50 protein-coding genes and 2 pseudogenes (2 of these 52 only partly in view) are annotated in these 57671 nt (G+C 54.3%); 32 read left to right on the top strand and 20 right to left on the bottom strand.

The window, feature by feature from the left end; all coding sequences use genetic code 11:
• The 3 genes from KGP25_RS12875 to tyrR all read left to right on the top strand — a co-directional run.
• Window positions 1-1047: the 3' portion of a YcjX family protein gene (locus KGP25_RS12875; protein WP_223539060.1), read on the top strand. The gene continues 351 nt to the left of window position 1, outside the view; the window shows 1047 of its 1398 coding nt (coding positions 352-1398); its start codon lies beyond the left edge, outside the window; its stop codon occupies window positions 1045-1047.
• Window positions 1044-2096, top strand: coding sequence for a YcjF family protein (locus tag KGP25_RS12870; protein ID WP_048223579.1), 1053 nt, complete (start codon window positions 1044-1046; stop codon window positions 2094-2096). The genes KGP25_RS12875 and KGP25_RS12870 overlap by 4 nt, the downstream gene beginning before the upstream one ends.
• A 112-nt stretch (window positions 2097-2208) precedes the next feature.
• Window positions 2209-3750 carry a transcriptional regulator TyrR gene (tyrR, locus tag KGP25_RS12865; RefSeq protein ID WP_008501254.1) on the top strand — a complete coding sequence of 514 codons (1542 nt, stop codon included), beginning with the start codon at window positions 2209-2211 and terminating at the stop codon, window positions 3748-3750.
• Between the two features lie 44 nt (window positions 3751-3794).
• Here tyrR and KGP25_RS12860 read toward each other — a convergent pair whose 3' ends face one another.
• Together KGP25_RS12860 and tpx are read right to left on the bottom strand one after the other, a co-directional pair.
• Window positions 3795-5003, bottom strand: coding sequence for an aldose 1-epimerase family protein (locus KGP25_RS12860; protein WP_223539059.1), 1209 nt, complete (start codon window positions 5001-5003; stop codon window positions 3795-3797).
• A 275-nt stretch (window positions 5004-5278) separates the two neighbouring features.
• Window positions 5279-5785, bottom strand: coding sequence for a thiol peroxidase (tpx, locus tag KGP25_RS12855; protein ID WP_023335907.1), 507 nt, complete (start codon window positions 5783-5785; stop codon window positions 5279-5281).
• A gap of 107 nt (window positions 5786-5892) precedes the next feature.
• Here tpx and ycjG point away from each other — a divergent pair, with 107 nt between their 5' ends.
• The gene (ycjG, locus tag KGP25_RS12850; RefSeq protein ID WP_223539058.1) at window positions 5893-6858 is read left to right on the top strand and encodes an L-Ala-D/L-Glu epimerase; all 966 of its coding nucleotides are present in this window, start codon (window positions 5893-5895) and stop codon (window positions 6856-6858) included.
• Here ycjG and mpaA read toward each other — a convergent pair.
• Window positions 6849-7562: a murein tripeptide amidase MpaA gene (mpaA, locus tag KGP25_RS12845; RefSeq protein WP_045908858.1), complete on the bottom strand. Its 714-nt coding sequence runs from the start codon at window positions 7560-7562 to the stop codon at window positions 6849-6851. The genes ycjG and mpaA overlap by 10 nt on opposite strands.
• A gap of 185 nt (window positions 7563-7747) precedes the next feature.
• Here mpaA and KGP25_RS12840 point away from each other — a divergent pair, with 185 nt between their 5' ends.
• The 3 genes from KGP25_RS12840 (at window position 7748) to KGP25_RS12830 (ending at window position 12475) form a co-directional block, all read left to right on the top strand.
• Entirely contained in the window at window positions 7748-9364 is a 1617-nt protein-coding gene (locus tag KGP25_RS12840) for a peptide ABC transporter substrate-binding protein (protein ID WP_223539057.1), read from the top strand.
• 263 nt (window positions 9365-9627) lie between these two features.
• Window positions 9628-12045, top strand: a complete 2418-nt coding sequence (locus tag KGP25_RS12835; protein ID WP_223539056.1) for a glycogen/starch/alpha-glucan phosphorylase — start codon at window positions 9628-9630, stop codon at window positions 12043-12045.
• 91 nt (window positions 12046-12136) lie between these two features.
• On the top strand, window positions 12137-12475 hold the full coding sequence (locus tag KGP25_RS12830; protein WP_069719078.1) for an STAS domain-containing protein: 339 nt from the start codon (window positions 12137-12139) through the stop codon (window positions 12473-12475).
• A gap of 133 nt (window positions 12476-12608) precedes the next feature.
• On the opposite strand, the gene KGP25_RS12825 is transcribed toward KGP25_RS12830, so the two are convergent.
• From KGP25_RS12825 to KGP25_RS12810, 4 genes and pseudogenes are all read right to left on the bottom strand, one after another.
• Window positions 12609-13175 carry a DJ-1/PfpI family protein gene (locus KGP25_RS12825; RefSeq protein WP_223540559.1) on the bottom strand — a complete coding sequence of 189 codons (567 nt, stop codon included), beginning with the start codon at window positions 13173-13175 and terminating at the stop codon, window positions 12609-12611.
• Between the two features lie 217 nt (window positions 13176-13392).
• The gene (locus tag KGP25_RS12820) at window positions 13393-13533 is read right to left on the bottom strand and encodes an Ecr family regulatory small membrane protein (protein ID WP_045909000.1); all 141 of its coding nucleotides are present in this window, start codon (window positions 13531-13533) and stop codon (window positions 13393-13395) included.
• 74 nt (window positions 13534-13607) lie between these two features.
• Window positions 13608-14840, bottom strand: a complete 1233-nt coding sequence (locus KGP25_RS12815) for a sensor domain-containing diguanylate cyclase (protein WP_223539055.1) — start codon at window positions 14838-14840, stop codon at window positions 13608-13610.
• A 92-nt stretch (window positions 14841-14932) separates the two neighbouring features.
• A pseudogene (locus tag KGP25_RS12810) lies at window positions 14933-15469 on the bottom strand (EAL domain-containing protein); the annotation flags it as partial.
• Window positions 15470-15517: 48 nt separating this feature from the next.
• On the opposite strand from KGP25_RS12810, the gene KGP25_RS12805 reads away from it, so the two are divergent.
• Window positions 15518-16863 (top strand): IS3 family transposase gene (locus KGP25_RS12805; protein ID WP_123060779.1). Its coding sequence is split into 2 segments (ribosomal slippage): window positions 15518-16000 and window positions 16003-16863, totalling 1344 coding nucleotides; the frame shifts between segments, so codons are not numbered across the junction.
• Window positions 16864-16891: 28 nt separating this feature from the next.
• Here the strand turns inward: KGP25_RS12805 and KGP25_RS12800 are convergent.
• A pseudogene (locus KGP25_RS12800) lies at window positions 16892-18481 on the bottom strand (MHYT domain-containing protein); the annotation flags it as partial.
• Between the two features lie 457 nt (window positions 18482-18938).
• Between KGP25_RS12800 and KGP25_RS12795 the strand changes: the two are divergent.
• The 4 genes from KGP25_RS12795 to dbpA all read left to right on the top strand — a co-directional run bounded on the left by KGP25_RS12795 (window position 18939) and on the right by dbpA (window position 23165).
• Window positions 18939-20081 carry a methyl-accepting chemotaxis protein gene (locus KGP25_RS12795; protein WP_223539054.1) on the top strand — a complete coding sequence of 381 codons (1143 nt, stop codon included), beginning with the start codon at window positions 18939-18941 and terminating at the stop codon, window positions 20079-20081.
• A gap of 243 nt (window positions 20082-20324) precedes the next feature.
• Entirely contained in the window at window positions 20325-21308 is a 984-nt protein-coding gene (zntB, locus tag KGP25_RS12790; protein ID WP_023292275.1) for a zinc transporter ZntB, read from the top strand.
• Between the two features lie 291 nt (window positions 21309-21599).
• Window positions 21600-21764 (top strand): hypothetical protein, encoded by a 165-nt coding sequence (locus KGP25_RS12785; protein WP_304665500.1) that lies wholly within the window; start codon window positions 21600-21602, stop codon window positions 21762-21764.
• A 27-nt stretch (window positions 21765-21791) separates the two neighbouring features.
• Window positions 21792-23165, top strand: a complete 1374-nt coding sequence (dbpA, locus tag KGP25_RS12780) for an ATP-dependent RNA helicase DbpA (RefSeq protein WP_223539053.1) — start codon at window positions 21792-21794, stop codon at window positions 23163-23165.
• Window positions 23166-23207: 42 nt separating this feature from the next.
• On the opposite strand, the gene ttcA is transcribed toward dbpA, so the two are convergent.
• The 3 genes from ttcA to KGP25_RS12765 form a co-directional block, all read right to left on the bottom strand.
• The gene (gene ttcA, locus KGP25_RS12775) at window positions 23208-24143 is read right to left on the bottom strand and encodes a tRNA 2-thiocytidine(32) synthetase TtcA (RefSeq protein WP_223539052.1); all 936 of its coding nucleotides are present in this window, start codon (window positions 24141-24143) and stop codon (window positions 23208-23210) included.
• A gap of 163 nt (window positions 24144-24306) precedes the next feature.
• On the bottom strand, window positions 24307-24717 hold the full coding sequence (locus KGP25_RS12770; RefSeq protein ID WP_223539051.1) for an ASCH domain-containing protein: 411 nt from the start codon (window positions 24715-24717) through the stop codon (window positions 24307-24309).
• Complete coding sequence (locus tag KGP25_RS12765) at window positions 24711-25016, bottom strand: hypothetical protein (RefSeq protein ID WP_154818042.1); 306 nt, start codon at window positions 25014-25016, stop codon at window positions 24711-24713. The genes KGP25_RS12770 and KGP25_RS12765 overlap by 7 nt, the downstream gene beginning before the upstream one ends.
• 405 nt (window positions 25017-25421) lie before the next feature.
• Here KGP25_RS12765 and KGP25_RS12760 point away from each other — a divergent pair, with 405 nt between their 5' ends.
• The 8 genes from KGP25_RS12760 (at window position 25422) to KGP25_RS12725 (ending at window position 30995) form a co-directional block, all read left to right on the top strand.
• A complete protein-coding gene (locus KGP25_RS12760) occupies window positions 25422-26945 on the top strand; it encodes a cyclic diguanylate phosphodiesterase (protein WP_223539050.1) in 1524 nt (507 codons plus the stop codon).
• A gap of 441 nt (window positions 26946-27386) precedes the next feature.
• The gene (locus tag KGP25_RS12755; RefSeq protein WP_048029804.1) at window positions 27387-27731 is read left to right on the top strand and encodes a DUF1294 domain-containing protein; all 345 of its coding nucleotides are present in this window, start codon (window positions 27387-27389) and stop codon (window positions 27729-27731) included.
• 72 nt (window positions 27732-27803) lie between these two features.
• Window positions 27804-28244: a VOC family protein gene (locus KGP25_RS12750; RefSeq protein WP_045908846.1), complete on the top strand. Its 441-nt coding sequence runs from the start codon at window positions 27804-27806 to the stop codon at window positions 28242-28244.
• 152 nt (window positions 28245-28396) lie between these two features.
• On the top strand, window positions 28397-28846 hold the full coding sequence (locus tag KGP25_RS12745; protein WP_048029806.1) for a hypothetical protein: 450 nt from the start codon (window positions 28397-28399) through the stop codon (window positions 28844-28846).
• A gap of 258 nt (window positions 28847-29104) precedes the next feature.
• Window positions 29105-30136, top strand: coding sequence for a methyltransferase (locus tag KGP25_RS12740; protein WP_223539049.1), 1032 nt, complete (start codon window positions 29105-29107; stop codon window positions 30134-30136).
• 89 nt (window positions 30137-30225) lie between these two features.
• On the top strand, window positions 30226-30423 hold the full coding sequence (locus KGP25_RS12735) for a hypothetical protein (protein WP_023616678.1): 198 nt from the start codon (window positions 30226-30228) through the stop codon (window positions 30421-30423).
• 3 nt (window positions 30424-30426) lie between these two features.
• The gene (locus tag KGP25_RS12730; protein WP_223539048.1) at window positions 30427-30849 is read left to right on the top strand and encodes a GFA family protein; all 423 of its coding nucleotides are present in this window, start codon (window positions 30427-30429) and stop codon (window positions 30847-30849) included.
• Window positions 30850-30917: 68 nt separating this feature from the next.
• Complete coding sequence (locus KGP25_RS12725) at window positions 30918-30995, top strand: hypothetical protein (RefSeq protein WP_223239581.1); 78 nt, start codon at window positions 30918-30920, stop codon at window positions 30993-30995.
• Window positions 30996-31332: 337 nt separating this feature from the next.
• Here the strand turns inward: KGP25_RS12725 and ompC are convergent, their stop codons facing one another.
• Together ompC and nifJ are read right to left on the bottom strand one after the other, a co-directional pair.
• The gene (gene ompC / locus KGP25_RS12720) at window positions 31333-32442 is read right to left on the bottom strand and encodes a porin OmpC (RefSeq protein WP_045908842.1); all 1110 of its coding nucleotides are present in this window, start codon (window positions 32440-32442) and stop codon (window positions 31333-31335) included.
• A gap of 387 nt (window positions 32443-32829) precedes the next feature.
• Window positions 32830-36354 carry a pyruvate:ferredoxin (flavodoxin) oxidoreductase gene (gene nifJ, locus KGP25_RS12715; protein WP_063621813.1) on the bottom strand — a complete coding sequence of 1175 codons (3525 nt, stop codon included), beginning with the start codon at window positions 36352-36354 and terminating at the stop codon, window positions 32830-32832.
• A 271-nt stretch (window positions 36355-36625) separates the two neighbouring features.
• Here nifJ and KGP25_RS12710 point away from each other — a divergent pair, with 271 nt between their 5' ends.
• Complete coding sequence (locus tag KGP25_RS12710) at window positions 36626-36892, top strand: DUF333 domain-containing protein (RefSeq protein WP_023312003.1); 267 nt, start codon at window positions 36626-36628, stop codon at window positions 36890-36892.
• Here the strand turns inward: KGP25_RS12710 and hslJ are convergent, their stop codons facing one another.
• The 4 genes from hslJ to KGP25_RS12690 all read right to left on the bottom strand — a co-directional run bounded on the left by hslJ (window position 36893) and on the right by KGP25_RS12690 (window position 39998).
• Window positions 36893-37330, bottom strand: a complete 438-nt coding sequence (hslJ, locus tag KGP25_RS12705) for a heat shock protein HslJ (protein WP_045908840.1) — start codon at window positions 37328-37330, stop codon at window positions 36893-36895.
• 129 nt (window positions 37331-37459) lie between these two features.
• On the bottom strand, window positions 37460-37588 hold the full coding sequence (locus KGP25_RS12700) for a DUF2474 domain-containing protein (protein WP_008501283.1): 129 nt from the start codon (window positions 37586-37588) through the stop codon (window positions 37460-37462).
• Window positions 37588-38598: a cytochrome d ubiquinol oxidase subunit II gene (gene cydB, locus KGP25_RS12695; RefSeq protein ID WP_048223450.1), complete on the bottom strand. Its 1011-nt coding sequence runs from the start codon at window positions 38596-38598 to the stop codon at window positions 37588-37590. The genes KGP25_RS12700 and cydB overlap by 1 nt, the downstream gene beginning before the upstream one ends.
• Window positions 38598-39998: a cytochrome ubiquinol oxidase subunit I gene (locus KGP25_RS12690; protein ID WP_223539047.1), complete on the bottom strand. Its 1401-nt coding sequence runs from the start codon at window positions 39996-39998 to the stop codon at window positions 38598-38600. The genes cydB and KGP25_RS12690 overlap by 1 nt, the downstream gene beginning before the upstream one ends.
• Before the next feature lie 390 nt (window positions 39999-40388).
• On the opposite strand from KGP25_RS12690, the gene KGP25_RS12685 reads away from it, so the two are divergent.
• The 9 genes from KGP25_RS12685 to KGP25_RS12645 all read left to right on the top strand — a co-directional run bounded on the left by KGP25_RS12685 (window position 40389) and on the right by KGP25_RS12645 (window position 48906).
• Window positions 40389-40577, top strand: a complete 189-nt coding sequence (locus KGP25_RS12685; RefSeq protein WP_032645155.1) for a hypothetical protein — start codon at window positions 40389-40391, stop codon at window positions 40575-40577.
• 82 nt (window positions 40578-40659) lie between these two features.
• Complete coding sequence (locus tag KGP25_RS12680) at window positions 40660-42069, top strand: PLP-dependent aminotransferase family protein (protein ID WP_032674890.1); 1410 nt, start codon at window positions 40660-40662, stop codon at window positions 42067-42069.
• 271 nt (window positions 42070-42340) lie between these two features.
• Complete coding sequence (gene ydcS, locus KGP25_RS12675; RefSeq protein ID WP_024907240.1) at window positions 42341-43486, top strand: putative ABC transporter substrate-binding protein YdcS; 1146 nt, start codon at window positions 42341-42343, stop codon at window positions 43484-43486.
• 17 nt (window positions 43487-43503) lie between these two features.
• A complete protein-coding gene (locus tag KGP25_RS12670; RefSeq protein ID WP_032674887.1) occupies window positions 43504-44517 on the top strand; it encodes an ABC transporter ATP-binding protein in 1014 nt (337 codons plus the stop codon).
• Between the two features lies 1 nt (window position 44518).
• Window positions 44519-45463: an ABC transporter permease gene (locus tag KGP25_RS12665; protein ID WP_008501290.1), complete on the top strand. Its 945-nt coding sequence runs from the start codon at window positions 44519-44521 to the stop codon at window positions 45461-45463.
• Window positions 45453-46259: an ABC transporter permease gene (locus KGP25_RS12660; RefSeq protein ID WP_023292290.1), complete on the top strand. Its 807-nt coding sequence runs from the start codon at window positions 45453-45455 to the stop codon at window positions 46257-46259. The genes KGP25_RS12665 and KGP25_RS12660 overlap by 11 nt, the downstream gene beginning before the upstream one ends.
• Before the next feature lie 24 nt (window positions 46260-46283).
• Complete coding sequence (gene patD / locus KGP25_RS12655; protein ID WP_223539046.1) at window positions 46284-47708, top strand: aminobutyraldehyde dehydrogenase; 1425 nt, start codon at window positions 46284-46286, stop codon at window positions 47706-47708.
• A 182-nt stretch (window positions 47709-47890) separates the two neighbouring features.
• The gene (locus tag KGP25_RS12650; protein WP_013096478.1) at window positions 47891-48064 is read left to right on the top strand and encodes a GhoT/OrtT family toxin; all 174 of its coding nucleotides are present in this window, start codon (window positions 47891-47893) and stop codon (window positions 48062-48064) included.
• Between the two features lie 86 nt (window positions 48065-48150).
• Entirely contained in the window at window positions 48151-48906 is a 756-nt protein-coding gene (locus KGP25_RS12645; RefSeq protein ID WP_223539045.1) for an alpha/beta hydrolase, read from the top strand.
• A gap of 71 nt (window positions 48907-48977) precedes the next feature.
• On the opposite strand, the gene KGP25_RS12640 is transcribed toward KGP25_RS12645, so the two are convergent.
• The 3 genes from KGP25_RS12640 to KGP25_RS12630 are packed head-to-tail and all read right to left on the bottom strand — an operon-like array spanning window position 48978 to window position 55487.
• Complete coding sequence (locus KGP25_RS12640; RefSeq protein WP_223539044.1) at window positions 48978-51155, bottom strand: virulence factor SrfC family protein; 2178 nt, start codon at window positions 51153-51155, stop codon at window positions 48978-48980.
• The gene (locus KGP25_RS12635; protein ID WP_196346412.1) at window positions 51152-54133 is read right to left on the bottom strand and encodes a virulence factor SrfB; all 2982 of its coding nucleotides are present in this window, start codon (window positions 54131-54133) and stop codon (window positions 51152-51154) included. Before KGP25_RS12635 ends, KGP25_RS12640 begins: the two co-directional genes overlap by 4 nt.
• A 4-nt stretch (window positions 54134-54137) precedes the next feature.
• Window positions 54138-55487, bottom strand: coding sequence for an SrfA family protein (locus tag KGP25_RS12630; protein WP_223539043.1), 1350 nt, complete (start codon window positions 55485-55487; stop codon window positions 54138-54140).
• Between the two features lie 283 nt (window positions 55488-55770).
• Here KGP25_RS12630 and KGP25_RS12625 point away from each other — a divergent pair, with 283 nt between their 5' ends.
• On the top strand, window positions 55771-57369 hold the full coding sequence (locus KGP25_RS12625) for an ABC transporter substrate-binding protein (RefSeq protein WP_128301699.1): 1599 nt from the start codon (window positions 55771-55773) through the stop codon (window positions 57367-57369).
• Between the two features lie 100 nt (window positions 57370-57469).
• A protein-coding gene (locus tag KGP25_RS12620; RefSeq protein ID WP_008501298.1) for a YdcY family protein crosses the window boundary here: on the top strand, window positions 57470-57671 show its 5' portion. It continues 32 nt past the right edge of the window; only the first 202 of its 234 coding nucleotides appear in the window; its start codon is at window positions 57470-57472; its stop codon lies beyond the right edge, outside the window.

The raw sequence follows: 57671 nt of genomic DNA, 5'->3' as shown, positions 1-57671 counted from the left end.
ATGCGCCATTTCAAGGATACCTCCACGCTATACCTTGAAATCGTCGATTACCCCGGCGAATGGCTGCTCGACCTGCCGATGCTGGCGCAGGATTATCTCAGCTGGTCACGCCAGATGACGGGATTGCTGCAGGGGCAGCGCGCCGGGTGGTCAGCCAAATGGCGCCAGCTGTGCGAAGGGCTGGATCCGCTTGCCCCAGCAGATGAAAACCGTCTGGCCGCCATTGCCGACGCCTGGACGGCGTATTTACACCAGTGTAAACAGGAAGGGTTACACTTCATTCAGCCGGGGCGCTTTGTTCTGCCGGGTGATTTAGCAGGCGCGCCTGCGCTTCAGTTTTTCCCCTGGCCAGATGTGGACGGGGTTGGCGAGTCGACGCTGGCGCAGGCTGATAAGCACACTAACGCCGGGATGCTGCGCGAGCGTTACCATTACTACTGTGAAAAAGTGGTTAAGGGGTTTTATAAGAACCACTTTTTACGATTTGACCGTCAGATTGTGCTGGTGGATTGTCTGCAGCCGCTCAACAGCGGGCCACAGGCATTCAACGATATGCGCCTTGCCCTGACGCAGCTGATGCAAAGTTTTCACTACGGGCAGCGGACGCTGTTCCGCCGTCTTTTCTCACCGGTGATCGACAAACTGCTCTTTGCGGCCACAAAAGCCGATCACGTCACGGTCGACCAGCATGCCAATATGGTGTCGCTGCTGCAGCAGCTGGTGCAGGACGCCTGGCAAAACGCCGCCTTCGAAGGGATCAGCATGGATTGCCTTGGGCTCGCGTCGGTGCAGGCAACGCAAAGCGGGCTGATTGACCTTAACGGCGAGAAAATACCGGCATTACGCGGGAACCGACTCAGCGACGGTGAACCGCTTACCGTGTATCCGGGCGAAGTGCCTGCGCGGCTGCCGGGTCAGGCCTTCTGGCAGAATCAGGGCTTCCAGTTTGAAGCCTTCCGCCCGCAGACAATGAGCGTCGACAGGCCATTACCGCACATCCGTCTGGATGCGGCGCTGGAGTTTTTGATTGGAGATAAATTGCGATGACGGAACCATTAAAACCGCGCATTGACTTTACCGGAACGCTTGAGCAGGACGCCCAGGAGGCGTTCAAAACGGCGCAGACGTTCAGCGGAACCCAGGCCGATAACTTTGCCCCGGCGCTGCAGGACGAGCCCGCTGTTGAGGACGGTCCGGCGGAGGCGGTCGTGGACGCCGCGCTGCGTCCAAAACGCAGCCTGTGGCGCAGGATGGTTATCGCCGGTCTGGCGCTGTTTGGCGTAAGCGTGGTTGGGCAGGGCGTGCAGTGGACGATGAATGCCTGGCAAACTCAGGACTGGGTCGCGCTGGGCGGATGCGCCGCGGGCGCGCTGATTGTGGGGGCGGGCGTCGGGTCGGTTGCCACCGAATGGCGTCGACTCTGGCGTCTGCGCCAGCGCGCACACGAGCGTGATGAAGCGCGGGATCTGCTCCACAGCCACGGCACCGGGAAAGGCCGCGCATTCTGTGAAAAGCTGGCCAGTCAGGCCGGAATTGATCAGTCGCACCCGGCGCTTCAGCGCTGGTACGCCGCCATCCATGAGACCCAGAATGACCGGGAAGTGGTGACACTCTATTCCCACATGGTTCAGCCGGTGCTGGATGCTCAGGCGCGGCGCGAAATCAGCCGGTCTGCGGCGGAATCCACCCTGATGATTGCCGTCAGCCCGCTGGCGCTGGTCGATATGGCCTTTATCGCCTGGCGTAACCTGCGCCTGATCAACCGTATTGCGAACCTTTACGGTATAGAGCTGGGTTACTACAGTCGGCTCAGACTGTTTAAGCTGGTCCTGCTCAATATCGCATTTGCCGGGGCGAGTGAGTTGGTGCGCGAAGTGGGAATGGACTGGATGTCGCAGGATCTGGCGGCGCGTCTCTCTGCCCGTGCGGCTCAGGGCATCGGTGCGGGATTATTAACCGCGCGTTTGGGGATTAAAGCGATGGAAGTCTGCCGTCCGCTGCCCTGGATTGACGGCGATAAGCCCCGGCTGGGGGATTTCAGGCGTGAACTGATCGGCCAGCTCAAAGAGACGCTCAATAAAAAACCTGCGCCGTGAGGTTTTGTTCACTAATCGTGCTGGCTGTCAATATTTGTTGACAGCCATCTTCCGGATCACCGTGTTCTGACATATCATTTTACTGTTATTGGCTTAAAACGGTGAATTTCCCATGCGTCTTGAAGTCTTCTGTGAAGACCGTCTCGGTCTGACCCGCGAATTACTCGATCTTCTTGTTTTACGTAGCATTGATTTACGTGGCATTGAGATCGATCCTGTCGGGCGAATTTACCTCAATTTTGCCGAAATTGAATTTAATACCTTCAGTAGCCTGATGGCGGAAATCCGCCGTATCGCTGGCGTTACGGATGTACGCACCATTCCCTGGATGCCGTCCGAGCGTGAGCACCTGGCGCTGAGCGCGCTGCTGGAAGCCATGCCTGAACCGTTCCTCTCCCTGGATTTGAAAAGCAAAGTTGAGCGCGTTAACCACGCGAGCTGCCAGCTTTTCGCACAGAGTCAGGAGAAGCTGAGCAATCATCACGCCGCGCAGCTGATCCCCGGTTTTAACTTCCAGCGCTGGCTGGACAGCAATCCGCAGAACACGCACAGCGAGCATGTGGTGATTAACGGGCAGAATTTCCTGATGGAGATCACGCCGGTCTATCTGAAAGGGGAAGGGAATACCCGCGTGTTGACCGGGGCGGTGATCATGCTGCGCTCGACGCTGCGCATGGGTCGTCAGCTGCAAAACCTCTCCAGTCAGGACGTTGGCGCATTCAGCCAGATTATTGCCGTCAGCCCGAAAATGCGTCATGTGGTTGATCAGGCGCGTAAGCTCGCAAGCCTGACCGCGCCGCTGTTGATTACCGGGGATACCGGCACCGGGAAAGACCTGCTGGCTCACGCCGTGCATCTGGCAAGCCCGCGTGCGGCCAAGCCTTACCTGGCACTTAACTGCGCCTCTATCCCGGAAGATGCCGTTGAAAGTGAGCTGTTTGGTCACGCGCCGGAGGGCAAGAAAGGGTTCTTCGAGCAGGCTAACGGTGGCTCCGTGCTGCTGGACGAGATCGGCGAAATGTCGCCGCGTATGCAGGCTAAGCTGCTGCGTTTCCTGAATGACGGCACGTTCCGCCGCGTCGGTGAGGATCACGAAGTGCATGTGGACGTGCGCGTCATTTGCGCCACCCAGAAGAATCTGGTGGAACTGGTGCAAAAGGGGATCTTCCGCGAGGATCTCTATTACCGCCTTAACGTCCTGACGCTGAACATTCCGCCGCTGCGCGATTGCCCGCAGGACATCATGCCGCTTACGGAGCTGTTCGTCGCCCGCTTTGCCGACGAGCAGGGTGTGCCGCGTCCGAAGCTGTCTGCCGATCTGGGCACGGTGCTCATGCGCTACGGCTGGCCGGGTAACATTCGTCAGCTTAAAAACGCCGTTTATCGTGCGCTGACCCAGCTTGAAGGGTATGAGCTGCGTCCGCAGGATATCCTGTTGCCGGATTACGACGCCGGGACGGTATCCGTAGGCGAAGAGGCGATGGAAGGGTCGCTGGATGATATCACCAGCCGTTTCGAGCGCTCTGTGCTGACGCAGCTGTACCGCAGCTATCCCAGCACCCGCAAGCTGGCAAAACGCCTTGGCGTGTCGCACACCGCGATCGCAAATAAGCTACGTGAATATGGTTTGAATCATAAGAAAGGTGACGAATAACAAAAAAGCCTCTGCAAAGAGGCTTTTTACTTTTCACTTTAGGTTTATTCCTTCGCCAGCGGCGTGTTAACGATGTCTGTTTTTGTCTCGCCCTGAATCGACGCAATCCTGCTTGCAACCTCTTTCACCTGCTGCGGGCTGTGGAGCAGGGTATAGGTCAGATCAAACTGCGCGCTGGCGCCAGGCTGCAGCTGCTTAACCCGCTTCTGTTCGCGTTCAATCGTGACGGGGTAGGCGTAGCTGGTACCCGGTTCAATGCCCGTGACATAACCCTGCTTCAGCGTGTCGGTGTTTTTCCATAAAGTCAGCACGGGCAACTGGCGCGTATCAAACTGGATTGACGCGCCTTTATCACCGGCTTTATTGACCACAGCCGCGAGCGTTTCGTGGTTGTTGTCGGCGAGCGGCTGAATATTAAAGACCATCTCATCAAAGCCTTTTGTCTGCCCGGCGTAGGTTTGCCAGTCGTTTACGCCCGCTTTGGCGTAGTCATTGAATGGGCTCACGCTCGCCGCCGGCGCAAGGAAACGTGCGCCTTCTTCGAGGATCGGCGTCCCGAAGTTGCTGTGATAGATGATTTGATAATCATGAGGGTAATCGGCATGGTTGGTCAGAACATCATGCAGACTGAACTGGTTGGTCCCTGGAACGTAGCGCAGTTCGGTCATGGTTTGCAGATCCGCTTTTTTGAACGTGCTCTCTTTGATCAAACCCCGAACGCGGATCTCATGCGGGGCGGTATCCGCCACCTCAACTTCCACCTGCGATACCGGTGTATTTCCGGCCCTGCCGTGAAGGGTATAAATTTGTCCATCTGCGGTGACCGGATGACCTGTCCACTCGTAGCCACAGCGCACCATCATCTCGTTGAAACCATCCAGCCAGCCGAGACCGTTTCGGCTTTCAAGATTGATATAGGCAGGATTGACGACCTCTTTGACGGGTGAATTCCATCCCAGTCGGGTGCCAAACCCTTCAACGTGCAGAAGGTTCATGCCGCGTGTCGGGCTCAGGGTAATCGTCAGGCCATCTTTACTGCTAATAATGATGACTTTACTGCCTTCCTGCTTGCCGCCGTGTAAGATTTTTTGCTCAATGCTGAACGTCTGATCTTTAACTTTCAGCTCATCACTGGAAATCTTCCAGTTTCCTTTCTCTACGCTGCTTTCAGCACTTGTCAGCACCCAGGTTTTAGCCGCGGCATGGCCAGAAACCAGGACCGCCAGAAGCGTAAAAGCGAATTTGATCTTCATATTTTATCCTTTTTGCTGAAACGATTATTTTCTTTCGTAAGCAAATCTAATGTTTAGACAAAAAGGGAAATGTGATGAGCTTCACTCGGGATGAAAATAGGGGATTTTAACGATTATTATGCGTTGTTGATCACGATCATGTTACATATTGCTCTTATTATTGCAGGATTAATGTGACATGCGAGCATTTAAGCTTTAACGATTCAGCTTTTAAATAATAAAAAACCCCGCCGAAGCGAGGTTGAGAATAAGTTGTATAGAATGCTAAGGACTTATTATGCTTTCAGCACGTCCAGCGCGGCAGTGTAGTCCGGCTCGGTGGTGATTTCGTTAACCAGTTCGCTGAAGACGACAGTGTCGTTTTCGTCCAGAACCAGTACAGCACGTGCTGCCAGACCTTTCAGTGGGCCTTCCGCAATGCTGACGCCGTATTTCTCGAGGAAATCTGCGCTACGCAGGGTGGAGAGGGTGATAACGTTGCTCAGGCCTTCGGCACCGCAGAAACGGGACTGGGCAAACGGCAGGTCAGCGGAAATGCACAGCACAACGGTGTTGTCCATTTCAGTCGCCAGCTGGTTGAATTTACGCACGGATGCGGCACAAACACCGGTATCAATGCTTGGGAAAATGTTCAGTACTTTGCGTTTGCCCGCAAACTGAGCCAGTGTGACGTCAGACAGATCTTTAGCCACCAGAGTAAATGCCTGCGCTTTGCTGCCAGCCTGCGGAATGGAACCTGCTACAGCAACCGGGTTGCCCTGGAAATGAACGAGTTGTGACATAGATATCTTCCTGTTTACATATAGTTAACGTCGTGGCTAGTGTATGCCATCAGCAGATAACACGGCAAACCAAATTTTTCGCCTTTCCGGGCCGCAAGGAGTCAGTGATGAGAAGCGTTAAGGTTTATGAAGAAGCCTGGCCATTGCATACCCCGTTTGTGATCTCGCGCGGCAGCCGAAGTGAAGCCAGCGTGGTCGTGGTTGAAATTGAAGAAGAGGGTGTGAAAGGCGTCGGGGAATGTACGCCTTATCCGCGCTATTGGGAAAGCCTTGCATCTGTAATGGCGCAGATCATGACCCTGGTGCCAGACCTGCAAAAAGGGCTCACGCGCGAGGCATTACAGCAGCGTTTACCCGCCGGAGCGGCGCGCAACGCCATCGACTGTGCGCTCTGGAGCCTTGAAGCCGCTCAGCAGCAAAAACCGCTGACGTCATTGCTGGGCGTGGTCGTGCCGGAGTCCGTCGTGACCGCGCAAACGGTCGTGATTGGTGAGCCGGAGCAGATGGCCGCCAGTGCGAAAGCGCTCTATGACGCCGGAGCCACGCTGTTAAAAGTGAAGCTGGACGATCGTCTGATCAGCGAGCGCATGGTCGCGATTCGCTCGGCGGTGCCCTCAGCCACGCTGATTGTGGACGCCAACGAGTCGTGGCATCCCGAAGGGCTGGCCGCGCGATGCCAGCTGCTGGCCGATCTGGGGGTGGCGATGCTGGAGCAGCCTCTGCCGGTAGAAGAGGATGCGGCGCTGAAGAATTTTATCCATCCGTTGCCTGTGTGCGCGGATGAAAGCTGCCACACACGCGAGAATTTGAGCGAGCTTAAGGGCCGCTATGACATGGTCAATATCAAGCTCGACAAGGCAGGCGGACTGACTGAAGCCCTGGCTCTGGCGGCGGACGCCAGGGCGCAGGGGTTCGACCTGATGTTGGGATGCATGCTTTGCACCTCCCGGGCGATCGGTGCGGCGCTGCCGCTGGTCAATCAGGTCCGTTTCGCCGATCTGGATGGCCCGACGTGGCTGGCGGTTGACGTTTCACCGGCCCTGAAATTTACCAGCGGCGTGCTTCATCTCTGAGGTTGCCAGCGCAGAAGCTCCATCATGGCTTTTAAGTATTTTTCGCTGGCTTCGTCGGAGGAGATCGCCGGGAACTCAGCGGTAATGCAGGGCAGGCTTAAGTCGGCGCACCAGCTCCCGAATGATCCGGGTGTTTCATAACCCACGCTGGTGACGAGCGGCAGGTCGAACGCCCGTGCCAGCCACGCGCCCAGGTCAGAGTGGCGCGGATCTTCAATGCAGGCCAGCGGATCGTGAAAGGAGACAACCCAGGCGGGGTGGATCTTATGGATAAGCTGGCACAGCGCCTGCGTTTCCGGCTCTGAGCCAGGGTTGTCTCCCGTCAGCAACACCACGTCCCGCTCCTCGGCGGAGCTGTTCCAGCGATAAACCGTTTCGCCAGCGCGCCAGTTTGCTGCCGGGAAATTACGGTTCAGGTCGACGCCCCGCGCATTCGCTCGCAATCCCAGCTGACAGCCATCCGGATTGACGGCAAGAATCACGTGATGACGTCGTAATGAAGGGGTCAATGTCCGCAGCGCGCACGAGAGCGTGACGACAGACGAGTTTTCATCACCGTGCGTGCCGGCAATAATCAAACCGCTTTCGCGATCGGCATCGGGTGCCGGGAACCAGATCAGCGATGCGCCTAAAAATGAGCGGCCATATTGTTCAGCGCCCGGAGGGAAGGCGCCGCGTTCCGCGCGGGGTCGGGTGGTTGCCATACGAAATCCTGATAAAGAAGTCTCTACTGGCAGTGTTGTGCAAAAACCGCTGTTAATCAAATAGTTTCCGTAGCGGCTGAGAATTGCCTTAAATCACTATTCAGGCGTAAGTTATTTGCATTTCTTATTGTCGAAACAAATAATTACGCATCTGCTTGTTACCTGAATTTTTTAAAGGGGATCTTATGAAGCATCCTGTTTCGCGTCTTTTCACCGCACTGTGCCTGTGCGGGCTCTCTACACTCTTATACGCTGCTGATGTCCCACAGGGCACGGTGCTGGCGCAAAAACAGGAGCTGGTCAGACATATTAAAGATGAACCGGCTTCGCTCGATCCCGCAAAAGCGGTGGGGTTGCCAGAGATTCAGGTGATTCGCGATCTTTTCGAAGGGCTGGTGAATCAGAATGAGAAAGGGGAACTGACCCCGGGCGTGGCGACGCGCTGGCAGAGTAACGATAACCGTACCTGGACGTTCACCCTGCGTGATAACGCAAAATGGTCTGACGGTACGCCGGTCACCGCGCAGGATTTTGTCTACAGCTGGCAGCGTCTGGTTGACCCAAAAACGACCTCTCCGTTTGCCTGGTTTGCAGCGCTGGCAGGTATCAACAATGCGCAGGCTATCATCGACGGTAAGGCAGCGCCTGATACCCTGGGCGTGACGGCGGTGGATGCCAGGACGTTGCGCGTCCTGCTGGATAAACCGCTACCGTGGTTTAGCAACCTGACGGCAAACTTCGCCTTCTATCCGGTGCAAAAAGCGAACGTTGAAAGCGGGAAAGAGTGGACGCGTCCGGGAGCGCTGGTCGGTAATGGCGCCTACGTCCTGAACGACCGCGTGGTGAATGAAAAACTGGTTGTCGTGCCTAACACCCACTATTGGGACAATGCGAAAACTGTCCTGCAAAAAGTGACCTTTATTCCGATTAACCAGGAATCGTCCGCCACGAAACGCTATCTGGCAGGGGATATCGATATTACCGAATCGTTCCCGAAAAACATGTATCAGAAGCTCCTGAAGGACATTCCGGGACAGGTGTATACGCCGCCTCAGCTCGGGACCTACTACTACGCGTTTAATACGCAAAAGGGGCCGACGGCCGATGCCCGGGTTCGTCTTGCCCTGAGTATGACTATCGATCGCCGCATTATGGCGGAAAAGGTACTGGGTACCGGCGAAAAACCGGCCTGGCATTTTACCCCTGACGTGACGGCGGGCTTCACGCCTGAACCTTCGCCGTTCGAGCAGATGTCCCAGCAGGAGCTGAACGCTCAGGCCAAAACCTTGCTCCAGGCCGCAGGCTACGGCCCTCAGCGTCCGCTGAAGCTGAACCTGCTGTACAACACGTCGGAAAACCACCAGAAAATCGCCATTGCGGTGGCGTCCATGTGGAAGAAAAATCTCGGTGTGGATGTTAAGCTGCAAAACCAGGAGTGGAAAACCTACATCGACAGCCGCAACACCGGCAATTTTGATGTGATCCGCGCGTCATGGGTGGGGGATTACAACGAGCCCTCGACCTTCCTGTCCCTGCTGACCTCAACCCACAGCGGCAATATCTCGCGTTTTAATGACCCGGCTTACGATAAAATTATCCACCAGGCGACGCTCGAAACCACGGCGAAAGCGCGTAACACCGACTACAACATGGCGGAGAAAATCCTTATGGAGAAAGCACCTATCGCGCCTATTTACCAGTACACCAACGGTCGACTGATTAAACCCTGGGTGAAAGGGTACCCCATTAATAACCCGGAAGACGTGGCGTATAGCCGGACGATGTATATTGAGAAGCACTGACGAGTAGGGGTTCGCTGCTACCAAATCCAGAACTGGCGCGGAGCTTAGCGCCAGTTGCTCCTTCTGATTCTCTCCCGCCACAGCAGAAAGTCGCACTTTCCTGACGATACTTACTGCTGATATTTCTCAGGCGATGCAAAAACAACACCATACGCAATGGTGGGTAAAAATTGCATGAGTTGAATATCGCCGTCTACACTTGAACAAAATAATATCTTGTGTTCTGCATATTAAAAACATGCAGTAACTCCAGTGAGGTCAACATGTCTTTCACTAACAGAGAGTTGCGTGAACTTGTCGAAACACAATTAAAATATACGTTATGCGTTAGCATAAACAAGGCTACCAACGGCGATATATTCAATGCTGTGGCGCTGGCAGTGCGGTATTTTCAGCAAGATCGCTTTCTCGATAGTCAGGCCCGGCAACGCGTGGAAAAGAAAAAACGCGTTTATTATCTCTCGATGGAATTTTTGCTTGGGCAGTCATTACGCAATAACCTGATGAACCTGAATTTGCTTGATGATATGCGTCAGGTTGTCACTGACCTGGGGTTTGATTTCGATGGTATTCTTGACGAAGAACCCGATGCCGCGCTTGGAAATGGTGGCCTTGGGCGGTTAGCTGCCTGCTTTATTGACTCAATGGCAACGTTAGACATTGCTGCCTCAGGTCATGGCATTAAATACGAATATGGTTTATTCAGGCAGTCTTTTCAGAATGGTCAGCAAATCGAACATCCGGACGACTGGCATTCCATGCATTCCCCCTGGCTGGTTGAACACCATAGCCAGGCAATGCTGATCCCAATTGGTGGATATATCGAGCACGCAGATGATGCTGACGGGAATTATAATCCAATGTGGTTGGGGTGGAATACCATCGTTGGTATCCCAAATGACTATTTCGTTTCTGGCTACAGAGGTAGCACCACGAATAAGCTTCGTTTATACAGTGCCGTAGCCTCTAACTCTTTTGATATTCATATTTTCAACCATGGCGATTACATCAAAGCGGTCAGTGAAAAAATCGCCTCCGAGAATATTTCAAAAATACTCTATCCTTCTGATGAGATCCTCTCGGGCAAGGAGCTGCGACTGACTCAGGAGTATTTTCTTGTAGCATGTACCTTGCGAGATATTTTTCGCGAATACGCTGAGATTGAAACTGACATTTCGTTACTTCCGCGGCATGTCGCCATCCAGCTAAATGATACGCATCCCGCGCTGGCTGTTGTCGAGTTGATGCGAATACTTGTCGACGAGTACAGCCTTCCCTGGCACCAGGCCTGGGATATCACCCAAAGAACCTGTGCATACACCAACCATACGTTGATGCCCGAGGCTCTGGAGACCTGGCCAGTGGCGTTGTTCGAAAAATTGTTGCCGCGACACTTGCAGATTATTTTTGAAATTAACCATCGTTTTCTTGCGGATGTCGCCTCCCGATGGCCAGACAAACCGCACTTATTGACCTCCTTGTCACTGTTTTCGGGGAACAACGAGAAAAGCATCAGGATGGCAAATCTGGCCATCGTCGGGAGTCACTGTGTTAATGGGGTGGCAATGCTCCATTCCGAGCTTATCAAAACGCACCTGGTTCCCGATTTTTATTTTATTACGCCAGATAAATTCATTAATCAGACCAACGGCATTACACCGCGCAGATGGTTGCAGCAGGCTAACCCAAATCTTGCCGCGTTTCTGAATCAGCAATTGGGTACCCGATGGCCGACGGATTTACATATGCTTCGACAGCTGGAGAAGCATGCGGATGATACGGGGGTGATCGATCATATTCGCGGCATTAAATTCAAAAATAAATCCGCGTTGAGCCAGATTGTTTCACAACGTTATGGGATTATGTTGGACCCGATGGCAATGTTTGATTGCCAGGTAAAACGCATTCACGAATACAAGCGCCAGCTTCTGAATATTCTGCACGTCATTTCTCTCTATATTGATATTAAAGAGAATGGGAGAACCATAGCGCCTAAGGTGCATCTTTTTGCAGGTAAAGCGGCACCCGGTTATCGAATGGCAAAGCTTATTATTCAGTTAATTAATGCTGTAGCGAATAAAATCAACAGTGATGCGCGTATTGCCGGGCAGCTGAAAGTCATTTTTCTTGAGGATTACAAAGTCTCCTTAGCCGAAAGCATAATACCGGCAACAGACCTGTCTGAACAAATATCCACAGCAGGCACGGAGGCATCTGGAACCAGTAATATGAAGTTCGCGCTCAACGGTGCGTTAACAATGGGTACGTATGATGGTGCCAACATTGAAATTCTTAATGCTGTTGGGGCAGAAAACTTCTATCTTTTCGGCGCGACGGCTGAAGAAGTCAATGAAATGCGTTCAAAAGGCGATAATAATCGTTTCTATCGTCAGAGCGATCCTCGAATGATGCGTATAGTGGATACGCTTATTTCAGGTGAATTTAGCGCCGATCGCGAAATTTTTGCACCGCTACACCATATGTTGACAACAGCCGATCATTATTGTCATCTGCTGGATTTTGACAGCTACAGTCAAACCCAACGTCAGGCAATGGCTGATTTTGAACATCCCCGCCAGTGGCATCGAAAAGCGTTGCTAAATATTAGCCGAATGGGAGAGTTTTCGAGTGACAGAACCATTCAGGGCTATGCAAGGGATATTTGGGGAATAAATTGCTGATGGTCATGCTTCCGGTTGCCTTCCGGGAGCGATATCGGTGCACTATGATCATCATTCGGGAACACGTTACGCCCCTGATGCGAGGCTGATTATGAACTTTGAAATACAGAGTGAAAATGACGTACAGATTGTCGTTCCGCTGGTTCGCAGGCTGGATGCTTCTGTCGAGCAGACCTTTAAGCAGCAGGTGCTGGAGGTGATTGAAAAAAGTAATAAAAAGATATTGCTGGATTTCAGCCACGTAGATTTTATTGACAGCAGCTGTCTCGGCGCGCTGGTATCCATACTCAAGAGTTTAAACGGCAAGGGTGAGCTGGTGCTGTGTTCGCTTAACAGCAATACACACGCTCTCTTTAAGCTGACCAGGATGGATCGTATTTTTTCTATCAGGGCCAATCGGCAGGATGCCCTGCAGGTGTTGATGGGCTAATATCACAGCTCTCTTCGGGGAGAAAGCGGGATGTGCCAACGGTTAAAACGAGAACTGACGCATTCTCGCGCCAGTCCTGAAAACATGGCTCCGCTCCACCCGCACAGTATTCACCCGGGCTGATACCGGCGCGCTATTGTGCTAATAACGCACTAAACTTCGCCAGCCACTGCGGATGGGCGGGCCAGGCGGGAGCCGTTACCAGGTTGCCGTCGACATGGGCCTGATCGATGCCGATCGTGGCGTAGTGTCCACCCGCGAGGCGTACCTCAGGTGCACAAGCCGGGTAGGCGCTACAGGTACGGCCTTTCAGGATGCCCGCGGCAGCGAGCAGCTGCGGGCCATGGCACACTGCAGCAATCGGTTTGCGCGCGGCGTCAAATGCCTGTACCAGCTTTAACACATCCTCATTTAGCCGCAGATACTCGGGTGCTCTGCCGCCGGGGACGAGCAGCGCGTCGTAGTCCTGCTCCTTTACGGCGGAAAAGTCGGCGTTGAGGGTAAAGCGGTGACCGGGTTTTTCGCTATAGGTCTGGGCGCCGTCGAAATCATGGATTGCCGTCATGATGTAGTCGCCTTTTGGTTTGTCGGGGCAGACTGCATCCACCTGATGGCCAATCATCTGCAAAGCCTGAAAAGGCACCATGGTTTCGTAATCTTCGGCATAATCGCCCACCAGCATCAGGATCTTCTTGCTCATCATTCCTCTCCCTTGTCATTAAAGATGATTAAGATATAGCCTGGCGTGGCTGAAATGCCGGAAATAAAAAAGCCCGTCAGAGCACGGGCAACATAAGCAAATGAATAAGTGATTCGTTATCAACGTAGTTGGAGGATAACGGCGCGTATCTTACGCGGCTGTCAGGCTTGCAGATACCTGACAAATTCGGTAGGTGAAACACGATATTAAACGTGCGTTATGGTGCATCGAAGGTCGGGTAAAGACTATTTTCGAGAAATTCGACGAGATACCAGATCTCACCGCTAAAAATAAACCATAAGCCAAATATAATAAGGAGCAAAATAATTAAGGTGAGTATTATTTCTGTTTTTCCCATTGCAGATTTTACCCACCTGAAGTTAATTGAGTCGAGGCAGGCATTGTAGCGGGGCTTTCTCGTATACTCCAGTTTCATGCTGCAAGGACTTTATTGCGTCCGTCATTTTTAGCGCGATACAGCGCGTCGTCTACCCGCTTAAACAGCTCATCAATCGTCTCGCCCTGGTTATGTCGCGCCACGCCAATACTGACGGTAAACCGCGGTAAGCCCGGAATCGTAATGCGGGCAACGGCTGCACGGATCGACTCGGCAATCTGCAAGGCGATGTCGAGAGGGGTATGCGGCAGCAGGATAACGAACTCTTCGCCTCCCCAGCGGAACACCAGATCATTCTCCCGGCTACAGGCTTCCAGCGTTCGGGAGAGGGCGATAAGCACCTCATCGCCCTTCAGATGACCAAACAGGTCGTTGATGTTTTTGAAGCGATCGGTATCCACCAGCAGCAGGCTAAACTGCTGTTGGGCAGGAAGATGATTCAGGTTGTTGGGATCGGTAATCGCGTAGAACTGGCGACGGTTAAGTAACCCGGTCATGGAGTCACGTAGTGCGGCATGTTCCAGCTCTTGCTCCAGTCTTTTTTGCTCGGTGATATCGTGGATGATGCACAGCATCAGCTTGTCACCGTAGATCTCAATGGGGCCGGCATACGTCTGAACGTGGCGGGTAGAGCCGTCGGCAAGGCGGTGAACAAAGTTGAGCGGCTTATGGCCGCCGGGCAGCGCGGCAATCGCAGTCATAATGGGCAACACGTCTCGCCCGAGAGTATTGATTTCCCAGGTATGTTTACTGCACATGTCATCATGTGAGTAACCGTAAAAATTGAGCGCGGCCAGGTTAGCATCAACGATCTGGCCATCGCGGGCCGGATCGATTAACAGCATCGGCGCGCTGTTGGTCTGAAAAAAACGGGCGTAAAACCCCTGTTTTTTCCGCCGGTAGGTTGCGGAGCGGCTGGCCTTTAGCCCAGAGAGAATGTGCTGGGCGATCCCCTCGAAAACAATCACATCTCCCCAGGGGGCATAATGGGCAAGCGAGAGACGACAGCTTAGCGGCGTATCCTGTCCATCCCGGTTTATTGTCCAGATTTCGACGATCTCCTGCCCGGTTTTCAGTTCAGGTACATACATCGACAGGAGGTGCTGTGCATTCGCGGAATAGAGACCTTTACGCAGCTGGTCCAGGGTCTTCTCTCCCATAAGCTGCGTTGCGGTCACATTCGCAAAAACGATCGCTTCCGAAGCGGGGGAAATCAGCCATACGGGTGTTTTAATGATGTTCAGCGCTTCAAAACCGTTTTGCGACATAGGCATTTCCTGTTCATCGGCTCAATGCGCCTGACAATCATGACAGACGTGACGAGTGTCTACTGCTTTGAAACATACTCTACTCAACCCCGTCAGGCATGGTTTTTTTGTGAAATAAATGCGGGGTCCGTTTGAATTTTATTAATGGGTATAATTTGCCTGTCGGAGTTTATCTGCAGAAGCAGCCACGGCACCTGTTCGGCAGGTAAGGGGCGGGAGAAAAGATAACCCTGCAGGTAGTCGCAGCCGAGACGGGTGAGAACCTCCTGCTGCTCTTGGGTTTCAATCCCTTCAGCCACCACGTTCATCTCCATGGTTCGGGCGATACTCATGATGGTTTCAACCAGCTTGTAGCTTTTTTCATTTTCCAGCATCGACGTCACAAAGCTTTTGTCGATCTTGAGCTCTTTTGCCGGCAGCACGCTCAGCATCAGCAGGTTTGAATAGCCCGTACCGAAATCATCAATCGAGACGGTGATCCCCGCATGATTAAACGCGTTGAGTAACTCAATGCTGCGGTCGAGATTTTTCAGCGCGGTGCTTTCCGTAACCTCAAGGATCAGCCTGGACGGGGACAAGCTATATTTTTCCAGCATCGACGATACGATATGGAAAATGTCCGGCTGTTCGTGTAGTGCGCCCCAAAAGTTAGACACCAGATCAAAAACTGAGGGCGCATGGCAAAATTTTCATTGGAATTCAAAAAGGAAGTGTCAGAGAAGTATCTGGAAGATGAGTTGAGTCTGAAATCTGTAGCCAGGATGTACGACATAAGCCCTTGCACGGTAAGAAAATGGGCTTATGCCTACCGGGAGCATGGGATCGGTGTGCTTACGGGTAAAAAGGGACGCTACTCTGCTGATTTCAAACTTATGGTAGTAAAAGAAGTTGTGGATGATGGCTTCTCTGTTCGTGAAACTGCGGTAAAACATGGGATACCAGCCTTTGGTACTGTATGTACCTGGCTTGAAAAATATAGAAAACATGGCGAGGATGCTTTCACCCGAAAAAATCAAAAGATCATCCCAGTGCCAGATAAAAGCATCACGCCAGTCCCACCACAGCCAGCATTAACCGATGTTGAGCGAGAGGAACTTGAACAACTCAGGGTCGAGAATGCCTACTTAAAAAAGCTGAAGGCCTTGGTTCAGCAGAAAACATGCTCAGCGCCCAGGAAAAAGTGAGCATTGTAAGTGAACTAAGGCAGGAATGGCCATTGTCCCGATTGTTAATCGTTGCTGGGCTGCCCCGGAGTACATTTTACTATCATGTAAAACGTCTTGCGGCTCCGGACCGATACCAGTCTGCCAGAGCGCTTGTGCTGAAAATTTATCACCAGCACAAAGGTCGCTATGGTTACAGACGCATCAGGCTGGCATGTCGTAACGAGGGGGTTTTACTTAATGGCAAAACCGTTAGAAAACTCATGAAGGAACTGGGTATTAGCAGCCTGATTCGCGTCAAAAAGTACCGTTCATATAAAGGAGAACAAGGACGAATTTGCGATAATCTCCTGAAACGCCAGTTTGACGCAGAACGCCCCAACGAGAAGTGGGTCACAGATGTCACTGAGTTTAAAGTGAATGGCAAAAAGCTGTATTTGTCGCCCATCATGGATCTTTATAATGGCGAAATCATTGCTTATAACCTCGCTAACCGCCCTCTACCTTCAATGGTGCAGACTATGCTCACGGATGCGCTGAAACAGTTGCCGAAAGACGAACACCCAATATTGCACAGCGATCAAGGCTGGCAATATCAGATGTCACGCTGGCAACGATGGTTAAAAGATAGTGGCATCGCCCAGAGTATGTCTCGTCGGGGAAATTGCCTTGATAATGCAGTGATAGAGAGTTTTTTTGGAACATTGAAATCAGAATGTTATTACCTCAATGAATATAAAAATGTGGATGACTTAAAGCGAGACATTATCGATTACATTGATTATTATAACCAATTGAGGATAAAGGAAAAACTTGGCGGTCTTAGTCCGGTACAATATCGATTGAGTCAGGCTGCATAAGTTGTCCAAGATCTGGGGCGCAGATCAGTTCGAACTGGACGGGGGATAAGTTGAGCGACAGCGTCCACTGGCTAAACCCTTGTTCAGTCCAGAAATGCAGCTGTCGACATGCCGCTTCAATGGCCCAGTTGCCCACCGGAATAATTAAGCCGGTTTGTTCCAGCGAGGGGATAAACAGGCCCGGCAGAACAACGCCTTGCTCAGGGTGCCGCCAGCGCAGCAGGGCTTCAAAACCATGGATAGTCTTCTCTTGCGCATACCAGGTTGGCTGGTACCAGAGTTCAAACTGATCGCGCTCAAGCGCCTGAGAGAGTTCCTGCAGAAAACCGGGTTTTGCCGGGATTGCTGTCGACATCTCGGATCGGTAGTGCGCCCAGCCGTTCCGGCCGTCGTCTTTGACGTGATGCAGGGCTGCATCCGCCTTGAGCTTTAGCTCATGCAGCGTTTCGCCATCCTGAGGATAGAGGCTGACGCCCGCACTGATTGTCGTGCTTAGCGTATGACCACAGATCGAAAGAGGACGTCGTACATCCTCGAGCAACGACGCGAGCAGGGCGTTGAGTTTGTCGTCGTCACATTCCGGTACCAGCAGGATAAAGGCGTCACCTCCCAGCCTTGCCAGGGTCATCTCACGCGTGAGACGGGAAGTGATGCGCTGTGCAACGGTGATCAATAACTCATCGCCGACGCTGTGACCCCAGGTATCGTTGACGCGTTTGAAATGATCGACGTTCAGGAAAATGACGGCAAATTGCCTGTTACTCAGCAACGCGCTGCGCAGGCAGTCCTGCATGCGGATGTCCATCTGATGGCGATTCGCGAGTCCGGTGAGCGCATCAAAGCGCGCCTGCAGCTCAAGCTGCCGATTGAGCTGCCGAAGATTGTCCGTCAGCCGGCCGGTACGCCGGTGAGAGTCGACAAGAGAAATAATTAACATCACGCCAAGCAGGCAGAGCGTGGTGACCGAAACCCAGATGGATAACCCGAGCTCGCCGATCCCACCGGGAAGGGTATGCGACATTTCCGGGTAATGCGCGGCACTCATGCCGGTATAGTGCATCGCACAAATGGCGGCGGCCATGACCAGGGCCGCGAGAAGGCGCTCGATAAAAACCCCTTTGTCTCGCAGGCGGAAAGCCAGCCACAGCGCAGTGCCGGAAGCCACCACGGCAATGACCACGGACAACCCCACAATACGGCGATCCCAGATGATGCTGCCATCCAGCATCAGGGCCGCCATACCGATATAGTGCATGAATACCACGCCTGCGCTCAGGATTGCGGTGGCAACGATGGGGCGAAAGAGAGACCGTTTTTTTCCCGCGACGGCAATATCAAGGGCCGTGGTAGACGCAATAACCGCGACGCCCAGCGATGTAAGGGTTAACCAGAGGTCATAGCGCATCATCATGGGCATTTGCATCGACAGCATGCCGATAAAGTGCATCGACCAGATGCCGATGCCGAGCGAGATACCGCCGGCCATACGCCAGAACAGGGCAGCCTTTCGGCTGGAAAGGGGAATCTTTCCGGCACTGTCCAGCGCCACAAAGGAGGCGATAAACGCCACCAGATAAGAGATAGCGATTAACACAGGGTCCCACGATATATTGAGCATTATGCAATCCCACGCCTGAGAGGGTTACCGATTTCGCCTGCCGGGCACATCTTTATCTGGCAACGAACATGCGCATTCAAACAATATTAGTTTTTTATCGTGTAAAATGACCAGTCATATTAATACTCTAAAACGTATTAAGAATATAAAATATATTCTCATTGTTAACGTATTAAGCATTGCTAAACAAGAGCGAATAAAAGTAGCAAAGCTCCTTAAATATAACGGCGATTGTATCAGTGCGCCGCAGCGGATGGTATCGCTTAACGTGGCGGCAGACCAGTATTACAGCACGCTGCGAAGAACATTTTCACTAATACGCTCTTTTTATCTAACTTAAGCTAAATCCCAGGTTGCTAACGGCGAAAAAACAATCCCGTGAAGTTTGCGAGGAAAAACGTCTGAGCCAATGCTATAAGTCTAGATGCCGACCAAAATATAAAACGTGGGTATCATCATGCTAAGAGATATTAGTGTCAGGACCTTTATTATCGGGTTCCTTTTATCGCTATTTTTGGTAAACGCAGGTGTCGTTGTTCTAATTTCCAGCAAGTCCTCTCTCTTTATTTCCCTTAACGTTATCAATTTCGTTGCGCTATTTTTGCTTTGGGTCTACATGACCCGCTATCTTGTGACGCCGATCAATACGGTAAAGAGAAGTATTGAAGAGGTGACAGCAGGCAACCTTGGGGTTTCTATCCCGGAGTTTGGCAATAACTGCGCGGGTCGACTTATTCCCGGGATCAATAGCCTTTCCGGCAACATTGCGACGCTGGTGCGCGAGATCAGGGCGTCGTCGCAAACCGCCATGACCTTATCGGATCAGCTCTCGGCCCGTAGCGCTCAGCTCTCGGTGAAAACCGAACAGCAGTCTGCGTCTTTAGTGCAAACCGCAGCCAGCATGGAGCAAATGGCGGCGAGCACCAAAAACAATGCCGATAACACCCGCCTGGCGAGCGAACAGGCGAATGTGGCGACGCTGCAGGCGCGCAAGGGCGGGGAGCTGATGGGGCAGGTCGCCAACAATATGCAGTCCATTACCGAATGCGCCCAGCAGATGACGGAGATTATTTCATTGATTGACGGCATTGCGTTCCAGACCAATATTCTGGCGCTCAACGCGGCCGTTGAGGCGGCAAGGGCAGGCGACCACGGAAAAGGCTTTTCTGTCGTTGCGGAAGAGGTCAGAAACCTGGCACACCGCAGCGCAGAGGCCGCGAAGAATATCAAAGCGCTGATTGAAGTCACCAGCAGTAACGTCACGCAGGGCGCGACCGTGGTGTCACAGGCAGAGAAGAATATGCATGAAATCGTGACGGGGTCGGGGAACGTCAGCCGCTTGATGGATGAAATTTCCGCGTCGACCTCTGAGCAGGAGAAAGGCATTTCCCAGATCACGCTGGCGCTTTCGGAGCTGGAGCGGGTCACGCAAAGCAACGTGGCGATGGCGGAGGAACTCAACGGCTCCTCAGATGTCCTGCGCAACCAGGTGATTGAGCTGCAGGCCCGCACGCGTAATTTCAGACTGGATCAGGGATCGTTGTCCTCATTACCTGGCAGCTCGCCATCCTTCCTCCCGCGGCCAGAGCACTCTCTCTGACAAAACCGCAACATTTTCGCCGTATTTCTTGCCGGGTGGCGCTGCGCTTACCCGGCCTACACGCTGCCACAATATCAATACATTACACCCTTCACTGTAGGCCCGTGCAAGCGTAGTGCCGCCGGGCGAAACGCATGGCATGTACATTTCATGAACGATTTCAGCGCGATGGCATACATAGTTGTTGCTTAACCCCTGATGAAAGCTAGACTGACACCGAAAGAGCTAAAAGGCGGAGGAGCTGTGGAGAGCATTAAAGGATCTGAACTAAACGTTCCAGACGCAGTTTTTGCGTGGGTGCTGGACGGTCGCGGCGGTGCCCGGCCGCTGGAAGACAATGATGTGATCGACAGTGCGCATCCCTGCTGGCTGCATCTGAACTACACCCACCCGGACAGCGCTGACTGGCTGGCGTCGACCCCGCTCTTGCCTAACAATGTGCGCGATGCGCTGGCCGGTGAAAGCCTGCGCCCCCGCGTGAGCCGAATGGGGGATGGGACGCTGATCACCCTGCGCTGTATTAACGGCAGCACGGATGAACGTCCGGATCAGCTGGTTGCGATGCGGGTCTATATGGACGATGGGCTGATTGTCTCCACCCGACAGCGTAAGGTTCTGGCGCTGGATGACATCGTCAACGATCTGAAAGAGGGCACCGGGCCGATCGACTGCGGCAGTTGGCTGGTGGACGTCTGTGACGCGCTTACCGATCACGCCAGTGAGTTTATTGAAGAACTGCACGACAAAATCATCGACCTGGAAGATAACCTGCTCGATCAGCAGATCCCGCCGCGCGGTTTTCTGGCCTTGTTGCGTAAGCAGTTGATTGTGATGCGCCGCTACATGACGCCGCAGCGCGACGTGTATGCGCGGCTGGCCAGCGAAAGGCTCGCCTGGATGAACGACGACCATCGACGCAGAATGCAGGATATTGCCGACAGGCTGGGCCGCGGGCTGGATGAAATTGATTCCTGTATTGCCAGAACGGCGGTAATGGCGGACGAAATCGCGCAGGTGATGCAGGAGTCGCTGGCGCGAAGAACTTATACGATGTCTCTGATGGCGATGGTGTTTTTACCCAGCACGTTTCTGACCGGGCTGTTTGGCGTCAACCTGGGGGGAATTCCCGGGGGCGCTTATCGCTACGGCTTTACGGCCTTTTGCGTGATGTTAGTTGTTTTGATTGGGGGTGTTGCATGGTGGTTGCATCGTAGTAAATGGCTGTAAATTTACGCTTTTTTCGTCTTTTTCCGGGATTAAAACGCTCTTTTAATTGAGCGAAGTCAATAAACATCTACCCCGTAAGGTGCAATATTACTCCCGCAGGTGAATGCAACGTCAAGCGATGGGCGTTGCGCTCCATATTGTCTTACTTCCTTTTTTGAATTACTGCATAGCACAATTGATTCGTACGACGCCGACTTCATAGTCGGCTTTTTTTTGCCTCCTGATTCTCAGCGTCTACCCTAAAAGGGACGACAGCAAATTCTGGAGGGAATGATGAGCATCCTTAACGCTCTGCTACTGCCACAATCGCGTCAGTCCGATCCTATCCCCAGCGATCCGGTACCCATGCCCGATCCCATCCCGCGTCCGCAGCCGATGCCGGACCCGCCGCCCGATGAAGAACCGATTAAATTGTCGCATCGAACCGCGAGATCTGCGAGGATACGCGCCATCTGACTGCAAAGATCACCACGAGAGACTACAGTGACCGCTTTTTCTACCCTGAATGTTCTGCCCGCCGCCCAACTCGATAACCTCAACGAGTTGGGATACCTCACGATGACGCCTGTTCAGGCGGCCGCCTTACCTGCCATTCTCGAGGGCCGTGACGTGCGCGTGCAGGCGAAAACGGGCAGTGGAAAAACGGCGGCATTTGGCCTTGGCCTGTTGCAGCATATCGATGTGGCGCTGTTTCAGACCCAGTCTCTGGTGCTGTGTCCGACCCGCGAACTGGCAGACCAGGTCGCGGGTGAACTGCGTCGCCTGGCGCGTTTCCTGCCCAATACCAAGATCTTAACCCTCTGCGGCGGGCAGCCGTTCGGCGCCCAGCGTGATTCGCTCCAGCATGCCCCGCACATTATTGTCGCGACGCCTGGCCGTCTTCTCGATCATCTGCAGAAGGGCACCGTCTCGCTGGATGCGCTACAAACGCTGGTCATGGATGAGGCCGATCGCATGCTGGACATGGGTTTCAGCGATGCCATTGACGAGGTGATCCGTTTTGCACCGGCCGATCGCCAGACGCTGCTGTTCTCCGCAACCTGGCCGGAAGCCATTGCCGCCATCAGCGGCCGCGTGCAGAAAAATCCCCTTACCATTGAAATTGACAGCGTAGATGCGCTGCCCGCGATCGAACAGCAGTTCTTTGAAACCTCGCAGCAGGGGAAGATACCGCTCCTGCAGAAATTGCTGAGCCAGCATCAGCCTGCCTCCTGCGTGGTGTTCTGTAATACCAAAAAAGACTGTCAGTCGGTTTGTGATGCCCTGAATGCCGCCGGGCAGAGCGCGCTGTCGCTGCATGGCGATCTGGAACAGCGCGATCGCGATCAGACGCTGGTCCGTTTCGCGAACGGCAGCGCCCGCGTGCTGGTTGCGACCGACGTTGCTGCGCGCGGTCTGGATATAAAATCGCTTGAGCTGGTGGTGAACTTTGAGCTGGCGTGGGATCCGGAAGTACACGTGCACCGTATTGGCCGCACCGCGCGCGCAGGAAACAGCGGTCTGGCGATCAGCTTCTGCGCACCAGAAGAGGCGCAGCGCGCCAATATTCTCTCTGAGATGCTGCAAATTAAGCTGAACTGGATGAATCCCCCAGCCGGCGTCAGCCTTGTGCCGCTGGAGGCCGAAATGGCGACCCTGTGCATTGATGGCGGTAAAAAAGCCAAGATGCGTCCTGGTGATGTTCTAGGTGCACTGACCGGGGATGTGGGTCTGGACGGGGCGGATATCGGTAAGATTGCTGTCCATCCGGCGCATGTCTACGTCGCGGTTCGCCAGGCGGTTGCCCATAAGGCATGGAAGCAGCTGCAAAACGGGAAAATTAAGGGTAAAACCTGCCGCGTACGCCTGCTGAAATAAAGCATGAAGCGTCTCAGAGGGTGTTTCTGAGACGCTAACCGCTTACTTCACTTCAAGCACGTTCAGACGCAACTCTTCAAACTGATTGTCATCGTCTTCCGGCTGCCAGCCTGCTGGCTGCATCGGGATCTCTTCCCGGTCAAACGCCAGATCTCCGCCGTTCACGACTTCTGACTCGTGATTGATGCCTTTAAAGTCGAACAGTTCCACATCCGCAAGATGGGAAGGGACGACGTTCTGCATGGCGCTGAACATGGTTTCGATACGACCCGGATAGCGCTTATCCCAGTCGCGCAGCATGTCGCCAATCACCTGACGCTGCAGGTTCGGCTGAGAGCCGCAGAGGTTACATGGAATGATCGGGAACCCTTTCGCCTGAGAGAAACGCTCAATGTCTTTTTCACGGCAGTAGGCAAGCGGGCGGATGACAATATGTTTACCGTCATCACTCATCAGCTTAGGTGGCATACCTTTCATCTTGCCGCCGTAGAACATGTTGAGGAACAGCGTTTGCAGGATATCGTCGCGGTGATGGCCCAGCGCAATTTTGGTCGCGCCCAGCTCCGTCGCGGTACGATACAGAATGCCGCGGCGCAGACGAGAGCACAGAGAGCAGGTGGTTTTCCCTTCCGGGATCTTCTCTTTCACAATACCGTAGGTATTTTCTTCGACGATTTTGTACTCAACGCCCAGCTTCTCGAGGTATTCCGGCAGAATGTGTTCCGGGAAACCCGGCTGTTTCTGGTCAAGGTTGACCGCCACCAGGGAGAATTTCACCGGCGCACTTTGCTGAAGATTACGCAGGATCTCCAGCATGGTGTAGCTGTCTTTACCCCCTGACAGGCAAACCATGATGCGGTCGCCTTCTTCAATCATGTTGAAGTCTGCAATGGCTTCGCCCACGTTACGGCGCAGTCGCTTTTGCAGTTTGTTAAGATTGTATTGCTCTTTTTTGTTAATCTCTTGATTCTCTTGCATTGAGTACTACCTTCGGAGCCAGCAGGGGCAAAAATTGTATGCCGCGTATGGTACGGATTCCGGCGGCGAATGCCAGCACGTTTTACTGCTGCGTGAAATCTGGCGCCGATACGTGATAAAGGGTAGCTAAGTAACAGATACACCTCTGCCACTTTATCTCCGCTTACAGCACCTCAACCAATTCAAATTCTTCTGCGACCAGTTCCATATCTTCAGAAAAATGGCCTTCGCGGAAGAAAAATCGCTGATGCTCAGTCTGCCAGTATTCAAGGCTTAAATCACCTTCACCCTCTTTACGAGCGAATTCCTCAGTAACATCGCAAAAACGCACCAGTCGCATGGAAACCAGCCGGATCACACAGACCGGGACATTCTGACCATCAAGGATTATGTTGTAGCTTCCTATCCGTGGAGCAGACACATCCTGCGAGTACGAGGCAAAAGAGCCGCAGGTGGCCGTTTTGAGTCCTTTTTTAATCAGATTCGCAAGCTCGTTTGCAAGTGCCGGGCTGTCACCCATTTGCCAGGCCTGTGCGCCCGGGTATTTCATTTTTAATTCCTCAACCGTCACCATTCAACTTCCCTCATAACTTTTATCAAAAGAAACATACCAGCGGTTTTAGCATAAACATCGTCGATACCAGAAGCGTACTCTGATTTCCTGACACCTTTTTTCACTGGTGGTGTGCATGAAAACAAGGCGTTGCGCTTATTGCCCGAGTAAATATATCCTTGTGGGGTTATCTGTGTGGTGAATCTGTGGCCGGTAGCCAGCCGAGTGATGTTGTATAACAAAGAAAAGTCACCGGGATAGAACCGACACCACGCTTTTTCTGTAACTTTTATCCCATTGGAAGGGGTTAACGTGTTCAAGCTTAATTCATCGCTACTGGTGGCGTTGCTACTGTCAGGCTGTAGCGCCGATCTGGTTCTCAGCCCACCTCAGCAACCTGAATACAAGTCGATGCCTGAAATAACGCAGTCTGTGACGCCATCACAACAGCGCGCAATCATGGCAGGCGAGCGGCCTGACTGGTCAGAAAGAACGCCGGTCAAGACAATAAAGCAGTACTAATAAGCACGTATCAACCAGGGCTGCCGTTCGGCGGCCTTTTTATTTCCCCATTTGAGAAGGTGCAACGATGGAGGCTGGTTTGCGGGAAAATTTCTGACGCATGACATGGTATTTCTTTCTTTATCAACCATGCTTAAGACGAAGACAATTCAATCACTTCAGCATCACCGAAGCGGCAACGTCACTCGAGTCGAGAACCCTGAATGCGCCATGCACCTATCTCCTTAGCTGCAGCCACGGCAATTTTTATGCTGGGCGTTTTTATCATCAATTTACAGGTTTGGTATTCTGCACGGGCTGACAGCCTTGCAGGGGCGCACTATGTCTTGCGAAACATGAACGTCATTCTTAAAGAAGCCCGTCATGCTGCCCAGATAGCAATGCAGCTTGCTGAGAATGAGTGTGATGCTGAAGGGCAGTATCGGCTCGGTACTGAAGCGGCATTACAACCTCATCTGAGAACGATCGTTATTCTGAAACAAGATGCGGTCTGGTGCTCCTCTTTACCGGGAAATCGCGTGTTGCTGGTTAACGGCTCAGCGCTGCCTCAGGCATCATTGCTACTTGTTCCATCAAAAAGTACGGTCAACGGCCTGCCGGTTCTCTTATACCAGACAAACCATGCCGGAAGCCGGATCATGGTGAGCATCAGCGACAGCCATATCCGGGATGCGCTGAATATGCCATTACGTGGCGTGGCGTATTCACTGCAAGTCGGCAATCGTCGTTTAGGCCAATCCGGCGATGTGTTGACGGCACCCCATGCAAACAAAGGTGTACTGACGGTAAAAGACGCTGATTATCCCTTCGCGATTCAATTTAACGCTCCGCCTCTTTTTAGCCTGACGAGATTATTCGACCAGGCCGGTGGGGTGCTGTTATTTCTGCTGCTCATTTCCTCTCTTCCTGCTTATCTTTTGCAACGCTATCTCTCTAAGGATATATCGCCTGAAGATTCACTGCGCACTGCCATCTACAGAAATGAAATTATTCCCTATTATCAACCCGTCGTGAGCGGAAAAGAGGGCACCTTGCGCGGTGTAGAGGTGCTGGCCAGGTGGAAGCATCCGCAATCCGGGTTTATTTCTCCCGCTTCGTTTATTCCTCTTGCTGAAAAATCAGGGCTAATTATTCCATTAACCCAAAGCTTAATGCGTCAGGTTGCAATGCAGATGAATTCAATTTCTTCGCTGCTGCCGGAAGGATTCCATGTAGGGATTAACTTCAGTGCATCTCATATCGTGGCCTCTACCTTTTTTGAAGAGTGCCTGAATTACAAGCGCAGCTTTGTGCAACAGGATCTTAACCTTGTCGTTGAGGTGACCGAGCGCGAGCCCCTCCACGTAGATGAACATCTCGTTAAGACCCTGAATGAGCTGCATAACAATGGATTTGCAATCGCGCTGGATGATTTTGGAACGGGCTATTCTGGCCTGTCCTACCTGCAGGACCTGCATATTGATTACATCAAAATCGACCAAAGCTTTGTTGCCAGAGTGAATGCCAATGAGGATTCCACCCTGATCCTGGATTCGGTACTGGAACTGGCAAAAAAACTGTCAATCCGTATTGTGGCGGAAGGGGTTGAAACCCAGCAACAGCTTGATTATCTCATCCGCAATAACATCACGTTTTTACAGGGCTACTTCTTCTACAAACCCGTTCCCTTTAAGGAGTTGATAAAAATCCTTTTGTCGAAGCCAAAGGTTAAAGTGAGGGTGGAGTGACGTTTTCCCCGGAATTGCGATAAAGAAAAAAAGGGGGGCATCATCCCCCAAATAAAATGCAGACCGTTATTGTTTTAACTACGGTGCTATTTTGTTATCTGAGTGCTTTGTGGTCAATTTAATTGTTTTCAACCTTTGCTGTAGAGATTACATACTAAAAAAAAGAATGAAGAGTCTAAGGTAAAATTTTAAAGTTGATCCTGGTCAATATTACCGCCTTCACGGCTGAATAATAGATGCAATCATGTTTAACTTGTTAAGCAACTGCTCTGGCGGTGGGTTTTGGACGTTAGGCGTTTCCGTATAATTTTTTAAGAAAAAAATGCTGACTGCGAAATGACGATGCAGTCATGCTTACATATTAACCTGGCTTGAAGATGCGTCAGCAAGATAGGGTATAATGCGGCTTCGTAATTGCTAAACAACCCGGTGGTTGGTGCTATGACCCTCAATCGCTTTTTTTATTTACTCCTGATCTTTGCTGCAATCGGCAGCCTTTTTGCCTCTAACCCTTTGGCTATGTGGTTTCTGCTGATCAATGTGCTGACGATGGCTATGTATGGCGCCGATAAACAGGCAGCGCGTAAGGGTATGCGCAGGGTACCGGAAGCCACGCTGCTGGTATTTGGCGTAACCGGCGGCTGGCCTGGCGCGATTGTGGGCCAGCAACTCTTTCGCCATAAAACGCAAAAGCAGCCCTTTAAAACCTACTTTTTCTTAAGCATTGTCGTTAGCATCGCCGTGATGGCGGCGGTTTACCATTTCTCGCCTGTTTCTTCTTTATGAGCGTATTGACATCAAGTTAACTTGAGCTTTTAAGATGTCAGCACCACGTTGATAAAGGAGTAACATCTTAAAATGAAAGACATTGATGTAGGTTTCACTCATGTCGCGTTTATGGTCAGGGACCTGGAAAAGAGTATTGCCTTCTATCGCCGCTATGCCGGTATGGAGGTCATTCATTTACGTGAACCCGACATGCCTGATGCCAGAAAAGTCGCATGGCTCAGCGACCATACCCGTCCTTTTGCACTGGTTCTTGTACAGGCCGATACCGTGACCGATACGCCGCTGGGCAGTTTCGGGCATCTGGGAATTGCCTGTGCGACCCGCGAAGAAATTGACAGAAAAACCGCGATGGCCACCGCTGAAGGTGTGCTAAGGAAGGCGCCTGAGAATGTAGGCGATCCCGTCGGATACTATGTCTTTTTTGCCGATCCCGATGGCAACACGTTAGAGCTGTCATTCGGACAGCGCGTCGGTCTGGAAGCGATCCGAACGGCCAGTCGGAATAAATAAAGCGAAGATACGTTAGCAACAGGAAACAGACCGCGTCGCGCGTCGTTAATTGTTCCTCCATCACTGCCAATAGTAGTAGGACTATTCTTAAGTTGTTGCTGTTTTTTGCACAATCTGAATAATACGTGCAACACCACGGACGATAACATTCCATGAAAATAGTCTCTATTACGCTGGCAGTGCTGGCGCTTTTTTCTGCGCCTTGCTGGTCCGCTTTTCAGGAGCGGGAATATAATACCTGGTATATGAAAAATGCGGTGCTTTATGATATGACGCAGACCTCGGAAGGTTATCCCGTCATGGTGAGCGTATCCCAGCCCGGGAGGAAATCCGCTAATTTGCTGGTGTCATATATTACGGAAGGGCGCTGTGGTGAGAATAAGCTGCCACTCAATGTGAATGGTACAGTGCTTCCCGCCAAATATGCTTGTGTTCAGATAGGGAAGAACAGAATTGAACATTTTTCAGTTGTGGATGCGGACAGCGTCAATGGCATGGTGACGCATTTGAAATCTGATTTCACTATTCTCCTGCAAAACGATATCAAAATTTGGGCGGCAAATATCAAAACGCCAAAATACGGGCTGGCACCGAGATTCTGACGATGAAATGTCTGTCTCACGACAGGTATTATTTCTATCATGGTAATCATTTATGAAATAATAGTGTCATGGTGTTATTAATCAAAATATGGAGTAAGTGGCCCTGTTTTTTTACGTATTGAAATGGACTGTATGCGAAACGGTACGAAACCGCACAAATAATCCTTACTGACATTATGGATAAAGCTCGCTACCAGACTTACGCTTGCTAACGGCGTTTTAGTTGTTCAGCACATCTTTATTGGTAAGGAGTAGAAAATGTCACATCCTAATAGTCTGGATTTGCTAAGCCGTAAAGAAGGAATGTGTTTGTTAGAGCAAAGCATGGGTTTTGTCTGGCAGGCAGCACTTCGGGCTGTCGCAGTATTAGGCGTTGCAGATCGTCTGGTTGAAGGAAAAAAATCCGTTACACAACTGGCGGAGGAGCTTAATATCGATGGCGACTATCTTCATCGGATCATGCGCGTATTATCCTCTCGTGGAGTGTTCAACGAACTGTCCGAAGCTGAATACAGCCTTAGCCATTCAGCACAGTTCCTGTGTTCTGAGCATGAATTTTCATTGCGTGCGGCGGTGCTCATGCTGACAGACCCAACATTCTGGCAGCCAGCGGCTAAAATGGATGAGATATTGCAAGGCAAACCTGTTTTTAATGATTTGTTTGGCAAGCCTTTTTACGACTACTGGCAGCATGATGACACGATGACTGACAGCAACATTTTTCATGCGGGTATGGCCTCTATGTCATCCGTAGAGAATGAAGTCATCGCCGATAGCTATTCGTTTCCTCAAAATGCTATCGTTGCCGATATTGCCGGTGGGCTGGGTAATTTATTGCTGGCTGTTTTACGCCGAAATCCGACCTTAACAGGGATCCTGTTCGATCAAAAAGACGTGCTTGAGCGGAATCGACTGTACCTGTTAAATGACAATCGTCGATGGAAGGCAGTTGAGGGTGACTTTTTTGAAGCCTGTCCTGTAGCGGATATTTACCTGCTTAAATATATTTTGATGGACTGGCCTGATGAGAAGGCGATTCAGATACTTCAATCGTGTAGAGATGCAATGAAAGAAAATTCCAGATTATTAATTTTTGAACCACTTATAAAAAAAGAAAATAATGAACAGGGACGATTTGAAATTGACCTTCTTCTTTTAACAAGCTTTGATGGAGGGCGGGCAAGAACGGAGTCTGAGTATCTGACCTTGTTTGAAAAGACCAGTCTGAAGCTAAACAATATAATAGACACCCGTTCGTATTTGTCGATTTTAGAAGTCGTACCTGTCTGAATTACGTAAATTATATTCACAAAGCGAGTGTCCTCATTCCGTTTTACCGGATTCCTGCTACGCTTGTTTGTTGTATCAGGAGCATGAGCATGATGAACAAAGACGAACAAACAGGTTTAGTGGGGCTGGCGATTGGGGCCGCCGTCATTGGGCTGGTTTCAGCGCAGAAACCGATCCATCGCAACAGTATTGTCGATGAACTGGTCAGGCTCGGCAGGCAAAAAGGCGATGGTGTAGAAGACGAGGTTTTCGTCAAGGCCGCCGAGCTGGTGAGAAAAGGAGTATAGCCTATGGCTGAATGTCGTAATGCGCAGTGCCATTGCGGTGCGGTGGCCTTTACCGTTGCGCTCACGGATGGCCTGAATACCGCGCGGCGCTGCAGCTGTTCCTTTTGTCGCATGCGGGGGGCGGTCGTCGTCTCTGCGCCGCTGTCAGGGATTACCGTGACCAAAGGTGAGGATAAGCTCACGGAGTACCGCTTTAACACGGGGACGGCACGGCACTTCTTCTGCTCGGTGTGCGGGATCTACACGTTCCATCAGCGGCGTTCCAATCCAAACGAATACGGCGTGAACGTTGCCTGCTTCGAAAACGTCTCACCGTTAGATTTCCCTGAAGTGACGGTAATGGACGGGGTAAACCATCCCGCAGATGGAGACAGCGGGGTGTTTGGCTACCTCTCTTTTCGCAAGAAAGGGGCAGTTGAGGCGTAATTGCCGCCTGGCCACTCTGTAATCAGCCTGGCTATAGTGGAGGGTGGTTATCTGAAACAGGAGAAATTATGCTCTGTGTTGAAAAAGACGATCCGCGTGAGGCCCCTGAATCAGGTGATAAAAAGCCTCAACCCGTGAAAAAATAACGCGAACTGCGCGTTTACCCGCCACCGGCACTGCTGGTGGCTTTTTATTTCCGCGGGAGCAATATTAAACGCCATCGAGGTGGTTCAACACCGCGCCCAGATGACCGACAATATCAGCAAAATCAAAAATTAACGCTATCCAGATAAGCGCTAAAAGAGTAAGTACGGCAACGGATACACGACCAAACAACGCTGTTATCCCTGGTGATGAAAAGGTTATCACCTGAGTTTAACCAGCTTTCCCTCAACTTACCCTCAACCACACGATTCCTGAACCTGTTTTTTGTGACGAGCTTCAAAAAGGGGGGAGCCCGCAACATCATGCGGGCTCTGGCAATCAGAACTGGTAAACCAGGCCCAGTGCCACGACATCATCCGTGCCGATGCCGTTGTTTTTGTAGAAGCTGTCATCTTCATCCAGCAGGTTGATTTTGTAATCAACGTAGGTGGACATGTTTTTGTTGAAGTAGTAGGTCGCGCCGATGTCAGCGTATTTAACCAGATCCTGGTCTCCCTGGCCGTTGCCGAGGTCCTTACCTTTAGACTGCAGGTAGGAAAGAGACGGACGCAGGCCGAAGTCGAACTGGTACTGTGCGGTCACTTCGAAGTTCTGGGTTTTGTTGGCCACGGCGTCGGTATTATCACCGTAAGGCGTCATATTGCGGGTTTCAGAGTACATGGCTGCCAGATAGATGTTATTGGCGTCATATTTCAGGCCCGCAGTCCATGCATCCGCTTTATCGCCGCCCGCAGTGGTATTCATTACCTGCTCGTTGGTACGGTCAGAAGAGGTATAGGCTGCCCCTGCGGTAATCCCCATGCCGAAGTCATAGGTGGTAGAGATACCGAAGCCGTCACCGTTCTCGTGACGCGTGTCGCGACCGTTGTTGGTGCCTTCCTGATTGTTGCTGGCATCTTCATTTTTGCCCTGATACTGCAGCGCGAAGTTCAGACCCTGCACCAGACCATAGAAGTCGGTGTTACGGTAGGTGGCCACGCCGTTGGCACGGCCGGTCATGAAGTTATCGGCTTTGGTGTAGGAGTCCCCGCCGAACTCAGGCAGCATATCGGTCCAGCCTTCCACGTCGTACAGAACACCGTAGTTACGACCATAATCAAACGAGCCATAATCACCCACTTTGATACCGGCGAAGGCCAGACGCGTCCAGGACTGGTTATCAGACCCTTCGGTGTTATTAGCCTGAATGTTGTACTCCCACTGCGCGTAGCCGGTCATCATGTCGTTGATCTGGGTTTCGCCTTTGAAGCCCAGACGCATGTAGGTTTGATCCCCGTCAGCGCCTTTATCGTCGGAGAAATAGTGCAGACCATCTACTTTTCCGTACAGATCTAATTTGTTACCGTCTTTATTATAAATCTCTGCTGCATGAGTTGCGCCAGCCATTAACAGAGCCGGAATCATCAGGGCCAGTACTTTTCTTTGCATTATGATATTCCTTTGCGGTTGTTTTTATTTAATTACCTGTTGAACTTCCTGAATGAGAAAGTTGTCTCATGCTAAATCACTCCTGAGTAAGAGTAATAAATTATAATTGTTACGAACTAAGTAAAATCTAAACCGAATAAATCAACGGTAATAGTCATTGGTTTGATGAATGTCTTAATGCAAAGCATATAAAATTAAAATTATTAATCAGGCGTTAAGTAAGCTATTCTTGGCGGTGTTATATGCCTTTAAGATTATTTATCCATAATCCGCGTGAATATTATTTAGGAGACTAAATAGATATTTAATGATTATCTGGATTCGCCCGGTGTGAATACACCGGGTTTTTTTATGGCAAAAAAAGCCCGGACACGCCGGGCTGAGAAACTAGTCGCTGGTCGATTTTTCGGCTTTACCCGCCAACTGCGCCAGGAAGTCATACCGTTTTTGCAGATCGGCCGCGGCGTCTTTCCATAGCTGTTCGGCCACTTCCGGCTGCTGCGCGTTAAGGCGACGGAAGCGCTGTTCCTGCATCAACGTCTCGGCCAGGGCATCTGACGGCGGACGAGAGTCCAGCGCCAGCGGTAACTTACCTTCGTCCGCACGGCGCGGGTCGAACCGGTACAGCGGCCAGAAGCCGGTCGCGGTCAGCTGTCGCATTTGATCGTGGCTGAGTGCCAGGTCGTAGCCATGCTCTTCACACGGGCTGTAGGCAATGATCAGCGACGGGCCTGGATACGCTTCCGCTTCCTGGATAGCCTTCACCGTCTGGTTAAGCTGGGCACCCAGCGAGATTTGTGCGACGTAAACATGGCCGTACATCATCATGCTCACGCCGAGATCTTTACGGGCCTTGCGTTTGCCGTGTTCACCGAATTTCGTGACTGCGCCAAGCGGCGTCGCTTTCGACGCTTGACCACCGGTGTTGGAATAACACTGCGTATCCAGAACCAGAATATTGACGTTTTCGGTCAGGCTCAACACGTGATCCAGTCCACCGAAGCCGATATCGTAAGCCCAGCCGTCACCGCCAATCAGCCAGATTGATTTTTCAACCAGCGCGTCCGCGTCGGTCAGCAGCTGTTCAGCGCCCGCCACGCCCTGAAGCGCCTGACGTAGCTCAGCAACCTGCTCACGACGTACCTCTGGCGTCGCGTCCGCGTGAAGCGCGTCATTGAGCCCGGCGGGGATCTGCCCGGCAAACTGTTCCAGCAGGCGCATCACGCGTGCGCGGTGCTGGTCAACGGTCAGGCGGAAGCCCAGGCCAAATTCGGCGTTGTCCTCGAATAGCGAGTTTGCCCACGCGGGACCGCGACCGTTGGCGTCAGTGGTGTACGGCGTGGAGGGCAGGTTACCGCCATAGATAGACGAACAGCCGGTAGCGTTGGCAATCAGCATCCTGTCGCCGTACAGCTGGGTAAGCAGCTTGATATACGGCGTTTCACCGCAGCCTGAGCAGGCGCCGGAGTATTCAAACAGCGGCGTGATCAGCTGTGAAGTGCGAATATCAATGCGTTCCAGTTTGCTGCGATCGATTTCCGGCAGATTCAGGAAGAAGTCATAATTAACCTTCTCCTCTTCAACATGCTCCAGACGCGACATCATATTGATGGCTTTGATCTCCGGGTTCTGCCTGTCTTTCGCCGGACAGACCTCGACGCACAGATTACAGCCGGTGCAATCTTCCGGTGCGACCTGCAGAACGTATTTCTGTCCGCGCATATCGCGTGATTTCACATCCAGAGAGTGCAGGCTGGCCGGCGCGGCCTCCATCTCTTCCGGTGACACCACTTTGGCGCGAATGGCAGAGTGCGGGCAGGCTGCCACGCAGTGGTTGCACTGGGTACACAGCTCTTCCTTCCAGATGGGGATCGCTTCGGCGATGTTTCGTTTTTCCCAGCGGGTGGTGCCCATCGGCCAGGTGCCATCTGGCGGCAGCGCAGAGACGGGCAGGGCATCACCCAGCCCGGCCAGCATCGCCGCCGTCACGGTCTTCACGAAATCAGGCGCCGCATCGGACACGACTGGAGGGCGGTTCGGGCTTGCGGCATTGACCGGCTGCAGCGGCACCTCGAACAGCGACTCGCGCGCCAGCGCCAGCGCCTGCCAGTTACGTTCGACCAGCTCCTGGCCCTTGCTGCTATAACTTTTGGCAATCGCGCCCTGCAGTTCCGCCAGCGCGCTGTCGCCCGGCAGGATATTCGTCAGATGGAAGAAGGCCATCTGCATAACGGTATTGATACGCGCGGCAAGGCCACATTCGCGGGCAATTTTCGCCGCGTTCACCACGAAGAAACGGGCTTTTTTCTGGTTCAGCACCGCCTGCACTTCCTGCGGCAGGCGCGACCAGACCTCATCTGCGCTGTATGGCGTATTCAGGAGGAAAATACCGCCAGGCTTCAGGCGCTCGGCCATCTGGTATTTATCGATAAACTGCAGCTGGTGACAGCCAACAAAATCAGCCTGAGAAATAAGATACGCAGAGCGGATGGGCTGTTCGCTCACCCGCAGGTGGGAAACGGTCAGACCGCCGGCTTTCTTGGAGTCATAGACGAAGTATCCCTGGGCGTACCACGGCGTGGAGTTCCCGATGATTTTGATGTTGTTTTTGGTCGCAGAGACGCTGCCGTCACTGCCCAGACCATAGAACAGCGCCTCGAGTTTTGCGGTTGAGGGCAGGGTGTTTTCCGGCAACGACAGGGACAGATTGGTCACATCATCATAAATGCCGACGGTAAAGCGCGGCTTGGGCTTCGCTTCGCTGAGCTCGTTGAATACCGCCAGCACGCAGTCCGGTCCGAACTCTTTGGAGGACAAACCATACCGCCCTCCGATCACGCGCGGCAGCGTTTCACGTTCGCCTTGATTAAAGGCTTCGGCCAGGGCCGTCATCACATCCAGATACAGCGGCTCCGCCTGGGCGCCCGGCTCTTTGGTGCGATCGAGCACCGCAACGGTACGCGCGCTCTCCGGCAGTGCCGAAAGTAGATGTTTCGCCGAGAACGGCCGATAGAGACGCACTTTAAGCACGCCAACCTTTTCGCCGCGCGTCAGCAGCTCGTCAACAACTTCCTCGCAGGTGCCAATGGCAGAGCCCATCAACACAATGACCCGTTCCGCCTGCGGATGGCCATAATACTCAAAGGGTTTGTATTCCCGACCGGTCGCGGCGGCAAAGTCATTCATCGCCTGTTCAACATGGTCGTAAACCGCGTTGTACCACGGGTTCGTGGCCTCACGGGACTGGAAATAGGTATCCGGGTTCGCCGACGTGCCGCGAATCACCGGGTGTTCCGGATTCAGGGCGCGGGCGCGATGCGCGTCGATATCCGCCTGCGGGAGGAGATTCAGGATTGTCTCGTCAGCCAGCGGGACGATTTTGTTAATTTCGTGAGAGGTGCGGAAACCATCAAAGAAATGAATAAACGGCACCCGGCTTTTGAGCGTGGCGATATGCGAAATTAAGGCAAAGTCCTGGGCTTCCTGAACGCTGCTGGCGCACAGCATCGCGCAGCCGGTCTGGCGCACGGCCATCACGTCTGAGTGATCGCCAAAGATAGAGAGCGCGTGGGTGGCAACGGTCCGCGCCGCGACGTGCAGAACGAAGGGGGTCAGTTGCCCGGCGAGTTTGTAGAGCGTCGGGATCATTAACAACAATCCCTGAGAAGAGGTGAAAGACGTGGAAAGCGCGCCGGTCTGAAGCGCGCCGTGCACCGTGGCAATCGCACCGGCTTCAGACTGCATCTCAACCACTCTCGGGACATCGCCCCAGACGTTTTTTAACCCGTTACCCGCCCAGGCGTCTGCCTGCTCAGCCATGGTCGAACTTGGCGTAATCGGGTAGATGGCGATAACTTCACTGGTGCGAAACGCGACTGAGGCAACTGCACCATTACCGTCAATAGTTTGCATAGGACAATACCCTTACATTGCGCAAAAAATAGGGGTCTGTATTACGACGACAAACCCTGAATATTATCTGTGTATTCTAGCAAACGGGGGATTTTACGATTTTCGCTTTTGTGTCCTCGGTATTCTCGCCATCAATGAGTAGATCAAACTTTTGGCGAAAAAATTGCGAGAAATTGTTTCTGAAGCGCATAAATACGCACTTCCGCTCTCGACGACACGGGATGGGATGCCTATTATGCATAGGTTTCGCATTATTCATGGGGGAGAGAGCATGCGCTCAGCATTTTGGGTAGGGTGTGCCGCATTATTGTTGTCGGCATGTAGCAGTGAACCCGTTCAGCAGGCAACGGCAGCCCACGTGGCGCCGGGAATGAAAGCGGCGATGTCCAGCTCGGGTCAGGCTAACTGCGCGATGATTGGCGGCTCGCTGTCGGTTGCCCGCCAGCTTGATGGTTCTGCGATTGGGATGTGCGCCTTGCCAAACGGCAAACGCTGTAGTGAACAGTCGCTTGCCGTTGGAAGCTGCGGTAACTACTGATTATTCTACACGCTTAAACATCAGCGTTTTATCGGCTGTCGCCAGCGTTAACTGGTCTTCCGTCAGGTCGACCTGCGCCCCTTTGCGCAGCATGTCGCCGATGGCCTGATCCAGCTCATTCAGCTGCGGTTCAGTACAGAGCTTGCGCGTCATGGCCAGCGTTTTCACTTTAAGCTCGCCTTCGGACAATTTCCCCTGTCCGTTGAAGCGGTTACACATCTGGCCAGAAACGCTGATGTTATTCACAAGGCTGATATCAGGCAGGGCACTAAAACTGATCTCAGGTTGCGTTGTCGCGGTCTTAACCGCCTTACCGTTCACGTTTTCCAGCACAAAGCGGTGGTTCTGAAGTTGCTCCGGCTGAACGGAGGCTTTACCCGGATTAACGCACCCGGTAAGGGCAAGACTGATAACACTTAACGCAATGAGCTTTTTCATTTTTCTTCTCAAACTATAAATACTGTGAATCTTTTTCCAGTGTAACGATACTCTGCCGTGCGTTAATGGGGTTTATCTGAAAGTGCGGGGGGAAGGAGACGGGCAACGCTGCGGTTGCCCGGGATGAAGTTAATGCGATTTAAACCCTGCTGCCGTCATCAGCATACGGAAGAGCATACTGACCGCAGCCAGCGCCAGTACGCTGCCGCCCCAGATAATGGCCAGCCACAGCAATCTTTTCCAGACCGGTTGTTGCATCAGTGATAACCCTCCCCATGCTGAACTTTGCCGCGGAAAACGTAGTAACTCCAGAAGGTGTAGACCAGAATTACGGGAATGATCAACAGCGCGCCGACCAGCATAAAGCCCTGGCTTTGCGTCGGTGCGGCGGCCTGCCACAGGGTGATCGACGGTGGAATAATATGCGGCCAGATGCTGATCCCCAGCCCGCTAAAGCCGAGGAATATCAGCCCCAGCGTCAGGATAAACGGACGGCTATGGCTGGCTTGATTATTCAGGCAGCGCCACTGGTACAGGCTAAAAATCACCACCAGAGCAGGGACGGGCAGCAGATAAAACAGGTTCGGCAGCGTAAACCAGCGCGCGGCGATGGCCGGTTGCGCCAGCGGCGTCCAGAGGCTAATGGCGGCAATAAACGCCAGCAGCACGATTAACAGTGTTTTCGATACTTCACGCATCCGCTGTTGCAACGCGTTTTCGCTTTTCATCACCAGCCAGGTCGAGCCTAACAGCGCGTAGGCCACCACCAGGCCCGCGCCGCAAAACAGGTTAAACGCGGTAAACCAGTCAAAGGGGCCGCCGGTATAGGCCCGGCCGGTGACGGTAAAGCCGTTAATGACGGCGCCCACCGTCACGCCCTGGGTAAACGTCGCCAGAATGGAACCACCTATAAACGCCTTATCCCAGAACGGACGGTGCGCCGGCGTGGCTTTAAAGCGAAACTCAAATGCCACCCCGCGGAAAATAAGTCCGATCAGCATTAATGTCAGCGGAATGGTCAGGGCATCAACGATGACCGCATAGGCCAGCGGGAATGCGCCGAACAGGGCGGCACCGCCCAGCACCAGCCAGGTTTCATTCCCGTCCCAGACCGGCGCGACGCTGTTGACCATCACGTCGCGATCGTCGGCGTTTTGCGTGGCCGGGAACAGAATGCCGATCCCCAGATCAAAACCGTCCATCACGATATACATCAGCGTGGCAAAGACGATGATCACAAACCAGATAATGGAAAGATCGATACCCATTATGGCTGCTCCTTATGTTCAGTTGTGACGGCAGAAAGCGGGCGCGCCGGACGTCCATCGGACTCGGTGGCGAAAGACTCATGCGGCTGCGGGCCTTTTCGGATGAGGCGCACCATATAGCTGTAACCCACGCCGAATACCGATGTGTAAACGATGAAGAAGGCCAGCAGGCTCACGCTCATATGCAAATCACTATGGGCAGAAACCGCATCCTTCGTTCTCTGAAGCCCATAGACCACCCACGGCTGGCGGCCCACTTCAGTGGTGATCCACCCGGCCAGAATGGCAATCAGCCCGGATGGCCCCATCAGCAGCGCAAACCACAGGAAAGGGCGCGATGAATAAACGCGCTTTTTATAGCGCAGCCAGAGTGCCGTTACCCCAAGCAGCAGCATCAGCATGCCCAGGCCCGCCATAATGCGGAACGACCAGAAGACGATGGTGGAATTCGGGCGGTCTTCCTTTGGAAACTCTTTCAGCGCCGGAACCTGTTTATCCAGACTGTGCGTCAGAATAAGACTGCCGAGCGCGGGGATCTCCAGTCCAAAGCGGGTGCGCTCCTGCTCCATATCCGGCCAGCCAAACAGCAGCAGCGGGGTCGGCTCACCCGGCGGGTTTTCCCAGTGGCCCTCAATGGCGGCGATCTTGGCGGGCTGGTGCTTTAAGGTGTTCAACCCGTGCATATCGCCAACCAGGGCCTGGATGGGGGCGACAATCAGCGTCATCCACAGCGCCATCGAGAACATTGCCCGGATGGCGGGGGTATTATTCCCGCGCAGCAGATGCCATGCCGCGGATGCGCCAACAAACAGGGCGCTGCTCAGGAACGCGGCTATCGACATGTGCAGCAGGCGGTAAGGGAAGGAGGGGTTAAACACCACCGCGAACCAGTCTACCGGTACCACCTGACCGTTGACGATCTCATAGCCCTGCGGGGTCTGCATCCAGCTGTTTGAAGAGAGGATCCAGAAGGTAGAGATGATGGTCCCCAGCGCGACCATGCAGGTAGCGAAGAAGTGCAGCCCAGGCCCCACTTTGTTCCAGCCGAACAGCATTACGCCGAGGAATCCGGCTTCGAGGAAGAAGGCGGTAAGCACTTCGTAGGTCAGAAGCGGGCCGGTAATACTGCCCGCAAACTGTGAAAAGCCGCTCCAGTTGGTGCCAAACTGGTAGGCCATCACCAGCCCGGAGACCACGCCCATGCCAAAGTTGACGGCAAAAATCTTCGACCAGAAATGGTACAGCGAGCGCCAGACCGGATTTTTTGTTTTCAGCCACAGCCCTTCGAGCACGGCAAGGTAGCTTGCGAGACCAATGGTGATGGCCGGGAAAATAATGTGAAAGGATACGGTAAAGGCAAACTGTATCCGCGCAAGGTGAAAAGCATCTAAACCAAACATGCACAGCCTCAATGTCAAACGGTGTGCTGTTATGGTATAGGGGCGGAGATCGGACGAGCAGACGCAGAAAAGCGAATTTTAACCATAACAGTTGGCGTAAATTTCACGCTTTAGCCATCTGATATACCTTGAGGCTGTGGAATAAAAACATTCTTTTTATGAATTTTCCGCATTAAACCGCTTGCTTTGTCGTCAGCGCCGTGCGTTAATGGTCTTCTGGTTTTGAGTCCAAATAAATATCTGACGTAGTTTTTAAAGCAGTTCTCATCACGTTGTGCCTATCCGCAGCCTCTCTTGGGTCTTTATCTACATTCCGATTCGTTTTGTTTAAAACCATTATGCCCAATCGGCCCATTAGTAATTTACGTTTTAACGTTTCAGGAGAATCCTATGACTTCTTATATCCATTTTCGCTGCCCATGCTGCCATGGTTCGCAGTACCGTACCTCAGCCTTTGATGTGTCTGAGAAAAACCCGTTTGGCGCGAAATGCATTTTTTGCAAATCGCCGATGATCACGCTCGACCACCTGGCCGCCGCGCATTCCGCTCAGAGCCATGTGACCGAATACCGTAAGTAATTCATCTTCCAGACTATAACAGTTAGCTAAATCTTCTCTTTTTCTCCTGCTGATATACACTATCGGTCGTAAGGAGAATCTGATGAAAAAATACCAGCGTCTGGCGCAACAAATTATCTCGCAGATTGAGCTTGGCGTATGGCTGCCGGGCGATAAGCTGCCTTCCCTGCGAGAGCAGGTGGCGAGCAGCGGCATGAGTTTTATGACCGTTGGCCACGCGTATCAGATGCTGGAAAGTCAGGGGCGCATCGTCGCCAGACCGCAGTCGGGCTATTACGTTGCCTCGCGCCCGACCGCACAACAGCCTGCGCCACCCGCTCAGGTGATGCGTGACGAAGCGGTGGATATCAATACCTATATCTTCGATGTCTTACAGGCCAGCCGCGACCCCTCCGTAGTTCCCTTTGCTTCCGCGTTTCCCGATCCCCGGCTTTTCCCGCTTCAGCAGCTCAACCGCTCGCTGGCTAACGTCAGTAAAACCGCGACGGCGATGAGCGTGATTGAGAACCTGCCGCCGGGTAACGTCGATCTCCGCCACGCCATTGCCCGTCGTTACGCGCAGCAGGGGATGAACATCTCCCCGGAAGAGATCGTGATCACCGCAGGCGCGCTCGAGGCGCTGAATCTTAGCCTGCAGGCGGTGACCGAGCCGGGTGACTGGGTGATTGTCGAAAACCCCTGTTTCTACGGCGCGCTGCAGGCACTGGAACGCCTGAAGCTTAAAGCGTTGTCGATTGCGACAGACGTCCGCGAGGGGATCGATCTCAACGCCCTTGAACAGGCGCTGAATGAGTACCCGGTTAAAGCCTGCTGGATCATGACCAACAGCCAAAACCCGCTCGGCTTCACGCTAAGCGCGGAGAAAAAAGCGCAGCTTGTCGCGCTGTTAACACAGCACAACGTCCCGCTGATTGAAGATGACGTTTACAGCGAGCTCTATTTTGGCCGCGAAAAGCCGCTCCCGGCGAAAGCGTGGGATCGTCAGGACATGACGCTTCACTGCTCGTCCTTTTCAAAATGTCTGGTGGCCGGTTTTCGCATCGGCTGGGTGGCGGCAGGAAAACACGCGCGTCGCATTCAGCAGCTGCAGCTGATGAGCACGCTCTCAACCAGTTCTCCCATGCAGCTGGCGCTGGTGGATTACCTGGCGACCAAACGCTACGACGCCCACCTGCGCCGCCTGCGGCGTACGCTGGCCGAGCGCAAGCAGCAGGCCTGGCAGTCACTTCTGCGCCATATGCCTGCCGGTGTCAAAATTCACCATAACGACAGCGGCTACTTTTTATGGCTTGAACTGCCGGCACCGCTGGATGCGGGGCTGCTGAGCGAAAAGGCCTTAACGCACCACATCAGCATTGCCCCGGGAAAGATGTTTTCCACCTCTGACGCGTGGACGCCGTTCTTTCGTTTTAATACTTCCTGGGCCTGGGGAGAGCGGGAAGAGCAGGCGGTCATTCAGTTAGGAAAATTAATTAGCACGATGCTGGAATAATCCTTTCTCCGTTATTTAAATAATCAATTCTTATCCTGATGACGGCACTGCGAATATTTCGTGGTGACCTGTCATAGGAAATCTGCATACCGTCTCTCGCGCCTAACTCCTTGTCTATAATCCAGTTAACGGGGAATGCGCCCTCGGTCACACCTTGATGAAATTTCCTGAAGCCGTACGGTGCGGCGCATTTGCGCGGTCTACGTTTAATAAGGGAGATATTTTTACGGCACGGCTGCCGCTAAATTTCATTGCGACAGGAGTAACTCTTATGAGCAAAAATTTTGCCCGCAGCAGCCTGTGTGCGCTCGGCATGACCATCATGACAGCGCAAGCCGCAGAACCCCCCAAGGCCATTGGCGACGGGGAAGGTCGACTGGATATTATCGCCTGGCCGGGATACATCGAGCGGGGGCAGACGGATAAAAACTACGACTGGGTCACCCAGTTTGAAAAAGAGACCGGGTGTGCGGTCAACGTCAAAACGGCAGCCACGTCGGATGAAATGGTCAGCCTGATGGCGAAAGGGGGATACGATCTGGTGACCGCCTCAGGTGATGCCTCCCTGCGGCTGATCATGGGCAAACGCGTCCAGCCGATTAACCCGGATCTTATCCCCAACTGGAAAACCCTCGACGAACGGATTGTGAAAGGGGAATGGTTTAACGTCGGGGGCAAGGTCTACGGCACACCATACCAGTGGGGGCCAAACCTGCTGATGTACAACACCAAAACCTTCCCGACGCCGCCGGACAGCTGGAGCGTGGTCTTTACTAAACAGGATCTGCCGGACGGTAAAACCAATCAGGGACGCGTGCAGGCGTATGACGGCCCGATTTACATCGCCGATGCCGCGCTGTTCGTCAAAGCCACGCAGCCGCAGCTGGGTATTAAAGACCCGTACCAGCTCACCGAAGCACAGTATGCCGCCGTGCTTAAGGTGCTTCGCGACCAGCATGCCCTGATCCACCGCTACTGGCACGACACCACCGTCCAGATGAGCGACTTCAAAAACGAAGGCGTCGTGGCCTCCAGCGCCTGGCCGTATCAGGCGAATGCGCTGAAGGCCGAGAACCAGCCCATTGCCACCGTCTTCCCGAAAGAGGGGGTGACAGGCTGGGCGGACACCACCATGCTCCACGCACAAGCTAAACACCCGATGTGCGCCTACAAATGGATGAACTGGTCGCTAACGCCGAAAGTGCAGGGCGATCTGGCTGCATGGTTTGGTTCCCTGCCTGTGGTTCCGGAAGGGTGTAAAGCCAGCACGCTGCTGGGCGATAAAGGCTGCGAAACAAACGGTTATAACGAGTTCGACAAAATCATGTTCTGGAAAACCCCCATCGCAGAAGGCGGCAAATTTGTCCCTTACAGCCGCTGGACGCAGGATTACATCGCCATCATGGGCGGTCGTTAATTGCCCGGGAGCAGAACATGACGTATGCAGTCGAGTTTAACAATGTTTCCCGCCTGTACGGCGACGTCCGGGCGGTGGATGGGGTCACCATTGCGATTCGTGACGGAGAGTTTTTCTCCATGCTGGGGCCTTCGGGCTCCGGCAAAACCACCTGCCTGCGTCTGATCGCCGGTTTTGAACAGCTGTCAGGTGGCACGATCTCTATCTTCGGCAAAGAGGCGAGCGAACTGCCCCCCTGGGAGCGGGATGTGAACACCGTGTTTCAGGACTACGCGCTGTTCCCGCATATGTCGATCCTCGACAATGTTGCCTACGGGCTGATGGTCAAAGGCGTCGACAAGAAAAAACGCCATGCCCAGGCCCGTGATGCCCTGGAAAAAGTGGGCCTGAGCTTTGCCATCGCCCGCAAACCTTCACAACTTTCCGGCGGCCAGCGTCAGCGTGTCGCCATTGCCCGCGCGCTGGTGAATGAACCGCGCGTCCTGCTGCTGGATGAGCCTTTAGGGGCGCTCGATCTCAAGCTGCGGGAACAGATGCAGTTCGAACTGAAGAAGCTTCAGCAGGAACTCGGCATCACCTTTATTTTTGTCACCCACGATCAGGGCGAGGCTCTTTCCATGTCGGACCGGGTGGCGGTGTTCAATAACGGGCGCATCGAGCAGGTGGATACCCCGCGCGATCTTTACATGCGTCCGCGCACGCCGTTTGTCGCCGGTTTTGTTGGCACCTCTAACGTTTTTGATGCGGGCCTTGCGCAGACACTTTGCGGGATGGAGGGCACCTTTTCCCTGCGCCCGGAACATATTCGCCTCAATGAACAGGGTGACGTGCAGGTTCAGGGCGTCGTGCAGGCCGTTCAGTATCAGGGGGCTGCCACGCGTCTGGAGCTGAAGCTCGCCGATGGCGCCAAACTGCTGGTGAGTCAGGCTAACTTCAGTGACGTCTCGCCGCTGAGCGGCATTGCGCCGGGGCAGGCGGTCATGGCGTCATGGTCACGCGACGCGATGATCCGCCTTCACGAGGAGAGGTGAAATGGATATGAGTGTCGCGCATCCTCCCGCCCCGCGCGGCCGCTTAAGCCGCATGACCGCACTGTTCTGGCGTAAACCGTCGCTCGGCCTGTTCCTGCTTCTGCTTGCGCCATTGATGTGGTTTGGCATCGTCTATTTAGGATCGCTGCTGACGCTGCTGTGGCAGGGGTTTTACACCTTTGACGATTTCACCATGGCGGTCACGCCGGATCTGACGCTGGCGAATATTCAGGCGCTCTTCAACCCGGCAAACTACGACATCATCCTGCGCACGTTAACGATGGCGATTGCGGTGACCATTGCCAGCGCCATCCTCGCATTCCCGATGGCCTGGTACATGGCGCGATACACCAGCGGCAAGTGGAAGGCTTTCTTCTATATCGCCGTGATGCTGCCAATGTGGGCGAGCTATATCGTCAAAGCCTACGCCTGGACGCTGCTGCTGGCGAAGGACGGCGTGGCCCAGTGGTTTCTCAGCCATCTCGGACTGGAGCCGATTCTGACCTCAATCCTGACGCTCCCGGCAGTGGGCGGTAACACCTTGTCCACCTCCGGGCTGGGACGGTTTCTGGTGTTCGTCTATATCTGGCTGCCGTTTATGATCCTGCCCGTCCAGGCGGCGCTGGAGCGCCTGCCGGCCTCGCTACTGCAGGCCTCAGCCGACCTCGGCGCGCGTCCCCGTCAGACGTTCCGCTATGTCGTTCTGCCGCTGGCCATACCGGGCATTGCGGCGGGGTCCATTTTCACGTTTTCCCTGACGTTGGGGGACTTCATTGTTCCTCAGCTGGTCGGCCCGCCGGGCTATTTCATCGGTAACATGGTCTACTCGCAGCAGGGCGCTATCGGCAATATGCCAATGGCCGCCGCGTTCACGCTGGTACCTATCGTACTGATTTCTCTTTATCTGGCGTTCGTGAAACGTCTGGGAGCATTCGATGCACTCTGAACGCGCACCGCTGTTCCTGAAAGTGGCAGCGTGGGGAGGCGTCATCTTCCTGCACTTCCCGCTGCTGATCATCGCGACCTATGCCTTCAACACCGAAGACGCCGCTTTCAGCTTTCCGCCGCAGGGGCTGACGCTGAAGTGGTTTAGCGTGGCGGCGGGGCGCGGCGACATTATCGAATCCGTGACGTTGTCACTTCAAATTGCCGCGCTTTCCACCGCCATTGCCCTTGTGCTTGGCACGCTTGCTGCAGCAGCGCTTTGGCGAAGCGCGTTTTTTGGCAAGAATGCGATCTCTCTGCTGCTGCTGTTACCGATTGCGTTACCGGGGATCATCACCGGCCTGGCGCTGCTGACGGCTTTCAAAACGATCAATCTTGAGCCGGGGTTTTTCACCATCGTCGTCGGACACGCCACCTTCTGCGTGGTGGTGGTGTTTAACAACGTGATTGCCCGGTTCAGACGCACCTCCTGGAGCCTGGTGGAAGCGTCGATGGATCTCGGGGCTGACGGGTGGCAAACCTTTCGCTACGTGGTGCTGCCCAATCTGGGTTCCGCGCTGCTGGCCGGGGGAATGCTGGCGTTTGCCCTGTCGTTTGACGAGATAATCGTCACAACATTTACGGCGGGACACGAGCGCACGTTACCGCTGTGGTTGCTCAACCAGCTCGGGCGTCCGCGCGACGTGCCCGTCACCAACGTTGTTGCTCTGCTGGTGATGCTGGTGACAACTATCCCCATTCTGGGAGCCTGGTGGCTAACCCGCGACGGCGAAAACATTGCCGGCAGCGGGAAATAACAGTGAATTCAACAGGAAAATGCTATGCAAAAACATCTGCTGATAAACGGTGAGCTGGTTGCCGGAGAAGGTGAAAAACAGCCGGTTTATAACCCGGCCACCGGAGAGGTACTGCTGGAAATTGCTGAGGCGTCAGCGGCCCAGGTCGACGCGGCGGTGCTGGCTGCTGATCGTGCTTTTGCGGCGTGGGGACAAACGACACCGAAAACCCGCGCCGAGTGCCTGCTGAGGCTGGCGGATGCGATTGAAGCGCACGGCGAGGCGTTAGCCCGGCTCGAGTCCCTTAACTGCGGTAAGCCGCTACACTGCGCGCTGGGGGATGAAATTCCGGCGGTGGTCGATGTTTTCCGTTTCTTTGCCGGGGCCGCCCGCTGCCTGAACGGCCTCGCCGCTGGCGAGTACCTTGACGGCCACACGTCAATGATTCGCCGCGATCCGGTAGGCGTGGTGGCCTCTATCGCGCCGTGGAACTACCCGCTGATGATGGCAGCCTGGAAGCTGGCCCCCGCGCTGGCAGCAGGGAACTGCGTGGTGATTAAGCCCTCAGAGATCACGCCCCTGACCGCGCTGAAGCTGGCAGAGCTGGCAAAAGATATCTTCCCGGCGGGCGTTCTGAACGTGCTGTTTGGTCGTGGGAAAACGGTCGGCGACCCGCTCACCGGGCACGAGAAGGTCCGTATGGTCTCGCTGACCGGTTCGATTGCGACCGGGGAACATATCATCGGCCATACGGCGTCCTCGATTAAACGCACCCATATGGAGCTGGGTGGCAAAGCGCCGGTGATCGTGTTTGATGATGCCGACCTGGATGCGGTGGTTGAAGGCGTGCGAACGTTTGGCTTCTACAATGCCGGGCAGGACTGTACGGCGGCCTGCCGCATTTATGCCCAGAAGGGAATTTATGCCCAACTGGTGGAAAAGCTGGGTGCCGCGGTTGCCAGTCTTAAAATGGGTGCTCCGGAAGACACCTCGACCGAACTGGGACCGCTCAGCTCGGCCGCCCATCTTTCACGCGTCTGCCAGGCCGTCGATGAGGCGAAAGCGCTCGGTCATATCCAGGTTGTCACCGGCGGGAGCAAAAAAGAGGGGGCGGGCTACTACTTCCAGCCAACGCTTCTGGCGGGAGCAAAACAGGACGACGCCATCGTTCAGCGCGAGGTGTTTGGCCCGGTGGTGAGCGTCACCGAATTTGATGACGAGGCGCAGGTGCTGGCCTGGGCGAACGATTCGCAATACGGCCTGGCGTCATCGGTCTGGACCAAAGACGTGGGGCGCGCCCATCGCCTGAGCGCACGCCTGCAGTACGGCTGCACCTGGGTGAATACCCATTTTATGCTGGTGAGCGAAATGCCACACGGCGGCATGAAATTATCGGGCTACGGGAAAGATATGTCGGTCTACGGGCTTGAGGATTATACGGTCGTCAGGCATGTGATGATCAAACACTGATCCGCTCAGCCTGGCCGCTTGCGCGGCCAGGCGTTCTCCTTGCCCGCCACACGTGTTACGTAAGATACTCAATTGTTATTAGCCGTAATTTTTAAGTGGTTATTCTGTAACGAAAAAACTTGATCTGTGTCAACATATGACGCATATTGCGTGCGGTTATTTTTTCGGCTCTGGTATACAGAATGACGTTGTATCAAAAGATGTTGGTTTTTTACGCAATCATGGCTTCCATCTGCGCATTAATCACCTGGTTCCTCTCTAAAGACCGCAAACGTATCCGCCTGCTCAGCGCTTTCCTGGTGGGGTCAACCTGGCCAATGAGCTTTCCCGTTGCGCTGCTGGTCTCGCTTTTCTGAAGCACGCTTCCAGTTTTAAAAGATGAACATAGCATTCCTGATGTGATGACTGTATAAATACACAGTGCATCATAAAAGGAGTGCTTATGAACAGTTTTTACTCGCAGCAGGCCGGTTGCACCGTGCGCTGGCACGACTTGCCTGGTACCGGCGATCCCGTGGTGTTCATTCACGGGCTGGGCTGCGCCTCTTCCTATGAATATCCCCGCGTCGTTTGTGACCCGCTTTTTGACGCGCGCAGAGCGATTCTCATCGACTTGCCCGGCAGCGGCTACAGCGATAAGCCTGAGCACTACAGCTATAAAACCACTGACCAGGCGCACGTTGTCGCGGAACTGATTGACCATCTTGAGCTGGATTCCTTCTGGTTATATGGCCACAGCATGGGCGGCAGTATTGCTATCGAAACGGCGGGGCTGCTGGCAACGCGCGTGAAGGGACTGATGGTGTCAGAGCCCAATTTTCATGCGGGTGGGGGCATGTTCAGCCGGTCTATAGCGGCGCAATCCGAGCAACAGTTTCTGGAGCACGGATATGACGCCATGCTCAGCGCAGAAAAAACAGCGTGGGCGGGATGCCTGCAGAGCAATGCCGCTTATGCCGTCTGGCGCGGTGCATCTGGCCTGGTGGCGGGCGTTGAACCGGAATGGGAAGCGCAGTTCCTGTCACTCCCTTGCCCGGTAACGTTGATTTTTGGCGAGCTCTCTCTGCCGGATGACGATGTGGAAAATCTCCAGCAGAAGGGCGTTGAGGTGAAAATTATTCCTGCGGCGGGGCACTCAATGTCCTGGGAAAACCCCTCTGCGCTGGCGCGGGCCTTAGCCGAATGTATGACGGAGTGATTATTGTGCAATGTATCATCGTTGCGAAATGTAGGCCGGGTAAGCGCAGCGCCACCCGGCAAGAAGGGCGGCTACTTTATTAAAGCCCGTAGTGCCTGACGTGCGTCAGGCTGAACATCATGCGGGTGCTGGTAATCAATGTTCTCTATCGCGCGGCTATAGAGTGCGACCAGCCAGTCGTAAACGTACGCGGTAGCCGCATGGACCGGCTGTTCTCCCAGGCGCGTCAGGCGAGGTTCGGCGCTGCTGACCACCGGCGTGACGAAGATGGCCTGGCCCTTGCGGATGCGGCTTGCCGGACGCGTCGCCACGGGCGTCTGGTCGTAACCCAGCCAGCCAACGAAATTGCCCATCACGGCATGCAGTTGCGCAGCGCTACTTTTATCTGCTTCGACAATTCGCTGCAGCTGTTGAGGCAGATTCAGCCGGTAGCTAGTGACGACCAGCACATCCGCGATTTGCTGTAACACCTCAGGATCCAGCCCAAGACGGGCGGCGGTCGCCTCGTTGCGGCTCCACTGGCGCAGATGATTTATCCATACTCTGTGCGCCAGACGCGCTTTGTCTTTGGTCTGGAACAGGCCTGCGCTTTCCTGGGCATTATCAGCAAACAGGTCAATGGTATCCGTAAACAGCCCGTTAACCTGCTCCTCGCGCGGCTGCTGAACGGCCAGCAGCGTTTCAAAGGCCTTCAGCGGGGGCAGCAGGCCTTCAAGCAGCTCGCCGTGGCGGGCGGCACTGCTTTGCAGCATGCGCACCATGTTTTCTGCCTGAGCGCGTCGGGTACCCGGTTCCTCAATCAGCGGTGCCAGGTAGCTTTGCATCAGCGCCGAGAGCTCCTGATGCAGCGCATTTTTCAGCGTGCCGAGACGTTTCTGTCGCTGCGCGGGCAACGTGGCCTGAGACAGCCACTCAATGACGCGCTGCATGCTGTGGCTGTCCAGGGCCTGGAGGGTGCCCCAGCGCAAGCCCGGCTTTCCGAGCAGATGCTGTACGGCTTCGTCGAGGTTCTGCCGGGTGGTAAAGCGGGCGTCATGCGGGGTGATCGCCCACACCAGCCCCGGCAGGGCTGATTCTTCGGCAGGCTGCGTCTCCCTGACCCAGTTCATTAACACTTTTGCTTTTTTGGCCGTCTGTTCGTGCTGCGCCGTCGCGTTACAAATCACCAGCACATCAGGTTGAAGCTGTTGGCGATAGTGCTCAAGCAGCCACTGGGATTTCGCCTGGCGTAGCGGATCGGCATGGTGCTCTTCAAACACCGGGATATCAATGATATCAACATTATCCAGCGCGCCGCTCTCAACGGGCAGCACCACTTCGCGGGTCAGGAAGGCCAGCACATCGACCGGGAGGCTGATGGCGTTAAGCATTTCACCGTTGTTCAGCGGATGGAGAAGCGTCTCCTGTGCATGCTGAAGCGCTATCGAGCCGTCGTGCGTCAGGAACCCTTCACCCGGCAGCCCAAAGCTGTCCACCAGCAGGCTAAGGGGGGCCGCAAGCTCGCTGGCATGGCTGGTCTGGTGCAGCACATGGGCCAGGTTTAACCACTGCTGGGTCAGTTCCTGCTGTTCGCCCCAGAGCAGCGACCAGACGCTGGCTCGCGTGCTGAGATCGAGTGAAGGCACCAGTTGGGCAAACTCATGCCACAGGGCATCATCAATTTGCTGTTTCGCTGCGGGTACCGTGCTCTGCCAGAAGCGGGCAATTGCCCCCACTTCCTGAGCGGTGATGCCGGGCACGCTCTGCGGCTGGCGCAGGCCGCGCCATTTTTCCAGACGTGTCTCGATGACCGCCTTATCCACCGCGCGCATCTGCGGGTGCTGCGTCGTGCGGGCAATAAACAGCTGTACCAGCTCGGCCTCGGTGACCAGGCTCAGGCGCAGCGGAAACGCCTCGTCAAGCGCTTCCGGGATTTCCCGGGTGAAGCGGACGGCCATATTGGTCAGGGCATGTCCTGGATTGATATGTGAAAAATAGTCAAAAGTGCGCTGGCCTGGCGTCACGTTCAGGCGACCATTGCCGCTGCCGCACAGCGATAAGAGCAGGTGCGCTTTCGCGCTCTGCGAATGGCCGTAAAGCCCAATGTTGCTCTGGCGGGTCATGGCGCGTTCAATGGCCTGCTCCCGCGCCTGCACCGCGTTGATGCGAGCAAGCAGGGCGTCGGCATCGTTATCCAGCACAGGGGCGGTCAGGCGCGTCTCGTTAATCCACCCGATTAAGGCCTGAGTGGTGTTCGTGGTCGCTGTCATTTCAGGTATACGCTCCCGCTGTCGATCCAGTAGTGGCTACCGCTGTGTCGGCGATCGGCCAGGGTATTCAGTTTGAAAGTTAATGCGTCAGGTGCCACCGGCGTGCCGTCCTGCAGCCAGGCATCGCTCAGCTCGAAGGCCTCCGGACCTTCCTGCTTGCTGCCGCCGCAGAGCTTGAGCCGCACGTTCAGCACGCCGTCGCCGGCAATCGCTTTTGCCAGTTCGGCCGAGTTAATGCTGAGCGTGTAGAGTGGCGTGGCCGGCCAGCGCGCGTTTGCCAGTTGACGGAAGCCGAGAGTCACGTTACCGCGCAGCGGGAAGTGCAGACGCGCATCAAGCTTCGCGCCGGGTTTATCAAGATCGATATCCTGATACCAGACGTTTTCCTCGCGCAGGGTATTGACGGTGTTATCCAGCACGCCCAGATAGCGCACGGTGGAATACGCGCCAATGTCCGCGGCTTTAAAGTTGAAGCGCGGCAGACGCAAGTCAAGCGCCAGGCTGCAGAGCATGGCCCCCACGGCAGCGGTCGATTTCGGGTTGCCAATGCGCCCTTGCTGACTGAACGGATACCACTCATGTACCTGGTATTTATCCAGCCAGACGATGCGATTGACCGGTACCGGCTGCAGGTGACGAATGAGCGCCTGAACCCCAGGCAGGCAGCCCGGGCGTCCGGTGATCAGCAGAATGTCGCAGCTGTAATGGGAAATCGCCTCACACACCGCATGGAGCGGGGAGGCCAGCGTAAACTGCCCGGCCAGCATCGCATCCTGCATTTCGCGGAAGTTCACATGCAGCGGCACGGCGAAAAGATCGAAAGCGTCTGAACCCGCAGGCAGGGCATGATCGATCGCCTGCTGCAGATAGTTCATCACGTTGCGGGTCGGCTTCTGCGGCAGCAGATCGCCAAAGGTGGCATGCAGACCGGCCAGCGGATCGTCAACGTCGCTGGATTCCCATCCGGCAAGAATGGCATGGCCAATCGGCATAAAGAGCTGCAGCGCCGTTTGCTGGCGCAGCACGGCCTGGGTATCAATGCGTCCGGAGTCACCGAACAGCGAGGCCATCAGCAGCGAGGCATCCGCGATACCGGATTTCTGCAGCTGCGTTTGCAGAGCGGGCAACACGTAGCGCTGAATCACGTCCAGAAGCGTATCGTCGCCCGCGACCTTAAACCCTTCGCGGAACAGCAGCTGCGGGGTGATTTTGACGTTATTGCCGGAACCGTCGTCCAGTTGGTAATGAGTGATCGCCATATCCGTTGTGCCGCCGCCGATGTCGATGGACGCGACGCGCAACGCGCGTCCCGGCTGGCTACCCGGCTCAGGCTCACGGTCCGGACGGGCAAGGGAGGCGAAGAAGGCTTCGGTCTGGCCGCCAAAGCGGGAGATGGCTTCGTTATACAGCCAGACCAGCTGACCGCAGCTGGCTTCATCCCACTCCATCTGGATTTCAGGTACCGGCACCACGCTTTTTTCCTGCTGTTTGCGGGTGACAAAATCCTCATCCTGCGGGTGCCATCCCATCGCTTTCCAGACAATCGCGATGGCTTCAAACATGCGGCGACGGAAGATCTCGCGCTCCTGCTTTGGCATGGCGGAGGGCAGCGTCAGGATCAGCGTGCGCAGCTGGCGCGGCGAGGCAGGGAAGCCCAGGCGCAGGCGCGTGGCGACGCTGTTGATCTGCCCCAGCGCCTGTGCCAGCAGCTCGCACAGCATATGGGTCATCAGGGTGCTGCGGCTGTATTGCGGCGAGAAGACCGGCAGGCGCTCGTCCTGCGGCAGCGTGAAGAGCGGTTCGCCGTCATCGTTCATCAGGTTCATCAGCGGGAACGCGGTGGCAAGCGGTTCACGCTGGGTCTTGCTGTTCATCTGGCTAAAGCGCCAGTCCTGCACGACCGGGGTTTCATCCCACAGGTAGCGACGCGGGCTGGAGATACCGCTGTTGCCTTCGGTTCCCAGACGCTGCATCGCCAGCTTGCGGGCCTCATCGCCGACGCGGACAATCGACGGCCAGACAAAGGCGTCTTCGCGACCGCTTTCCACCGAGAAGTGCTGCTTGCCAAAGCGCGCTTCTGAAAACTCGAGACGGCTGGTGAACAGCGGCTCGTTCAGGAACTGCGGCTCGCTGAGCGAGCGAACCTGCAGCTCGGCGGTCTGACGCAGCCCATCGTTCGCATCGCCGTGGTCTTCAATAATGACGCCACAGGTGTGGGTGTTACCCACGTCAAGGATCAGGTCGACCGGAATGGCTGGCGTGCTGAGCGTATGGGTGACAAATTTCACTTCCGGTACGGTGAGCTGTTCACCGAGCATGGTCAGCAGGTTAAGCCAGTGGGCCTGATATTCAAAACTGCGCATCGCCTGCTGCAGGTCGCGTTCAGAGCGGTTCTCAACGCCGTCGGCATACTGGGTAAACGCCTCGCGCAGCCAGCCGTCAATCCAGGTCTGATCGAGGAAACTGTCTACCTCGTTATCGCGCCACGCCAGCGCGAAGCGGGTCCCGTTCAGAATATCGTTTTCCACCGGAGAGAGCGCGGACGTGGCATGATCGGCAATCTGGCTGTCAAGCGCGAGGGTGACGCGGTGTGTATTGCCTGCCGTGTCCGGGGTGTCAAGCTTGCGCACCTGAACGCGCGCCCAGTTATCCGGCCCTTCAACAAAGGTCCGCGGCGGGTTGAAGCGCAGGAACGGAACCGGAAGCCAGACGCCATCCAGTACCGTCAGCGATTGATGCAGCGGAATGGTGGTTTCCGGTTTGACCACTTCAGGCTGCCCGCCGTTCATGCCGGGCAGGGTATAGCGACCGTTGACCAGGTCGAAATCGAGGCGCAATAGCGGGCCGTTCGCGGTTTTACGTACGAAGCGCCCGTTGCTGGCGGAGTCCTGCGGCGTCAGACCGAAATCGAGGAACTGCACGCCGCTGTTGGCAATAAGCGTGACGCTTTGTTTATAGTCGCAAAGATTTACCAGCATAGGATCAGGCACCTGCTTTCTTGAACGTCAGTGGGACGACGGTGTTGGCATCATAACGGGCGCGACATTCTGCGATATCGCTGGTGCCTGCTTTACAGGCAATTTCCGGCATCGGGTAGCGGGAACCGTCGGTGCAGCGGGCAGTGCCGCGACTCTTAATCATCAGCTCGCCATTGCTGTGCAGCCCGGAGAAGACCTCCGCGCGGCAGACAATGTTGTCGCCATGGACAACGCGGGCGAAACCTTTATTGTTCTGGATCTGATAGCGCAGCGACGGCGGCTTGCCGGTAACCGGATCTTTCACATCGAGGATGGCGCGCCAGTTGCCGTTCAGGAAACGCGTCGATCCCGCTTTTACCTGATTCGCTTCCATCACCATGGCGTCTTTCGGGATGGCGACAATCACCACCGGAGCGGGCTGTGGCGCAGGAGCGGCCGGAGCTGCGTCTTTTTCTTTGCTGGCCACGACCTCCGCCTGATGCAGCGGTAGCTTCATCGCCAGCGGCTCAACCGCTTTGATCGGTTTTGGCGCAATCTCCACAGGTTCAGGTGTGGGAGCCGGGGCGGGCTCAGCGGAAGGTGCCTGTTTTGGCCACAGCAGCGGGGCGGCAATGGCGGCGACGATCACGGCGGCAACCGGCAGGGTCCACAGGGGAACGCGGCGCTTTTTCACGACGTTCGCCGGAGCAGGCGCCTGAACAGGTTGTGCAACGGCGGGGGCCGGTTCGGGCTCATACAGCTCCCCCGGCGTAATACGCACCACCGTGGAAGGGGCGATCAGCGGCTCGTCAGCATGCTCAAAGGTCATCACCGGCTCTGGCTCAGGCTCGGGTTCAGGATCGTCAATCACAACGGGGGCTGGCTCAGGGATCAGCGATTCACGCAGGCAGTCGAGGACATCGTCGCGCGCGTTCTCGTTCAGGTTTACAAACCCCCAGAAGCTAATGACCGGCTTTCCGTCCACCAGGAAGAGGAAGTTTTCGCCCGGAAACTGAAACGCCTTTGACAGCAGAGAGCCAAAAAGCTGTTGCGCGGTTTTAGGCGACTGCAGGCATTTCTTGCTTAATGACTCGACGCTGGCGAGCGTGTTTTCCAGATAGCGCAGGGCGCGATAGCGATCATCTTCATCGGCCGCTTTCCAACTGATTACGCTCCCTTCAACCGGGGAATACCAGTCCACGCGGTCGCCGCTGTCGTTGACCTGAGGAATCGCCAGACAGTCGACGATGGCCTGTTGTTTGCGCAAACGGAGCGCTTCCCGGATTTGCAACGCTGATTCGAAAACGGCTTGTCCGCCGCCGCCAACGGCCTGAAAATCATCCAGATTACCGCTGCGTAAAAGAGTTTTTGCCACGATTTGATCCCATATACTTCTTCACACCATTACTTTAACGAAACGAGGAAGCAAACAAACGGAGGAAGAGACGCTAAAAGCGCCGATTTCTTGCGGCATAGAAAGTGACGGTTGTGCTTGACGAATAATGGCACTTAAGGCAAATCATCTTTTTGAGCGCTGGCGGTTAAAACAGCAAAAAACGCGGCTTTAGAATAACCTGATAGTGTTTCGTTATTTGCCAGGTCAAAACGCCTGTGCTGTTATTACTGTCCTATATAATAAAACTGTCAGGGTTATAACCATGTCTACAGGGAAAACACTGCTCGCCCTTGCGCTGAGCGCGCTGTTACCAGCCGGTGCCGCATGGGCGGCAAATAACGACACCCTTATTTACTGTTCAGAAGCCTCCCCCGAGTCCTTCAACCCGCAAATCGCCAGCTCTGGCCCGTCTTTTGTGGCCAGCTCTCAGGTGCTGTATAACCGTCTGATCAATTTCGACCCGGTGAAAAACACCCCGGTGCCGTCGCTGGCGGAGTCCTGGACGATTTCGCCGGACGGCAAGACCTATACCTTTGCCCTGCGTAAAGGGGTGAAGTTCAACAGCAACAAATACTTCAAACCGACGCGCGACTTTAATGCCGATGACGTTATTTTCTCGGTCATGCGTCAGAAAGACCCTAAACACCCGTACCACAACGTGTCGCAGGGCAACTACGAGTACTTTAATGATGTCGGTCTCGATAAGCTGATCCAGGACGTTAAAAAGGTCGATGATTATCACGTCCAGTTCACCCTCAGCGAACCCAACGCCGCATTTCTGGCCGACTGGGGGATGGATTTCGCCTCGATTCTCTCCGCGGAATACGCCGACGCGATGCTGAAAAAAGGCACGCCTGAAAACGTGGATACCTGGCCGATTGGTACCGGGCCATACGTGCTGCAGCAGTATAAAGTGGATTCGCTGATCCGCTACGTCGCGAACCCGAACTACTGGGAGGGCGAGGTGCCGACGAAGCATCTCATCTTCTCAATTACGCCAAACGTGGAAACCCGCCTGGCGAAGCTGCAGACCAACGAGTGCCAGATCATTCCTGCGCCATCCCCGGTTCAGTTTGACGCCATCAAGAACAACAAAGACCTGACGCTGCACGCCGTCGATGCGCTGAACGTCGGTTATCTGGCGTTTAACACCGAGAAAAAACCGTTTGATAACGTGCTGGTGCGTCAGGCGCTCAACTACGCGACCGACAAGAAGGCCATCGTTAATGCGGTCTTTATGGGATCGGGCACGGTGGCAAAATCGCCGATCCCGCCAAATATGCTGGGCTTCAATAAAGACCTGAAGGACTACAGCTACGATCCTGAAAAAGCGAAAGCCCTGCTGAAGCAGGCGGGTCTGGAGAAGGGCGCGGAAGTCACGCTGTGGTCAATGCCGGTGCAGCGTCCGTATAACCCGAATTCGCGTCGTATCGCGGAGATGATCCAGAGCGACTGGGCGAAAGTCGGCGTTAAAGCCAAAATTGTCTCTTACGAGTGGGGCGAATATCTCTCCGGAATGCGTAAAGGCGAGCATGACTCCGCGCTGTTTGGCTGGATGTCCGACAACGGCGACCCGGACAACTTTGCCGATGTACTGCTCGGCTGCAACAGCATTAAAACCGGCTCAAACGCCGCGCGCTGGTGCGATAAGGGGTATGATGCCCTGGTACAAAAAGCGAAGCTGACCAGCAGCCCGGCCGAGCGCGCGAAGCTCTATGGCCAGGCGCAGGAGATTTTCTACCAGCAGGCGCCGTGGATTGCGCTCGCAAACGGGAAAACGTTCTACGCGACCCGCAGCAACGTGACCGGGTACAGCGTAAGCCTGATGGGCAGCGATTTCTCAAAAGCGAAGCTGAACTAAGCCTTTTTAGCCGGGTGGCGGCTCCGCCTTACCCGGCCTACATTTGGCACCTGTAGGCCCGGTAAGCGTAGCGCCACCGGGCACATAACGAGGAGTGACAATGTCACATTTAAACGAAGTTATCGCCCGCGTCGATGCCGCTATCGAAGAGAGCGTGATTACCCACATGAACGAACTGCTGATTGAATTAAGCGATGATGCGGAGCTGAGCCGTGAAGATCGCTACACTCAGCAGCAGCGTCTGCGCACCGCGATTTCGCACCACGGCAAGCAGCATAAAGAGGAGATGGACGCGCGTGAGG

The organism is Enterobacter sp. JBIWA003 (genome assembly GCF_019968825.1).
Lineage (GTDB): Bacteria > Pseudomonadota > Gammaproteobacteria > Enterobacterales > Enterobacteriaceae > Enterobacter > Enterobacter quasiroggenkampii.
The sequence above is the reverse complement of the archived record's forward strand: the minus strand, read 5'-3'. Positions and strand labels throughout refer to the sequence as shown.

Excerpts from the sequence above, each read along its gene's own strand:
- KGP25_RS12870 (WP_048223579.1), top strand. The coding sequence starts at position 1,044 with ATGACGGAACCATTAAAACCGCGCATTGACTTTACCGGAACGCTTGAG.
- tyrR (WP_008501254.1), top strand. The coding sequence starts at position 2,209 with ATGCGTCTTGAAGTCTTCTGTGAAGACCGTCTCGGTCTGACCCGCGAA.
- KGP25_RS12860 (WP_223539059.1), bottom strand. The coding sequence starts at position 5,003 with ATGAAGATCAAATTCGCTTTTACGCTTCTGGCGGTCCTGGTTTCTGGC.
- tpx (WP_023335907.1), bottom strand. The coding sequence starts at position 5,785 with ATGTCACAACTCGTTCATTTCCAGGGCAACCCGGTTGCTGTAGCAGGT.
- ycjG (WP_223539058.1), top strand. The coding sequence starts at position 5,893 with ATGAGAAGCGTTAAGGTTTATGAAGAAGCCTGGCCATTGCATACCCCG.
- mpaA (WP_045908858.1), bottom strand. The coding sequence starts at position 7,562 with ATGGCAACCACCCGACCCCGCGCGGAACGCGGCGCCTTCCCTCCGGGC.
- KGP25_RS12840 (WP_223539057.1), top strand. The coding sequence starts at position 7,748 with ATGAAGCATCCTGTTTCGCGTCTTTTCACCGCACTGTGCCTGTGCGGG.
- KGP25_RS12835 (WP_223539056.1), top strand. The coding sequence starts at position 9,628 with ATGTCTTTCACTAACAGAGAGTTGCGTGAACTTGTCGAAACACAATTA.
- KGP25_RS12830 (WP_069719078.1), top strand. The coding sequence starts at position 12,137 with ATGAACTTTGAAATACAGAGTGAAAATGACGTACAGATTGTCGTTCCG.
- KGP25_RS12825 (WP_223540559.1), bottom strand. The coding sequence starts at position 13,175 with ATGAGCAAGAAGATCCTGATGCTGGTGGGCGATTATGCCGAAGATTAC.
- KGP25_RS12820 (WP_045909000.1), bottom strand. The coding sequence starts at position 13,533 with ATGGGAAAAACAGAAATAATACTCACCTTAATTATTTTGCTCCTTATT.
- KGP25_RS12815 (WP_223539055.1), bottom strand. The coding sequence starts at position 14,840 with ATGTCGCAAAACGGTTTTGAAGCGCTGAACATCATTAAAACACCCGTA.
- KGP25_RS12795 (WP_223539054.1), top strand. The coding sequence starts at position 18,939 with ATGCTAAGAGATATTAGTGTCAGGACCTTTATTATCGGGTTCCTTTTA.
- ttcA (WP_223539052.1), bottom strand. The coding sequence starts at position 24,143 with ATGCAAGAGAATCAAGAGATTAACAAAAAAGAGCAATACAATCTTAAC.
- KGP25_RS12770 (WP_223539051.1), bottom strand. The coding sequence starts at position 24,717 with ATGGTGACGGTTGAGGAATTAAAAATGAAATACCCGGGCGCACAGGCC.
- KGP25_RS12760 (WP_223539050.1), top strand. The coding sequence starts at position 25,422 with ATGCGCCATGCACCTATCTCCTTAGCTGCAGCCACGGCAATTTTTATG.
- KGP25_RS12755 (WP_048029804.1), top strand. The coding sequence starts at position 27,387 with ATGACCCTCAATCGCTTTTTTTATTTACTCCTGATCTTTGCTGCAATC.
- KGP25_RS12750 (WP_045908846.1), top strand. The coding sequence starts at position 27,804 with ATGAAAGACATTGATGTAGGTTTCACTCATGTCGCGTTTATGGTCAGG.
- KGP25_RS12745 (WP_048029806.1), top strand. The coding sequence starts at position 28,397 with ATGAAAATAGTCTCTATTACGCTGGCAGTGCTGGCGCTTTTTTCTGCG.
- KGP25_RS12740 (WP_223539049.1), top strand. The coding sequence starts at position 29,105 with ATGTCACATCCTAATAGTCTGGATTTGCTAAGCCGTAAAGAAGGAATG.
- KGP25_RS12735 (WP_023616678.1), top strand. The coding sequence starts at position 30,226 with ATGATGAACAAAGACGAACAAACAGGTTTAGTGGGGCTGGCGATTGGG.
- KGP25_RS12730 (WP_223539048.1), top strand. The coding sequence starts at position 30,427 with ATGGCTGAATGTCGTAATGCGCAGTGCCATTGCGGTGCGGTGGCCTTT.
- KGP25_RS12725 (WP_223239581.1), top strand. The coding sequence starts at position 30,918 with ATGCTCTGTGTTGAAAAAGACGATCCGCGTGAGGCCCCTGAATCAGGT.
- ompC (WP_045908842.1), bottom strand. The coding sequence starts at position 32,442 with ATGCAAAGAAAAGTACTGGCCCTGATGATTCCGGCTCTGTTAATGGCT.
- nifJ (WP_063621813.1), bottom strand. The coding sequence starts at position 36,354 with ATGCAAACTATTGACGGTAATGGTGCAGTTGCCTCAGTCGCGTTTCGC.
- KGP25_RS12710 (WP_023312003.1), top strand. The coding sequence starts at position 36,626 with ATGCGCTCAGCATTTTGGGTAGGGTGTGCCGCATTATTGTTGTCGGCA.
- hslJ (WP_045908840.1), bottom strand. The coding sequence starts at position 37,330 with ATGAAAAAGCTCATTGCGTTAAGTGTTATCAGTCTTGCCCTTACCGGG.
- KGP25_RS12700 (WP_008501283.1), bottom strand. The coding sequence starts at position 37,588 with ATGCAACAACCGGTCTGGAAAAGATTGCTGTGGCTGGCCATTATCTGG.
- cydB (WP_048223450.1), bottom strand. The coding sequence starts at position 38,598 with ATGGGTATCGATCTTTCCATTATCTGGTTTGTGATCATCGTCTTTGCC.
- KGP25_RS12690 (WP_223539047.1), bottom strand. The coding sequence starts at position 39,998 with ATGTTTGGTTTAGATGCTTTTCACCTTGCGCGGATACAGTTTGCCTTT.
- KGP25_RS12685 (WP_032645155.1), top strand. The coding sequence starts at position 40,389 with ATGACTTCTTATATCCATTTTCGCTGCCCATGCTGCCATGGTTCGCAG.
- KGP25_RS12680 (WP_032674890.1), top strand. The coding sequence starts at position 40,660 with ATGAAAAAATACCAGCGTCTGGCGCAACAAATTATCTCGCAGATTGAG.
- ydcS (WP_024907240.1), top strand. The coding sequence starts at position 42,341 with ATGAGCAAAAATTTTGCCCGCAGCAGCCTGTGTGCGCTCGGCATGACC.
- KGP25_RS12670 (WP_032674887.1), top strand. The coding sequence starts at position 43,504 with ATGACGTATGCAGTCGAGTTTAACAATGTTTCCCGCCTGTACGGCGAC.
- KGP25_RS12665 (WP_008501290.1), top strand. The coding sequence starts at position 44,519 with ATGGATATGAGTGTCGCGCATCCTCCCGCCCCGCGCGGCCGCTTAAGC.
- KGP25_RS12660 (WP_023292290.1), top strand. The coding sequence starts at position 45,453 with ATGCACTCTGAACGCGCACCGCTGTTCCTGAAAGTGGCAGCGTGGGGA.
- patD (WP_223539046.1), top strand. The coding sequence starts at position 46,284 with ATGCAAAAACATCTGCTGATAAACGGTGAGCTGGTTGCCGGAGAAGGT.
- KGP25_RS12650 (WP_013096478.1), top strand. The coding sequence starts at position 47,891 with ATGACGTTGTATCAAAAGATGTTGGTTTTTTACGCAATCATGGCTTCC.
- KGP25_RS12645 (WP_223539045.1), top strand. The coding sequence starts at position 48,151 with ATGAACAGTTTTTACTCGCAGCAGGCCGGTTGCACCGTGCGCTGGCAC.
- KGP25_RS12640 (WP_223539044.1), bottom strand. The coding sequence starts at position 51,155 with ATGACAGCGACCACGAACACCACTCAGGCCTTAATCGGGTGGATTAAC.
- KGP25_RS12635 (WP_196346412.1), bottom strand. The coding sequence starts at position 54,133 with ATGCTGGTAAATCTTTGCGACTATAAACAAAGCGTCACGCTTATTGCC.
- KGP25_RS12625 (WP_128301699.1), top strand. The coding sequence starts at position 55,771 with ATGTCTACAGGGAAAACACTGCTCGCCCTTGCGCTGAGCGCGCTGTTA.